Here is a 57,671-nt window from a genome sequence, read left to right as displayed (position 1 = left end):
AACAGCCCCAGAGGTCATCTTTTCCGGTAAGAATATCAATCCCAGAACACCACCAACCGCCTTCGTAGAGGTGTTGATAACGGTGGAGAATGCGATCGCTCACTCGGCCATCATTGCGTCGGGGTAAGGTGTCAGAATAGAGTAGATAATCTAGGGGACGATAGCCTTCTAAGGGAGTAACATTAAGTTGAGTCAGTTGTTCGTCAACGCAGCTTGCGTTCCACTCGATGAGATGATTCACGGACATGGTGCGGGTGAGAGATTTCGACGGGGATTCACAATCATAGTCTACATCTAGTGTTTTGGCTATCAAGTTTGATTGAGTCACGCTATAAATACTAAGGAGTGGGGAGTTGTAATTGTTCTGGAGTTCCCGACAAAATGCACTAAACCCCTAGAACTTGGTATAACAATTGAGTGACCCCTACAGGAAAAAGGAATGATCGCGAACACCACAAAAACAGACAAACCCTTATTACGAGGAAAAGGACTCCCTCCCTTTGAGATGATCAAGCCGGAGACAGTGGTTCCAGAGATGATGGAACTGATCGAGGGACTTGATGCCGAACTCACGACCCTCGAAGCCAATGTACAACCGACTTGGGAAGATTTAGTTGAACCGTTGCAACGGTTGGAGGAACGGTTGACCTGGAGTTGGGGTGTGGTTAACCATTTAATGGGTGTGAAAAATAGTTCTGAACTCCGAAAAGCCCATGAAACAGTTCAGCCAAAAGTTGTAGAGTTTATTAATAAACTGAATCAAAGTCAAGCCCTTTACAAAGCGTTTAAAGCACTGCATGAGTCTTCACAATGGGAGAATTTAGATTCAGCCCAAAAGCGAATTGTTGAGGCAGCAATTCGGGATGCTGAACTGTCTGGTGTGGGTTTAGAAGGAGAAAAACGAGATCGTTATAATGCGATAGAACTAGAGCTAGCGGAACTTTCGACTAAGTTTTCTAATCATGTTTTGGATGCCACAAAAGCGTTTAGTTTGACTTTAACTGAACCGGAAGAAATTGAAGGTTTACCGCCGAGTTTATTGAGTTTAGCCGCTCAAGCCGCCCGTGCAGAAGGGATCGAAGCCGCGACTGCCGAAAAAGGCCCCTGGCGAATTACGTTAGATTTTCCTAGTTTCGGCCCTTTCCTAAAGTTTAGTAAACGCCGAGCGTTACGAGAACAGGTTTTTAAGGCTTATGTTAGTCGGGCTTCAAACGGCGAGTTGAATAATTTTCCGTTAATTGATCGGATTTTAGAATTGCGTCAAGAAAAGTCTAAGTTACTGGGTTTTAGTAGTTATGCTGAGTTGAGTTTAGCGACTAAAATGGCGCCGAGTGTGGAAGCAGTCGAGGCATTATCGGAAGAATTACGTGTTGTGAGTTATGAAGCAGCACTCAAAGATTTTGAAGAACTGAAAGCCTTTGCTGCGTCTACAAATGCCCCAGAAGCAAAAGACTTGAAACAGTGGGATATGAGTTTTTGGGCAGAACGTCAACGGGAAGAAAAATTTGCGTTTACCGATGAAGAACTACGCCCTTATTTTCCCTTACCTCAAGTGTTAGAAGGGTTATTTGGTTTGGTCAAACGAATTTTTGGAGTGACGATTATTTCGGCTGATGGTCATGCCCCCGTTTGGCATGAAGATGTGCGTTATTTTGAAGTCATTGATGAAACTGAAAATTCCATCGCTTACTTTTATTTAGACCCCTATAGTCGTCCCTCAGAAAAACGGGGTGGGGCTTGGATGGATGAGTGTATTACTCGGTCAAAAATCACAGAAAATGGTAAATCTACAGTTTGTTTACCTGTGGCTTATTTGCAATGTAATCAAACGCCACCTGTTGACGGAAAACCAAGTTTAATGACCTTTAGTGAGGTGGAAACGTTATTCCATGAATTTGGTCACGGTTTACAACATATGTTGACAACGGTTGATTATCCGGGTGCGGCAGGTATTAATAATGTTGAATGGGATGCGGTGGAGTTGCCTAGCCAATTTATGGAAAATTGGTGTTATGATCGGGTGACTTTGTTTGGCATGGCTAAACATTATCAGACGGGAGAATCTTTACCTGAACATTATTATCAAAAGTTGCTGGCTGCACGTACCTATATGAGTGGTACGGTGATGTTACGACAGCTTCATTTTGGTTTAGTTGATTTGGAATTGCACCACCGTTATCAACCGGGGGGAAATGAAACGGTTATTGATGTCAGAAACCGGATTTCTCAAAATACAACAGTGTTAAAACCATTACCGGAAGATGCGTTTTTATGTGCATTTGGGCATATTTTCTCGGGAGGTTATGCAGCAGGTTATTACAGCTATAAATGGGCTGAAGTTCTCAGTGCGGATGCTTTTTCTGCCTTTGAAGAAGCGGGATTAGAAGATGAAAAAGCAATGGCTGAAACGGGTAAACGTTTCCGAGAAACGGTTTTGGCTTTGGGTGGAAGTTTACATCCAATGGAAGTCTTTAAGTCTTTCCGAGGACGTGAACCGATGACTCAACCTTTGTTGGTTCATAGTGGTTTAGTTCCCGCAGCATAATTACCTGAAAATTTTCTAGAGGCGTTCTTTTAGAGCGTCTCTAAGGTGTTAAGATATCCATCGAAAGTGGAGGATTAAATAGATGAGTTTAAATTATTTAAAAATATTATGCTATCCTATAATCTAAGTGTAAAGGCAGACTGAGTGAGAGGCTTTGTAGTATGTACAAATGTGCATAGTATAATTTAGATGGCTTACCAATGGAACAGGGATAAAGCAATAGCCAATCTTCGCAAACATGGTATCGACTTCGCTGACGCAGTATCTATTTTTTCAGATGATCTGGCAATTACGATTACAGACGAGCGATTTGAAGAAGAACGGTTCATCACAGTCGGTATGGATGCTTTTGGTAGAATTCTGGTTGTTGTTTACACGGTGCGAGAGGATGAGATTCGATTGATTTCTGCTCGCAAAGCAACCCGAAAAGAACGACAACAGTATGAGGAGGAATAATCATGGAAGCAGAATATGATTTTAATCAAGGTAAACGAGGGGCAATCGAACCAATTTTACCCGGAAAAACGCGCATCACAATCTGCTTAGATGATGAGGTGTTAGCATGGTGTCGTGAACAAGTTCACTTAGTAAGTGGGGGGAACTACCAAACATTAATTAACGAAGTATTACGTCAACATATTCAGCAAAGCCGCGAACCTTTGGAAGAAATCCTACGCCGAGTGGTACGTGAAGAACTTGAGCGCATTGAGCATAATTTATGATTGTTATTCTTTCCGCAATCTTGCCTGTAGCTTGTATTGTTTTGATTGGCTTTATTGTCGGAAAAAAGCTAAACTTCGATCAATCTACCCTTTCTCGTCTCAGTTTGTATGTATTATTTCCAGCTTTAATTATTGATAATCTCTACAAAACAACGCTGAGTGGTGAAAATGCAATTTCGATTACGGTTGGGTTTTTAATTACATTTATTATTTTATGTGTTTTAGCATGGCAATTAAGCCATTATTTACAGTTTACAACGGATTTAAAAAAGAGTTTAGTGACAACAACGGCTTTACCTAATGTTGGTAATTTAGGGCTTCCGGTGACTTTATTTGCTTTGGGAGAGGCAGGATTAGAACGGGCGATTGTTTATTTAATTGCTTGGAATATTGTTGTTTTAATGACGGTTCCGGCTTTTTTACAAAGTGGGGGATTTCGTTCTTCAATACAGTTTATGCTGAAACTTCCTCTCACTTGGGCGGTAACTTTTGGCATCTGTTTACGAGTGTTTAATGTTCCGCTTCCCTTGAACTTAGATGAAGGCTTGAACTTATTAGCTAATGCTGCCATTCCGATAGCGTTATTAATGTTAGGAATCCAAATTGCGAGTCATCGGTTAGTCTTCAATTTATATGAAGTAGGAGCGAGTTTTTTACGTCTTTTCGGGGGTGCTGTGATTGCATTTTCAGTGGGTAAATTGTTGGGATTAGAAGATTTAGATTTAAAGGTTTTAGTTTTGCAGAGTTCAATGCCAACTGCAATTACTGCTTTTTTAATGGTGCATGAATTTGGGGGAGATGCCAGTCAAACTGCACGAGTTGTGGTGGTTTCAACGTTACTTGCTTTTATCACTTTACCGGGGGTTTTATTGGCTTTACAAACTTTTATTTGAAAATGAGCTAAAAAGAGTTAAAACTCACCAGATAGGTTAAATCCGCCCAAAATTATTAGTAATAATCCAGCAATTAATCCTAATTCAATTCCCAGAGGTTTTTGATTGAACTGTTTCCCTAGCCAGTAACCTCCGCCAATAGTGAGTAAACTCGAACAAAAGCTGAAAAAACTGGTTAAAATGGCATTGAACTCAGCAATACCCGCTCCGACACCTGTTCCTAAATTGGTAATTGTTAAACCCAATCCTAATAAAATAGCGGTTCTTAAACTCAGTCTGTTGATTGAATTTTGAGAGTTTAATTCTGCGGTTTCACTTGAGTCTGAGATGAGCGTTTGCCAAATGCTGAGAATACCAATGATAATTAGAATTAAGCTTCCTAAATAACCCGCTAAACTATTCGGTAAATAGTGACGAATTTTATCCCCAAGGTGAATCGAAATCCAGGTGCTTAACCCTGAAAGAATCGCAATCGCAAAGTTAGCAGAAGTCGGAACAATCCAGTTTCGCAATCCGTAACTCATCCCGACTGTTAAATTATCAAGATTGGTAGAAAGTGACAAAACAATTGAACTCAAAACAGACTCAAGCAAATTCATGTTTTAAAGGGTTAATTCAACTTAGAAAGGAGAACCAGGAATCGAAGGTCTAGGAATCGATGGTACTGGAGGAGTTGGAATACTAGGAGTCGGAACTCCATTCCTTGCACAACTAAAACCAGACGGAACAATTCGCTGACAGATTGATTGTAATGCACCTTCTGGTGTAATGGGAATATTAAAGCCAGAAAAGAGTTCTCCAGTTAAAATCAAAGCCAATTCTTCAGGAGTAATATCTTGGATTTCTCCGAGTACACCGGGTAAAACTCCTATTTTTTGACCTTCCCTGAGAATAATCGGAACGGCGCCTGTTTCTTGAGAAGTGACTTCAACTTCTCCCTCTAATACTTTAATATTTCCGATGCCATTTTCATCAGTTTCCATAATATAAAGTGTACCTTTTACTCCAACAGAAAATCCTCCAATACAACCATTTGCAGGCCCACTAACGACCACTTGACCTTGTTGAATATCGACACATTGACCGACAGTAACGCGAGAATTTGTTCCAATCCGTCCAGCAGCACCGTTACTAAATTCTAGACTGGCGCGAGATTCTTGAGTCCGAATAAGCTGTCCTAAATTGGCTTGATCTTGCAGTTGGGCTTGCTGTTCTTCGATGAAGACTTCTTCTCCATCCAAAATCTCTTGAACGATAGCCAAATCAATTTGAGCTAAAGCGGGAACATTTAGCAGTCCAAACCCGACAGCAAAAAATAAACCCGATAGCAGACTCAAGATGGTTTTTTGGTAAGGATAGTGAGGGAAAGTTAAGTTTAATGGCATCATCTGATTTAGCGGTTAAAATTGAAAAAGAGAACTATAAAATGTACATCAAAGATTGAGGCGAACATCCTCAATATTATTACAAAAGCTATTTTAAGTTAACTAATGACCTGTGAACACAAACGGAACAAGATTTTCTTGAACAGGCGATTTTTCCGAACGCTTCAAGTTACTTTTCTATTGGGCGTTCTGCTATCAGGAAAAACTGCGCCCGTCGCCTCAAGTGAGTCAGTAAACCCCTCTAACGTCTTGGATAGGGAGTTGAGGGAAGAAATGATACTTGCAGTCAATTCTAATAATCCGGCACAACAAGCCCTGAAAGCTGGCTTAAATCACTATCGTCAGGGAACAAGTACCGCTTTACATCAAGCGATTGAACAGTTAGAAATTGCGTTGAAACTTTGGCAAGAACAGGGAGATTTTACTCAAGAAGCAACAACGTTACAATTTTTAGGGTTAATTCATTCTGATTTAGGAGAATATCAAGCAGCTTTAAATTATTATCGTCAAGTTTTACAGTTAGTTCCTCAACTTTCTCAACCCGAATATTGGGAGGCTCCTATTTTAGAGCTTTCTGCTGAGGTTTATCTCAAGTGGGGTGAATATCAAAAGGCGTTAGAAGCCTATGAAAAAGCTCACATTCTTCGTAAACAAATTGGCTTAGAATCAGCAGAAGCATCAACGTTAAATAGTATGGGTTTATTATATTATAATTTAGGAGAACTCAATCGGGCGTTAGACTATTATCAACAAGCTCAGTCACTCTTACAGCGTTCAGAAAGTTCTGCTGACTTGAAAATGACTGCGTTAATTTTAAATAATATTGGTCAAGTTTATTCTGAACAAGGAGAATTAGAACAAGCGAAAGAAACCTACGAGCAAGCTTTGAATTATTGGAGAGCGTTACCGAGCCAATCTGATATCAGAAATATTCGTGGACAAGCCGCAACTTTGAACAATCAGGGTTATATTTATGCTCAATCTAATCAATTTAAACTCGCTCAAAATACTTACAATGAAGCCTTACCCCTCTGGCAAAAAATTGGAGATCGTACCCGAGAAGCGAGTACCTTAAATAATTTGTGTTATGTAGATTTTAAACAAGAAAATTTAGCGCAAGCTTTAGAAAAATGTACCCTATCTTTAGAAATTAGACAAGCAGTTGGAGACAGAACCAAAGAACCCCTTAGTCTTTATTATATTGCTCAAATTCAACGAGAACAAGGTCAGTTAGAAGCCGCAGTTCAGACGATAGAAGCAGCGTTAGAAATTATTGAAGACTTACGCACAAAAGTTGATCGCCAAGACTTAAGAACCTCCTTTTTTGCCTCTAAACAAGAATATTATGAATTTTATATTGACTTGTTGATGCAACTGCATAAACAGAATCCTGAACAGGGTTATGATGGGTTAGCCTTACAAGCCAGTGAACGAGCCAGGGCGAGAAGTTTATTAGAAATATTAGCTGAGTCTGGGGGAGAAATTACCTCAGGAATTGACCCAAAATTATTACAAGAAAAAAAAGAAATACAACAACAACTCAGTGCGTTAGAACAGTTGCGAGTTCGCTTACTCAGTAGTGAACATACAGAAGAACAAAGAAAAACAATCAATATAGAAATTGATGATTTACTACAAAAATATCGCAGTTTATTAACTGAAATTCGGGCTACCAGTTCCAATTACGCCGCATTAACTCAACCCCAACCGTTAACATTGAGCGAAATTCAACAACAAATTCTCGACTCTGAAACAGTTTTATTAGAATATTCTCTAGGAGAAAATCGCAGTTATTTATGGGTAGTGACACCCGCTTCAATTGAAAGTTATGAACTCCCTGGACGAGAAGAAATTGAAAGTCAAGTCACTGCATTTCGAGATTCTTTTTTACTTCCAACTCAACGAATTCGCCGAACACTTGCAGAAGATACTGGACAAAAATTAGCGAGTACAATTTTACCAAAATTAGAAAAACTCAATCAAAAACGGTTATTAATTGTCGCAGATGGAGTCTTACAATATGTACCGTTTAACGCCTTACCAACCCCCGGAACATTAATCTTAGAACAGGAGTGGACACCATTAATTGTGAACCATGAAATTGTCACCCTTCCTTCTGCTTCTACTTTAGCAGTTTTACGTGAAGAATTCAAGGATAGAAGTCCTGCGCCTAAAGCCTTAGCTATACTCGCTGATCCAGTTTTTAGCTATCAAGATGATCGGGTAAAAAATGTAGTTCCAGAAAATATTAAACCGTTATCCCCCGAGTTGGAACGTTCGGCGCGAGAATCAGGAGTTTTGTTTGATCGTTTACCCTTTACTGAAAAAGAAGCAGAACGAATTTTAGACTTGATTTCAACCGATAATACAATCAAACAATTTGGCTTTTCAGCCCGCCGAGAATTTGTCACCAGTCCACAAATTAATCAATATCGTATTGTTCATTTTGCAACTCATGGTTTACTCAATAGCGAAACGCCTGAACTTTCAGGGTTAGTGTTATCTTTAGTCAATGAAGCGGGTGAACCATTAAATGGTTTTTTACGTTTATATGATATTTTTAACCTGAATTTATCGGCAGAATTAGCTGTTTTAAGTGCCTGTGAAACGGGATTAGGTGAAAATATTAGAGGCGAAGGATTAGTCGGTTTAACGAGGGGATTTATGTATGCAGGTGCACCCCGAGTGGTGGTCAGTTTGTGGAAAGTGGATGACCAAGCAACATCAGAGTTAATGGTGAAATTTTATCAACGAATGCTGCAACAAAATCTCTCCCCCGTTGCGGCTTTACGAGTTGCTCAAATTGATATGTGGCAACAAAATAAATGGTCATCTCCCTATTTTTGGGCGGCGTTTACCTTACAAGGAGAATGGCAAGCCCCCAAAATCAACCCCAATTAAACTTTTAATTTTAAGATTGCGATCGCCAACTTATCCGTAAATTTACTGAGTGGTTAGCCGATAGAGATAGAATCTCAATTCTGTAATTATACTGTTGACGTGGCTTGATCGGTAGGGATAGAATTGAGACAGGTGAAAACACCTATTGAATGGGGGATGAAAAGCCCTTCTAAACTCATGGCTGCATGGAGATCTGAAAATTTAAGTCGGGCTAAATCCGAAAAACTCCTCCAATTGATCATTCTTGGAAACTGGAGTATTATCCATGTCCAAAGCCACTATTTCTAACTCCGCTCAAACGAGCGGCTCTCCGCCAACCCATCAAATTTTATCGCGGATTCTCAACGCCTCGAACACCCTTGTTTTCATCGATGGGAATGTAGAAGATTACCAATTTCTCAGCCAAGGGGTTAAACCTGAAATAGAAGTTCATATCTTAGATATTGATCGAGACGGTATCGAACAAATAACCGCCCATTTATTCACCCGTCCCCACGTTGAAAGCGTCCATATTATTTCTCACGGTTCACCGGGATGTTTGTACTTGGGGAATAGTCAACTCAGCCTCGATACCCTCAAACGCTACGCCAATTTACTCCAAACTTGGTCGGCTTCAGAAATCTTAGTTTATGGTTGTAACGTAGCCGCAGGAGATGCAGGCGTTGAATTTATTGAAAAATTACACCAATTGACGAAAGCCAATATTACCGCCTCCCGTACCCGCACGGGGAACGCCGCCTTGGGAGGAAACTGGGTGCTTGATTTTGTTATCGGTCAAACCCAACCCCAACTGGCTTTCAATACTGAAACCCAACTCACCTACCCGGGAGTGTTAGAACCCGAGTTCGTCGAGGTGATCGGCTTCGGCTCTGAAGGTCCCCCTCTTTATCGTTTAGCGGTTAATCGTCTAACGGATGTCGGAGATTGGGTGATTCCCGAAGATAATCTAATGGTTGTCGGGGATCAGTTATTTTTCCGAACCCACAATAGCAACTACTATGGCAGTAGAATGTGGGTGAGCGATGGTACCGAAGAAGGTACCCAGTTAGTCGAAGATATCTACTCGGGTTTAGGGTGGAATCCTTATCCTCTGGCAGCGATCGGAGATCAGTTATTTTTCCAAACCTACGACGGCAACCATAGCGGACTATGGGTGAGCGATGGTACTCCAGAAGGCACCCAGCCAATCGGAAATTTTTACTCCCCAGATGCTAACTATTTAGATCCCGATAATCTAAGGGTTGTCGAAGATAAATTGTTTTTCACAGCCAACTCTGATGGGATCGATGGTTTAGAATTATGGGTGAGCGATGGTACTTTTGAAGCCGCTAGGGAGATCCGTGAGTTAAACGGTTCGTCTCCTGATAATCTAACGGTTGTCGGGGATAGGTTGTTTTTCACAGCCAACTCTGATGGCATCGATAGCCCAAAACTGTGGGTGAGCGATGGTACTTTTGAAGGCACTGGTAGCTTCTACGGCATTAACAATTTGTCTCCTGATAGTCTAACGGTTGTCGGGGATAAGTTATTTTTCACAACCGACGACTATCACACAGCACTGTGGATGATTGATGATACCCGAGAAGGCCCTAAAGCGATCAATTACTCTTACGGTTCGCCTCTTGATAATCTGACCCAGACTTGGGATAAGTTGTTTTTTACAACCAACGATGACTATGGCACAGAACTGTGGGTGAGCGATGGTACTGATGAAGGGACTAACGAGCTTTTAGAGCTTTCAAGCTTATACGGTTCTGTTGAGAATCTGACCGCTGTGGGGAATAAGTTGTTTTTCACGACCAACGAGGCTTGGAGCGATGATACCGATTACACAGAACTGTGGGTGAGCGATGGCACCGCAGAAGGCACTCGATCAATCCCAGATCCTGACAACCCTTACAACGCATTATATTTTGATAGTCTAAATAGTCTAACGGCTGTCGGGAATAAGTTGTTTTTCATAGCGGAAGACAGCCATGGCAGAGAACTGTGGGTAAGCGATGGCACCGCAGAAGGCACTCAGTTACTCATCGATATCAACTTTGATGATTATAGCGATTTCAGTCCTGATAATCTAACAGTTGTTGAAGATAAGTTGTTTTTTACAGCCGACTTTGCCAGGAGCGGCAAAGAAGTGTGGGTGAGCGATGGCACCCCAGAAGGCACTCAGTTAGTCCGGGATATCTACCCTAATAATCATAATATTCACCCTGATGATATCAACTTTGGTCCTATCAGTTCATATCCTGATAATCTAACGGCTGTCGGGGATAAGTTGTTTTTCCAAGCTTGGGATGGACTGTGGGTGTATCAACTAAACAAGGTGGGTGAGGTCAGCATCACGGGAGACATTCAAGAAGACAGCACCCTAACTGCAACCGTAACCGATCCAGACGGCATTTTAGGAACGATTGACTATCAATGGCAATCCTCAGAGGAAGGTACAACCTGGACCGATATCGCCGGAGCAACGAACAGCACATTTACCCCCAGTGAAAACGAAGTCGGTAAATACCTGCAAGTCACAGCCTCCTACACCGACGGTAGCGGTGCATCTGAGTCTATTACTGCCGTTGCTGGCAGCCCGGCGGCTCCCACCCTCGCAGGCTATTACGATGCACTCGGTTGGCCCGTCCGTGGCGTATCGGTGGTGGGGGACTATGCTTATGTTGCCGCTGGTGATAGCGGTCTGCAAGTGATTGATATAAGCAACCCACAAGTTGTTGTTCCCTACTACCCGGACTCTGACTCAGGTTCTTACGATACACCCGGTTATGCCTATGACGTATCGGTGGTGGGAAACTATGCTTATGTTGCCGATGGTTATAGCGGTCTGCAAGTGATTGATATAAGCAACCCACAAGATCCCACCCTCGCAGGTTCTTACGATACACCCGGTGATGCCTATGGCGTATCGGTGGTGGGGAACTATGCTTATGTTGCCGATGGTGATAGCGGTCTGCAAGTGATTGATATTCGCAACCCACAGCCTCCCTACTACCCCGAAGGCCCTTACTATACACCCGGTGATGCCTATGACGTATCGGTGGTGGGGGACTATGCTTATGTTGCCGCCGGCGATAATTATGGTCAGAATGGCAGTTTGCAAATCATCGATATTAGCAACCCTCTCATTCCCACCTTTGTCGGCAGTTATAATATACCTGATGGGGATACACCTATACCTAATGCTGCCTATGGCGTATCGGTAGTGGGGAACTATGCTTATGTTGCCGCCGGCGATGATTATGGTCAGAATGGCAGTTTGCAAATCATCGATATTAGCAACCCACAAGCCCCCTCCCTCGCAGGCAGTTATGATATACCTGATGCCGCCTATGGCGTATCGGTAGTGGGGAACTATGCTTATGTTGCCGGTGGGGATAGCGGTCTACAAGTAATTGATATTAGCAACCCACAGGCTCCCACCCTCACAGGCAGTTATGATACACCCGGTATTGCCGGGGAAGTATCGGTGGTGGGGGACTATGCTTATGTTGCCGATGGTGGTGGTCTGCAAGTGATTGATATTAACAACCCCGAGACTGTTGCCAATATTAACAATACTCCGGGCGATATTACCCTCGATAACAACAGTGTTGAGGAAAACCAAGCTATCGGAACCGTTGTCGGAACATTCACCAGCGTTGACCCCGATGCAGCAGACAGCCACACTTACAGTTTAGTTGCCGGAGATGGGGATACCGACAACAATCAATTTGAAATTGTTAACGACGAACTCAAAACCAAAGTTTCCTTCGACTTTGAAACCCAAACTTCCTACAGCATCCGGGTTCAAACTGATGATGGAAATGGGGAAACCTACGAGAAACAGTTGACCATCAATGTTGAAAATGTTAACGAAGCACCAACGGCGATCGCTCTGGATCATAGCAACATTGACGAAAACGAAGCCGTTGGAACCGTTGTCGGAACATTCACCAGCGTTGACCCTGATGCAGCAGACAGCCACACTTACAGTTTAGTTGCCGGAGATGGGGATACCGACAACAATCAATTTGAAATTGTTAACGACGAACTCAAAACCAAAGTTTCCTTCGACTTTGAAACCCAAACTTCCTACAGCATCCGGGTTCAAACTGATGATGGAAATGGGGAAACCTACGAAAAACAGTTCACTATTAATGTTGATGATTTGAATGAGGCTGAACCCGAATCCGAACCTGAACCCGAACCAGAAACTCAACTAGAACCGGAACCCGAATCTGAATCCGAAACTCAACCTGAATCTGAACCTGAACCTGAGTCTGAATCCGAACCTGAGTCTGAGTCTGAGTCTGAGTCTGAATCTGAATCCGAACCCGAATCTGAACCCGAATCCCAATCCGAACCCGAATCTGAACCTGAACCCGAATCCCAATCCGAACCCGAATCCCAATCCGAACCTCAACCGGAACCCGAACCCGAATCTGAGTCTGAGTCCGAATCCGAATCTGAGTCCGAATCTGAACCCGAATCCCAATCCGAACCCGAAACTCAACTAGAACCGGAACCCGAATCCGAATCCGAATCCGAATCTGAATCCGAACCCGAACCTCAACCGGAACCGGAAACTATTGCGGAACCGGAACCCGTTGTAGAACCGACTCCCGAACCGGAAACTATTGCGGAACCGGAACCCGTTGTAGAACCGACTCCCGAACCGGAAACTATTGCGGAACCGGAACCCGTTGTAGAACCGACTCCCGAACCGGAAACTATTGCGGAACCGGAACCCGTTGTAGAACCGACTCCCGAACCGGAAACTATTGCGGAACCGGAACCCGTTGTAGAACCGACTCCCGAACCGGAAACTATTGCGGAACCGGAACCCGTTGAAACAAGCACATCTCCCGTAACCGAAGCGGTTTTCTATGACCCAACAAGCTCCATTTCTGGGGTTACTCAACCAGTAACACCATCAAACACTGCGGCTAACATAAGTTCTGAAGATTCTAGCAGTCAACCCACTCCCAATGCTGATATCTTAGTGGGGGATGCTACAGATAACATCATTAGCGCTTTGGCAGGTGATGATATTGTTAATAGCGGTGATGGTAATGACTCGATCAACGGAAATCAAGATAATGATACTGTTGATGGCGGTAATGGTAATGATGTCATTCTTGGCGGAAAAAATAACGACGTTATTTTTGGTTCGGCTGGTAATGATGAGTTAAACGGGAACTTAGGCGATGATGTTGTTGATGGCGGCGAAGGTGCTGATACCGTCTTTGGCGGTCAAAATAACGATACTCTCACAGGCGGAGATGGGGATGACTGGTTAAATGGAAACTTGGGGACTGACTTCGTTGACGGTGGCGAAGGCGAAGATTTGGTCTACGGGGGTCAAGATGGCGATACTCTCATGGGTGGAAGCGGAAATGATACCCTCTTTGGTAACATTGGCAGTGATTTTATCGCAGGAAACGACGGTAATGACCTGATTTACGGCGGTAAAGACAATGATACCCTTTCCGGCAATCAAGGCAATGATACCCTTTACGGCGACTTGGGTAATGATGTCGTTGTCGGTGGCGAAGGTACGGACTTCGTTTTCGGTGGCGAAGGTAATGATACTCTCGACGGTGGAGAAGGTAACGACGAACTCACCGGCGGAAATGGCAATGACCTGTTACTCGGCGCTGAAGGTAATGATACCTTAACTGGGGAAGCAGGAAGCGATCGCTTTGTTCTGGTGTCCGGTATGGGTGAGGATCTGATTACTGACTTTACCGATGGCGAAGATATCGTTGTTCTTGATGGCGGTTTAACCTTCGACCAACTCACCTTAACTGAAGATAACGGTTCAACTCTGATTCAAGTTAATTCCGAACTATTAGCAACTCTTGATGGTGTGAATCTTGGTTTGATCTCTGCCGACGATTTCACAATATTTGCAGCTTAATCTTTCTCTCAATTTGATTTTTTGATTTGAATAACGGTGGAAGTTCTGATCACCAGCATTTCTACCCTTGTTTTCTGTTCCCTGTTCTCGATTCAAGTAGCACTATATATGATAAAATTCAATCAAAGATTAACATGGGTAAGTTGTGAAAAAAATCGCCTTAGATGTGTCAAGTGTCTTATCAAAAGAGGATATTCTTACAAAAATACTGAGCTATTTATCTCAGTTTGACCTGAATCAAAAGCGTGTTTTGTTGATTTGTGAAGATGTTACCCGTGCTACACCTCTTTCTCAATTTTTTCCTGATTTTTTACAAGTCATTCAAACAGAAGCGAGTCAAATTAGTGTGATTTTTGCTTTGGGAACCCATCGCCCCATGACAACCGCAGAAATGCAACAAAAGTTAGGACTAACTCCGGAAGCTGCGAGTAATATTCAACTGATTAACCATAATGCTTTTGATGATTCGCTGTTAATTGAAGTTGGAAAAATTGATAATGTTCCTGTTAAAATTCATCGTTCAGTCAGCGAACATGATATTATTATCGCTTTAGGAAGTGTGCTTCCTCATCGGGTGGTTGGCTTTTCGGGAGGGGCAAAATATCTTTGTCCGGGAATTGCTAATAAAGCCGCGATTGATTATACCCACTGGAAAATAACTCGTTACTCAGAATCAGAAATTATCGGCAAAATTGAAAATCCAATTCGTCAAATTATTCATCAAATTGCTGACTTGGTGATGACAAAATTTCCTAAAATATACGTTTCTGTTAACTTTATTACGCTCCCCACCGGGATTACTCATGTATTCATTGGGGATTTTTACTCCTCTTATCAAGAAGCCGCCGAAGTGTGTGCAGAATATTTTGTCAAACCTGTTGAATCTTGTGCAAGTATATTAACGTATATCGATCATAAATGTGTCGATTTTTGGCAAGGAGCTAAAGCGATTTATAACTGTGGTTCTCGTATTCAAGAAGGTGGAAAATTGGTGATTCGAGGTCAACTTTCTGAGAAAATATCAGGAACTCACGGCGAAATAATCACTAAATTTGGCTATTCTAACCCCGAAATGATTCAAAACTTAGTGGATGCGGGGGAATTAACCAGTCCAGTTGTCGCTAGTCATATGATGCGCGTGAGTCAGGCTTTACAAAAATATCAGGTGATTTTGTCTTCTGAAAATATGAGCAAAGCAGAATGTGAAGCCTTAAATTTAGGATATTTAGACCCCAATAATATTGATGAATCACAGTTTGATTATGTGGTTTATCATGCCACTGATTTAATTTTAACCTCTCTCTAGTCTTTGTTGAGCTAGCTTGGCTCTGGCTTGAACCGCTAATGTTTCGTCTGTATTGATAATTTCTTCGAGACGATGTATAATTTTTTCAAGCCATTGAGATTGTCGATTCTTGATCTTGTTTGCCAACTCTTCTAAGCCGACAATCGCCGCATATCGTACAATCCATTCTGGATCTTGACTGGCTTGAAATAAGGTATTCAGGGCTTTAATTTGAGCTTCCAGAATATCTTCTTCGACGCTCATTTGTTCCCAATGAATTGTTCCCAAACCTCTTGCGGCTGCCCGACGCACACTGAGCGCAAAATCGGTTCCTGCTGCTTCTAATAATACATTTAAACCCCGAGGATCACCAATCGAAGATAATGCCCGAATTGCCCAAGCTCTCGCCCCATAATTATAACCATCTAACTGCTCAAGTAGGGGTAAAACTGCGGGTTCACCCAGTTTAATTAAACCCTCTACTGCTGCCACTGCCGCACCAGGATTATTATAACCCAGAACAGTAATTAAAGTCGGAATACCTTCGGGAGAGTGAGCTTCTGCTAACATTCTGACAGCTTCTAATAAGCTTTGAGCAGAATCGGCTTGTTCAACTGCACGAATCAGTTCTGAAGTGGTCATTTTCGCTTATTTGCGCCCAAAAATTACTAAATATTTTGATCTATAATAATGAATCCATTAAATTCATCACTTCTATCGCTTCTTCTGAGAGAGACATCGCATCACTTTGTTTGAGATGATGTTCTAAAATTCCTTGTAAAGCAATTAATTTCAAACTATTTTCGGCTAACGTTTCAGAAATAGCTTGGGCTGACTTGAGATAACCAATTGCTCCGAGATCCATTAAGACCGTTCGTCGCAGTTGTAACTCATTACTTTGGAGGACTTGGATTAAAGCCTCTGCGTAAATGCTGTCTCCAGTTAATTGATAAAGCGATCGCATTGCCGCACATCGAACTCGCCCAACTGGATGTTCTGTAAAAGGCTGAATTTTAGACGTCGCTTCTGTTGCGCCAATAGCCCCCAATGCCTCGATCACGGCATCATAAGGTTGGACTAAATGAGGTTTTCCCGGCACTGGTTTTGCTGCTTCGACACCCCCATCGAGCAATGTTATCAAAGCCGAAATGCTACTGGCATCCCCCAACATCTCTAAGGCTTGGGCAGCGGCTTCCCGTACATAATAATCCGAACAGTTCAAACATTCAATTAATGCCGGAACCGCCCGTTTATCGTCCAATTTTCCTAAAGCTCTGGCGGCATTGCGACGCAGGGGATAACCGCCATCTTCGGTGCGATCAGACTTATCTTCTAAAGCCACTAATAGAGCATCTACCGCTCCGGGTGAGGAAACCCGAAATCGTCCCAACCACCAAGCCGCATAGTAACGGCGACCCAATTCTTCGTGTTGAAGATTTGCGATCGCCTGTTCGACAGTCAGAGCCTCGGTCGGTTGACTAAAATTGTTAAGCTGTTCTGAAGCCGTCATGAAATTTTAATTTTACTCTTGCGTATCAGAATCATCAGCGCCGACTGACTTGGGCTGACCTTCCCCATCCAGGGTTTGATTAACAGCAGTCGCCTGCATTTTGGCTTCGCTGCTCCCATCCATCGTTAGAGGTTCAATACTTAAAATTTTACCTCCCATGCGATTAATACGCTTGAGTTGTTCGCTCATCCGGCTGTAGGGAACCGTGATATAGGTTTTGCTACTTTTGCGGATAGGATAGCTGATCGTATCAGGGTCTACATTTTGACGCATCGCTTCGACTTCAATACGATACATCCGACTACCGTTATCGCTGAGAGTGGTTCTACCTGTTAATGTGCTTTGACCAAACATAGCTGCTCAATTGCTCCCTTCTGTCTGTAGATACTGATTGACAAATATTCACAAAAGTAGTGGCAAGCTTGATTTCTCAATTGCTTACCACCTGATTTGCGTCTGAATCGTTTAGGTTTCACGAACGCTGATAATCTTGGCTCCACTGCGAAGAATTTGCTGTATCCGAGAAGATAATTCTTCGTAGGGAACTAAGTAAGCTTTGTTCGAGCGACGAACGTTAGTATCTTTGAGAGAAGAACCAATTCGATTGGTGACTTCTACACGATAAACCCGTTGTTGACGATTCCCCAGTCCACCAAAAGACTTTTGTGGGGTATCCATTTTTGTGGATTGCGATGAGATTCCGGCAGTTTGAGGAATGGTGCTAGCTTGGTTGCGAGCAACTTCTTTAAACACGTGGCCGTTCTTGCTTCCCACTTGACCGCGATCATTATTTGCATAACCGCGATACAGTTGGAACATCCGGCTAAAGCCAACTGTTCTTGATCCGGTTAAAACTTGGAAGCCAACATAGTAAGGAACGATATTGTCGCCGAATTTGTTTTCGTACTCTTCGCTCTCGAAGTAATAGTTGATTTCAGCATCGTAGCCTTTATCTTCCACCAAGCGAGTATGGAACGCGAGTTCTTGCTCATCATGGGGAGGACGACCCAACAAATGCTTGAAGTTCAGTTCAACGAAGCGTTGGTTGTTGTTGGGAAAGAAAAATTTCTTCTTGTATAACTCAGAAAGGGCAACGGCACGTACAAAATCACGAACCGTTAAATTTCCTTGTCTGAGTAAAGATTCTGCTGACGTCAAACGTTCAGATTTCATCACATACTCGTTACCGAGTACCTGTCTGTAGGTGGCACGAAAAATAGCTTGTAGATCGCTTTCTGTCCAATCTGGACGCAACTCTACTTTGGTGCCATCAAACGCATCTAAGCCTAACCGTCCCGCAGCTTGTAAATTAGCGGGTACTAATAATGTTGTCATCGCTACCTCATCGACACATAATAAACCAAATCCTGTATTCTTCAATTAATCTTTATTAAAGAAAAATACGAGGAAAAACTCATAACTGTTTGCGTTCCGTTAGATAACACTACCGAGAATCACAAAAAGGTTTTAAAAGTTGCTTGTTTTTATTCAGCTCTCTAATAAGATGCCTGGAGCGTTAAATAACTGCTAACTCAACAAACTTCTGCGGTTAGCTAACAGCTATCTATCGTTCCAGGCAACAAACCGCTGACTAGCTCAGAGCGTTGATGGCGTAGTCGAGGTAAGAATTAGCTTCAACAGCAGGATCGCCGCTTAAGCCATGATTTGCTTTGATGTGCTTGAGGGCTTCGATGTACCAGCTCGGAGACAATTCAAAAGTCCGGTTGATTTCATCGATACCTGCAATCAGGTACTCATCCATGGGGCCAGTACCACCTGCGATTAAGCAGTAGGTAACCATCCGCAGGTAGTAGCCGATGTCACGAGCGCATTTATCTTTACCGCGTTGGTCTGCGGCATAGTTCGGCCCTTGCATTTGAGTCGTGTAGGGGAACTTGGAATAAACGGCTTGAGCTGCACCGTTGATCAAACCATCAGCTTTGGAAGTTAAAGCTTTAGCGGCTTCTAAACCAGCTTGGGCTTGGCGGAAACGTCCGAAAGCAACTTGAATTTCAGTGCTGCTCAGGAAACGACCTTGAGAATCTGCGGTGGTGACAGCTTCGGTTAAAGGAGTCTTCATGCTTCTAATTTTTTCTGGTTAGGTGTACAGAGTTTTTTGAATGAGTTGAGTGCGAGCCATACAAATGCGACTTAAGCGCAGTTGGTCAGAATCAGTTCAGTCGGCAGAAATTTAGCCTACTGCTGCTGCTGCACGATCAAAGTAGCTAGCGATTTCAGATTGCAGAGCGTTGCAATCGCCTTGAGTAATACCACTGGGGTCCATAACGATTGCTAAAGCAGCTTCTTTCATTTTTTGAACGCCTGCTGCAACAGAAGAACCAGGAGTACCCAGAGCTTGGTAAGTTTCACGCAGACCATTCAAGCAACGATCATCGAGAACGCTAGGATCACCTGCGAAGATTGCATAAGTGACGTAGCGCAGGATGATTTCCATATCGCGCAAGCAAGCAGCCATCCGACGGCTAGTGTAAGCGTTTCCACCGGGTTGGATCAGTTGGGGCTGTTCAGCGAACAAAGAACGAGCGGCGTTAGCAACAATGCTGGAACCGTTGCTTGTGATCCGGTTAACAGAATCAAGACGCTTGTTGCCGTTAGCAACCATTTGGCTGAGAGCGTCGATTTGAGAAGTGCTCAACATTTCGCCGCGTGCGTCTGCTTGAGAAACTACCTTAGTGAAGGCGTCAAACATGGATTAAATCTCCTACTCGATTGGTTTGAGTGTACTTTTGGTTCTCAATGCTTGAGAGTTCCAATTCTTTGCCAACTTTATAGTTGTTGGATTAAAGATTGGAGACAACAACCCGTTATTAACTGGATTGTCATTATCCTCTGGGGTGGTTTGTGAATTTCCAGTTTCCCGGATCACAAAATCTTCACCTTAAGGAATCTTAGAAAATTTTACACGATTTATGAGAGAAATTTAAACTTTCTTAATGAACAGACCTTTTGATTAATCTTTGTCTGTTATCGTTCTCCCTCAGGTATCAGTTATACAATGGAGTCGGCTTTTGTTGCGTTAAAAATTATTAACGACATTAGCTTAAAATATTACAAAACATTAAGATATTTCTCCATTGTTGATTAATCCTGTTAAGACTTCCGTATTTTTGCTTTTAGTAATAAATACTTAGTAGCGAATACGCGGATCAACGTAAGCATTCAAAATATCTATCCCAATACTGGCGATCGCAACGATTGCCGCAAAAAACACCACAATTCCCTGTACCGTCGGATAATCCCGCACCGTAATGGCTTCGTAGAGTCGGTTGGCAAGTCCCGGCCAGGAAAATGTAACTTCTGTTAAAATCGCCCCCCCCAACAGTGCCGCCAACGTTAACCCCAACACAGTAATCACCGGAATCAGAGCATTTTTCAAGGCATGAGCGATCAAAATCCGTTTCTCTGAAATCCCTCGCGCCCTCGCTGCTTCGACATAATCGGCTTGTAAGGTTTGGCGCAAATTCACCCGCACAATCCGCTCAAAAATACCACTCAGCAGCAAACCTAACGTCAAACAAGGCAGACACAGATAGTAAACCGCCGTTAAAAATTGCTCCCCATTCCCACTCAACAAACTATCGAGGGTGTATAGTCCCGTAAACTGTGTGGGCGGAGTCATACTCACCGGGAAACGAGTTCCAAGGGGAAACCAGCCCAACTGCACCGCAAAGATGAGCTGAAAAACCATCCCTGCCCAAAATGCCGGGACTGAATAAGTAATTATACCGAATAAGCGTCCGATAGTATCCCAAATTGTATTCGGGTGAGATGCTGCTATTGCTCCGACACTCACCCCAACGCTCAAAGCGACCAACAGACTGAATATCGCCAGTTCCACCGTTGCCGGAAAATAATCTAAGATAATTTCCCAAACCGACTGTCCTCGACTGGTGAGCGATGTCCCCAAGTCAAATTGGAGTAAATTCCCCATATAGTCGAGATATTGCTGGAGGAGAGAACCATCTAACCCCAATTGCGATCGCATTGCCTCTTTTGCACTGGCTGGGGCGCGAGGGCCGAGAATTGCATCGACGGGATCGCCTGGTGTTGCTCTGAGTAACAAAAACACAACTGTTGTAATCGTCCAAAGCATCAGTGGCGCTAAAAGCAGACGAATCAGGATGTAATATTGTAGGGCTTTAGAACGAGACATGACACCTCATACAGTTAACAGTTTTTACAGTTATTAGTTAACAGTAATCAGTGATCCCTTTTTACAGTTTCTTGCATTCAGCACAAAAATTATTTTTTGTCAAGAGGCGGGTTTTGGTCTTTTGCTTTGGCCTTGAAAATTCGTGCGTCGGGGTTATAGATTTTTGGTCAGAAAATCCTGATATTTAACGAGAGAATCAGGGGTTTAGACTCGATTTTGACGACTAGACACCAGAAGCCCTTGTGAGGTGTTTTTATTAGCATACCAGAACCCCTATATTTTCGTCAACTTTTTAAGAACTTTTCTCAATAAAAAATCTAATTTTTGACCTAAAGTTTTGATTTTTCAAAGGGTTCGCGGTTTTGAATTAGATAAACTTATTATTTTCGGGGGAAAGTGTCCCGGTTGAGGGCTGTGGGTGGAAGTCTATTTTGATCGTCTAATTTAATAGTGGAGGAAAATTAGCTTGATATCGGTTGTTTGTACTATAAACCTTTAAAAGCAATTTGATTTTTTTGACTTCCTTTTGCTAGGAAATCGGGAGAATTGGGCTTTTTAAAATCTTGTCACCCTGTCAGCAGATCGGGTCTACATCAAGAAAGAGGAAATTATCTGAATTGTTCTCAAATGCCAATCAATTACCCGAATGGCAATTCTACCCAATTAAGGGTTTGAGATGCTTTGAATGACTGGTGTTTCGAGTTTAATCTCAATCATAATTTCCCCTCCAACAATCAATCTAAAATCAATCTAATTTAAGCATATCTTGCGTCCACACGTAACTGATTGAGTTCTTCTACTAACGCGGGGAATGTAGCTTTCACATCCTTATTGAGTTTATGTCTGCAATATACCCAGTCCATAAGTAACTGCTGTTCTTGAGATTCGTCCCCTAGATCCATTGCCATAAACCGATAAAAGTAGGGAATATCAAACTCAAGAAAGTGACTAAAAATGTCGTAGGGGGCAACCGTCCAATCAATCTGCTAAACCTGCTTGGTTAGAGAGATAATAACTCGGTTAACAGGGTGATCTGAGTATTTGGCGATCGCAGCGTCGAGGGATGCGATTAATTTGTCCTTATCCATGGAAATCTCCACAGGGATTACTCTTTTTATTTATAACCGATTGAGTTTCCCTTTCCGATATCAAAATGTTACAAACTTTATCATTCTCGTCAACAATCTCCAAAAATCTAAATAAGTAGGTAAGCATAATAAATTACCCATCGTAGAGGGCTGAAAGTATTGACTAGCAAGGATAGCAAAGATAGCAATGTGTAAATAATTTTGCACAGGTACTTAACTAACCGGATAGTAAATTTGGGGATGATTTCTTCAAGCCTATGTTTTAGGGGAAATAAAAAATTGAACTGACTACTATTGGCTACAATTTTTCTGAATTTGTTAAGCCAATCTGAACGGGGAATCTCTTATATAGCGCTACTTGAATCGGGAATAGGGAACAGGGAACACCGGATCAGGGAACAGCAGACTATGAAAGCGGTGTGACCCTGCGGCTTTGTAAGCCGCCAAGGAATGCACACGCCTGAGAGGGTTTCAGAATTTAGAAATGTCCTAACCAATTTGCGTAGTGCTATATATATGTCGGCACAGATTCCCATTGTTTAATAGTAAGTCAAATTGGGTTATTTGTCAATGGGAAAGAGTGAAAATTTCGCCCTAATTTTTTCACGAAGAACAAGAATTTAGGGGAGGGGGAATGCGATCACTGTTTTTGGGAAAAAAGGCGATCGCAGGGAAAAAGATGAAACGTCTAACTGTTGCGATGTTCCGCTTTTTTGCAGTTAAGATTCATGCAGCAGTGATTCAAATGTTGTTCGTAGAGATTTGATATCAGCAACACGAGCAACTAAGAGATTATCTTTTCCAGCGTCTTCTAGACGAGATTGCCAATAGCGAATACTATCGGAATTATTAATCCAAAAGCCAATCACACTATCAACCACCTCATCAAGTTTCCAGTTTTTTTGTTTAGAAACCGTTTCAACGGAGGACAGAAAAGTATCAAGCTTACATTGATGATGTCCTAAGTATTCTACATCATTCAAAGATTTTTCGAGAAGTTCTTGTTGTTGGTAAAAAAAGGATAGCGCGGTCGAAATTCCAACGAGGTTGAATGCGTATTTCATCCGGGTACTCCAATTTACTTTTTAAATTCTTAATCTGAATTATATCCAGTTTCACCCGTTTCAATTTGTCAAATGATTAACAATCTCAACTTATTTTAATAAAATTTCAACCCGAAGACAGATTAGGGACTGATTATAAATCATTATAAAAACAAAGAAAAAATTAAAAGCTTTCCAAAGATACACTTTATTTTGTATTTTAAGCTTATATTTATCACCGCTGTAAATCAGCCGGAGTATTACAATTAAAAAGCATTGCTGCGGTTGTGGCATCGAGACTCAGAGGATGAACAGGAACTTGAGATAACCAAGCTTGAAAGGAACGTCCTCCCTGGGTAATAAAGCCTTGTAAAGCTGTTAAAGCCGTTCGGCGATAAAATCCACACAACGGTTCCCAACCCGAATCCTGATGGGGAACAACCGCCAATATTGACTCCGAAACTTCCGTCAATTGACTCATCCAACGTTGCAAAATTTCCGGTTGAAGCTGAGGTAAATCGCAAGCCAAAAGCAACACCCACTCTGCATCAATTTGAGTCAATCCATCTGTTAAAGCCACCATTGGGCCTTGACCAATTGGAGAAGACTCCCGTAAAAATTGCACCTGTTTTGAGACAATTTCCTGATACCGTTTAGGCCTTGACGTTAACACATAAACCGATGAACAACAGCAAGCCGCAACCTCACAAACACGGGTTAATAAAGGTTTTCCTTCCCAGTTAATTTGGGCTTTATCTTGACCCATCCGAGAACTTTTTCCCCCGGCTAAAATTAAAGCAGCGATCGCGGTATTAGACATCGTTTAACGTGCAACAATCTGATTCAATCACGCTCAAAACCCATCAAACGGTTTTCGTGTGAGCAGCCCAAGAGGTAAACAGTCCGCCACCAACACCCAATAACGTTAACCCCCAGATATAAGCAGACCAACGATAGTCTTCATCAATCTCCAGAACCATATTTTCCGGATGATCAACAAAGTTGTTAATTTCCGCAACCATATCTTGAGCGTAATGGTGATCGAGGCGATAAAACGGTAAGAAAACTCGACCATTTTCAGTCAACAGTGCCACATAAAAAGCACTATAATCGGAATCTGCTAAGTCCTCAATATTCTTCTTGATGATTTGAGCGCCTTGCAAACTCTGAATCGGAATTTCTCTAGACGTTGAACCCAGTAAACCGGATTCTTCTAAGTCACATTTTCCGAGAGCTTGTTCAGTCCGTTCACAGGTTAAATTAACGGTATTGACAAAGCCAATCATCATCAATCCCGGCACAATCGAAAGGCTTAATAAACCTAACGAAAGAATCGGAATTTGCTTTAACTTTTTGAGGAACTTTTTCGCAAGCATGATTTTCATTGAGTTATCCCTGAACAGCTAGTTGAAGGGTTTCCAGTTTTTCAGTGACTTTGCCCTCAATTAGTAATTGTTGGGCGGTCAATAAACCGGATTCCAAATCAGAAGACACTCCACACTGCCACAGGTAAAATCCCCCATTCCAAACTGCCGCTTGCATCAATTCACAGGTTTTTCCCTCCAAAACTGCTTGTATATCAGTGAGTAGCTGAGTTAAGCTTTCCAGCTTGACTTCCTTTCCGGCAAACCCATATTCATCTGGATGTAAGAGCAACCGTTCAATATCAGAATCCTCCTCAGATTGATTAGAAGGTGAAGGTGAAGATACACCAATAATACAAGTGCGATCGCGTGGTAAATCACAACTTCCTTCTAAACCTTTAACAGTGATAAACTGAGTCGTTCCTCGCCATTTGAATGTCTCCCGAAATAAGAGTTCAGTGGGAGGATGAACATATCCACAAGCCAGAGTCGCTACTCCTGAATAGGGACACCACATCAATTCCATCGTTGCCAGAGGAGGACGCTTGCCAATTTCCCGACGATAGGGAACCAAAGCGGCTGCCTCCGGAAAATGAGCGGGAAGATAGACAAACCCTAAATGAGTCGTCTCTAGAACCTGTTGAACCTCTTGGAGGGTTAGCGTTGTCCAATCCACTCCCAAACGTTGCCAAATTTCAGTTAGGGTAATCCCTTCTTTGGTTGGCATTGTATCCCCCCCGTGTAAAATCACCGGAACGCCTGCTGTTGCCACAATTAACGCGGTTAAAGGAGTAACAGGAGCGGTACGGGAGCGCCCATCGTAGGGACAATTCAAGAGTAAGGGAGGAGTCGAGAGTGGTTGGAGTTTAGAAGCAAATTGATCGCAGCCATCTAACATTCCGGCTAATTCTTCGCCTGTTGGTCGTTTGATGCGGTGGGCTATTAAAAATGCGCCAATTTGGGCAGGAGTTGCTTCCTGTAATAGCATCATTTTCATTGCATCTTCAGCCTCGGTGCGATTGAGATTTTCGCCGGTATGAGGGCCACTGCCAATTTTACGAAGTAAGTCTCGAAAGCGATCACTCATTACATCTGCTGAGAGGTGAAAAAAACAAGGAAGTCTCTAGCATATCTGTTTTAAGAGGGACTTTCGGCTGTTAAGCCAACTTTTTCGAGAACTGGATCACAAGTCGGCGGAATAAACTCTTGGACTAATTTCCAGAAATATTCAATCGGGGGAATTTGCATTCGATCCGAAGTGGCGACCATAACGACTTCCCGACTCCAAGCCCGATCACAGGCAGATGGGGATAAATCGTTGGGTTTTTTGGTGTTTGTGAGGTTGACCTCTGCGACACCAATCTGACGAATGGCTAAAGTCGAGTCAGTTCGAGATTCAATTAAGGCTGAACGGGGGAGTAAAGCCACTAATTCTCCCTGACGGACGACTCCTCGAAACCCATCTAAGGTGTTGAGTTCGAGAACTGCTTTGAGTTGGGCTTGGGTTTGATTAAATTTTTCTAAGACCCAACGCTGCATTCCATAACCGTCTTTGAACACCACTTGCGGATAAAGAACCAGTTCTGACCAAGGAACTTGGGTGTAACTGGCGAGGGGATGGGTAGAGGCCATCAACACTTCTATCGGTTCCCAATAGAGGCTTTCGACAATCAATTCTCCGGTTGCGGTAAATGAGCGGTTATTCATCACAATGGCGACGTCAACTAACCCATCTCGCAATACCTTGAGCGCCCGATCACTTCCGAGGGAGGTGACTCGCAGTTGAACTTCTGGGTAAGCGTAGCAAAATTTCTGCAACACAGGGGGTAGGTAAGAGGCACAAATGGAATGAATGGCAGCAACACAGAGTTCGGGTTGTTTTCCCGCCAGTAAGGAGGCCAATTCTTCTTTTCCACTGTCCCAGGTTTGACAAATTTTGCGAGCATAGGGCCAAAAGCGTTCTCCCCCAACGGTCAGCTTTGCTTGGGCGGTACGATGGAATAGGGATAAACCGAGTTCGGCTTCTAATCCTTGCACCTGTCGGCTGATCGTTGACTGAGTAACACCACATTTGTGTGCAGCTTGTTGAAAGCTTCCGGTTTCAGCCACACACAGAAAAGATTGCAACTGCTCTAAGCGCATGAAAATTTGATTAAGATGGCTTTACTCTATCCAAATTTATGGTACTTGATCTACATTCTGAGTTTAGTAGAGGTTGATACAGCGTTTTCTCGAAGAATTCTTGACGTTCTTCCCGCCGCTCCATTGAGTAGAACTCAGAAGGCAAAAGGCAGAAGTTAGAAGTGATAACTGTTCCCTCTCTGTCTATGAATTAATCTCTTTTTTCGGAATCTTCCGTCGGAGTCGGGCCGTCGTTGGTATAATCTGAAGATATTTTTGATGAGTAGTGTCAGCGCACCCCGTGCCAAGCGATCGCCCAAGTCCGGATAGCGCAATTTGTGAGGAGATCTAAATTTATGCACATACTGGGAATTTCAGCCTATTATCACGATAGTGCAGCCGCTCTAGTCCGAGATGGAGAGATTATCGCCGCCGCCCAAGAAGAACGATTTTCCCGAAAAAAGCACGATTCCCGCTTTCCTGAACACGCGATCCGCTACTGTTTACAACAAGCCAATATTACCCTTTTTGATATTGATCATATTGTTTTCTACGATAAGCCTTTAGTCAAGTTTGAACGACTCCTCGAAACTTACCTCAGCTATGCCCCGAATGGGTTTCGTTCGTTTATAATGGCGATGCCTGTTTGGTTGAAAGAAAAACTTTACCTCAAAACTGTATTAAAAAAAGAATTTTCCAATTTACTCGGTGTTAAACGGGCCAAACTGCCGAAATTGATGTTTTCTGAACATCATCAGTCTCACGCGGCTTCTGCCTATTTTCCCAGTCCTTTTGAAAAGGCGGCGGTTTTGTGTCTCGATGGTGTGGGGGAATGGGCGACAACAACTGTCTGGTTAGGTGAAGGTAATACTCTGACTCCGCAGTGGGAAATTGACTTTCCTCATTCGTTGGGTTTGTTGTATTCTGCCTTTACTTACTATACGGGATTTAAAGTCAATTCGGGCGAGTACAAACTCATGGGGTTGGCGCCTTATGGTCAGCCCAAATATGTTGATACAATTCTCACCCATTTAATTGATTTAAAAGACGATGGCACGTTTCGGTTGAATATGGATTATTTCAACTACACCGTCGGCTTAACGATGACGAATAAAAAGTTTGATCAACTGTTTGCAGGGCCGCCTCGTAAGCCGGAAACAAAACTCACTCAACGAGAAATGGATATCGCCGCTTCGATACAAGTTGTCACCGAAGAAGTGGTTTTACGGTTATCAAGAACGGTTCAAAAAGAACTGAATGTTGATTATCTTTGTATGGCGGGAGGGGTAGCGTTAAATTGTGTCGCTAACGGTCGTATTTTGCGCGAAGGGCCGTTTAAAGACATTTGGATTCAACCCGCAGCCGGAGACGCAGGAGGGGCGTTAGGGGCGGCTTTGGCGGTGTGGTATCAATATCACAATCAACCTCGAACGGTGGAAGCGGAGAAAGTGTTCGCGGAAGTTGCTGCAACTGTAGAAACTCCCCCAGTTCAAAACTCTAAAATTGCCACTTTAGAACCCAAATCAAAAGCTATTCCCGCTCCCAAAGATCGGATGAAAGGGGCTTATTTAGGGCCAAGATTTAGTGATGAGGAAATTCAACTTTATCTTGATTCGATTAACGCGGCTTATGTGCGATTAGAAGATGCTCAATTAATGCCCCGTTTGGCGGAAATTTTAGACGAAGGAAACGTTGTTGGGTGGTTTCAAGGTCGGATGGAATTTGGGCCGCGATCGTTGGGTGGACGTTCAATTATTGGCGATTCCCGCAACTCTAAAATGCAGTCGGTGATGAACTTAAAGATTAAATATCGGGAATCTTTTCGACCCTTTGCACCGTCAGTTTTAGCCGAACGAGTGTCTGATTATTTTGAGATGAATTCCCCGAGTCCTTATATGTTGTTAGTGGCGCCAATTCAAGAAAATCTTCGCATTTCTATGACGACTGAACAACAACAATTATTTGGAATTGATCAACTCAAAGTTCCGCGTTCAGAAATTCCAGCTATTACTCATGTCGATTATTCTGCACGGGTACAAACGGTTCATAAAGACACAAATCCTCGCTATCATAATCTCATTTCCCACTTTGAAAAACGAACCGGATGTGGTGTGATTGTCAATACTTCGTTTAACGTGCGAGGTGAACCCATTGTTTGTACACCAGAAGATGCTTATCGCTGTTTTATGCGAACCGAGATGGATTATTTAGTATTAGAAAACTATCTTCTCGCTAAATCTGACCAAACGCCCTGGGAAAAAGATGAGTCTTGGAAACAGGAATTTGAGTTAGATTAATTTGAATCCCCCGATCATTCCGCGCCCCCGTGACCCCGCCCCCGTGACCCCCAACATTGGGGGTAAATGGGGAAAAAGAGGAACTTTGAACTCTAATTCCCCCCAGAATTGGGGGGCTAGGGGGGCGCATAATTGGGGGGCTAGGGGGGATAAAATGGAGCTTAATGAGACAATTTCAGCTTAGTTTTGTACACTCAATCAACAAAAAATGGATCACGATATTCCCAAGCTTGACAAAAAAGGTTTACGAGAGTTCGGACTAACAACAGGTGCAATTTTTGCGGGGTTGTTTGGGTTTCTACTTCCTCTCGTTTTTCGACACTGGCCTCCTCCGCTATGGCCCTGGATATTGGGGTCAATTTTGGCGGTGTGGGCGTTGATTATACCCGGTACCCTTGATCCGATTTATCACGGTTGGATGCGGGTTGGTTTGGTTTTAAGCTGGATTAATACGCGGATTATCCTGGGGATGGTGTTTTACGTTATGATGACACCGATGGCATTGATGAAACGAATTTTCGGTAGTGATGCCATGCAACGGGGATTGAACCCAAATATCTCAACCTATCGGGTTGGAAGTCAAGTTAGAAATCGTGAAAGTATGGAGCGTCCTTTCTAGTGTTTGAAGCAACATTAGACTTTTTAAAAGATTTGTGGGCGTTTATGAAAGAACGCAAAAAGTATTGGTTATTGCCTCTGATTATTACTTTGGTTTTGTTGGGGGCGTTGATTGTTCTCTCTCAAGGTTCTGCGATCGCTCCGTTTATTTATACGTTGTTCTAAATTTAAACAAATTGAAGACGGAAGCGATAAAAAACTAAGAAGTATTCTTGTAGAGATGTGCCAAAGTACGTCTCTACAGAGCTTTATTTTTGTGAATATAAACAGAGGAGAATGGGTAAACGCAAGGCTTGGATATTAAATCTAGGTTTAACACTGGGAAGTGTTTTTTTTGGCGTATTCATTGGAGAAATTGGTTTGCGTTTAGCGGGAATTGAAGGGTTAAAAAAGTTACCTCAACCGGGTCATGGTAATTTTTCGCCTTCTTTTTATACGATGTCTCATCCTGATTTGGGCTGGACAAATCGACCGGGGGCTTCGGGTTGGTGGCGGCAGGAAGGAGAAGCTTATATTAAGATTAATATTGAGGGGTTACGAGATGAGATTTACCCAAAAACAAAGGGAAAAGATACCGTTAGAATTGCTGTTTTAGGGGATTCTTTTACGTTGGCGGTGCAGGTTGACGTTGAACAAACGTACTGGTCTACCATCGAAAAAGAATTACAAAATTGTGCCGAGTTGCAAGGAAAAAAAGTAGAAGTGATGAATTTTGGGGTGGATGGTTATGGTACCGCCCAAGAATTATTAATGTTACGTGAAAAGGTGTGGGATTATAACCCAGATATTGTGATTCTTTCCTTTTTTATTGGCAATGATATAATTGATAATTCAGCACAACTTGAAAGTAATCATTATCGACCGTTTTTTGTATATAAAGATGGGGAATTAGTGCCGGATTATTCCTTTAGAAACTTATCGCTTGAACATAGCGATCGCTATTGGATTACGGCTGTTGATCGACTACCAAGCGGGTTGGTTAATCATTCGAGAATTTTACAAGTTGCTAAAAAAGCCGAACGAGATTTAAAGCAAAAAAATTTACTTCAACATTTAAACAAACTTAATGCTAAAAACTTTCGAGAACCCACCGATCCAGTTTGGCAAGAAGCTTGGAATATTACTGAAGATTTAATCACTCTAATGAATCAGGAAGTTCAACAAAAAAATGCCGAATTTTTATTAGTAACTATTGCTGATCCGATGCAAGTTCATCCGAATCCAGCTTTTCGTCAATCGTTTATGGATACTTATCAAATTGAAGATCTATTTTACCCTGATAAACGACTCCAAAAATTGAGCGATCGCGAAGGTTTTCCCGTCTTAAACTTAGCTGAACCGTTTCAAACCTATTCAGAAGAAAATCAAGTCTGTTTACATGGATTTGAAAAAGCAGTTCCTTGTGCGGGACATTGGAACCCAGACGGACATCAATTTGCCGGAAAATTAATTGCAAATCAGTTATGTCAACAGGTGAAAAAATGACCAAGAACCTTAAACCTTTAATCATTAATTTAGGCTTAGTTTGTGGAAGTTTTATCTTGGCAATTTTTATCGGTGAAATCGGTTTACGGGTAGCGGGAATTGAGGCACCATTACCGCCCGATCCTGAGTCAGAAACCCTCGCTTATCGAGTTGATGATCCCGATCGCGGTTGGGCGCCTCGGGCGAATGCGGTGACGGTTTGGGCGGGGGAAGGGGAAAGAACCGGAGTTCAGATGAATAGTAGCGGAATGCGTGATCAAGAACGAACTGTGAATAAGCCTGAAAATACCTATCGAATTGCGTTTTTAGGAGACTCATTTGTTGAAGCAATTCATGTTCCGTTAGAATATACCGCAGCAGCAATTATGGAAGACAAATTAGCTGAATGTTCGGTGTTAAATGGGAAGAATGTTGAGGTTTTAAATTTTGGAGTTCAGGGTTATGGTACCGCCCAAGAATTGATGACATTACGCCATCATGTTTGGCAATTTTCGCCGGATTTAGTCTTGTTAGGTTTTTATCCAGGCAATGATATCCGTAATAATTATAAACCTTTAGAACATGATCATTTTCGTCCTTACTTTACCTTAGAAAATGGCGAATGGGTGATTGATAATTCTTTTCAAGATTTAACCCAATTAGAACGGGATTACTATTCAACTTCTAGACTCGATTATTTACCCCGTTGGTTGTTAGAAAATTCTCGGATTTTACAACTGATTCGACAAGCGGAAGCGACAGCAAAACAGCGTCAATTTGAACAAGATTACGAACAAACGAATATCAATTTCTACAAAGAACCCCCCGATGAAAATTGGGAAGAAGCTTGGAAAATTACAGAAGGATTAATTACGTTAATTCAGGATGAAGTTAAACAGCAAGGTGTTGATTTTATGGTGTTTACGATTAGTGATTCTTATCAAGTTCATCCCCAACCGGATAAACGCCAAGAGTTCATGGAAAAATACGATATTCAAGATTTATTTTACCCCGACAAGCGTATTCAAGCGTTAGGTGAACGAGAAGATTTTACTGTGTTTAGATTAGCTGAACCTCTACAAAAAGTAGCAGAAGAAAAAGGCGAGTGTTTGCATGGTTTTGAGAATGCGTTTCCCTGTGAAGGTCATTGGAATCGAGACGGAAATCGAGTTGCTGCTGAGTTAATGTCGAATCAAATTTGTCAGCAAATTACATCTCAGCAACAGGTAAAAAAGCAAAATAAAACACCCTGATTTTTGATTAATTTTTATCATATCAAAGCATGAAAAAATTACCCGTTATCAAACAAATAAAACCTTGGCTAACTGTGGGGTTTGTTAACTTAGTTATGTTGTTTTTTTTAACAGAAGCCGTATTATTTGTATTTCTTTGGATTACTGAAAAACGCATTATTTATTTACCCCAAAAATTAGTTAAACCCAATCAAGAATCTTTGATTTTTACAAAATTATCTCAAAAAACATTAAACAATGAATCTATTCTTGTTCGCTTTCATCCCTTTTTTGGTTATGTTCTGAAACCGGGAGTCTATAACCATGAACTTTCCGGCTTAAAAGTGAATAATTACGGATTTTTCTCGCCTTATGATTATCCTTATACAAAGACTCATTCTAATCAAGTTATTATTGGTATTTTTGGAGGGTCAGTTGCGAGTGATTTTAGTGTCAATGAAATTATTGATCCTTCTCATCCTCGAACTTTGATTCAGAAACTCCAATCTTTACCGCAGTTTGAGGACAAAGAAATTATTGTTTTGAACTTTGCGAATGGTGGATACAAACAACCCCAACAACTGTTGATTTTAAGTTATTTTTTGTCTCTGGGTCAAGAGTTTGATTTAGTGATTAATATTGATGGTTTTAATGAACTGGCGTTATCTCCTTTAAATAACCAGGCTAAACTAGATTTGACAATGCCAAGTTTTCAACATTTTCAACCGTTAATGAGTTTAGTAAATGCGGATTTATCGGCGATTATTTCAATGGGAGAAATGATCAAAACCAAACAAAAACTAACACAGGTAAACAAACAATTAAATCAATGTCAACTTGCTTGGTGTTATGCAATAAATCAGCTAAAAATAAAATATTTATCTAAAACTTATCAGCAGCAAGTCAGCGATTTTGATCGCCATCAAATCCAGAAGCAATCCACAGCAATTCATTCTGAAAAAAGTCTAATTGCGTTATCTAAAAAATCAGAAGCTTTAGAAGATGAAGTTGCGGTTAATCAAGCCGTCAATAACTGGTTTGAATCTTCTCTGATGATGTCTCATTTACTTTCAATGCGTCAGATTCCCTATTTTCATGTGATTCAACCTAATCAACATTACCCAACTGAACGGACTTTTTCATCAGCAGAAAAGCAAATGATTTGGGAGAGTCCCTATCATCAAGCTGCTCGAAAGAGCTATCCAGTTTTGATTTCAAAAGCTGAACAAATGCAAAAATATGGTATAAACCTATTCAATGCTGTTAAAATTTTAGATGAGACTTCCGAAACGGTTTATCGAGATAGTTGTTGTCATTACAATCAACTTGGACAGGATATCCTAACTGATTATGTCGCTCAGTCAATTATAAGAACTTTTCATCCCTAAAAAATCTCGGCTCAGTTTTGATGATCTCTAAATATTACCCAAAAAAAGATAAACAATGAAAAAATTTAACGTTAAATTTATTCAAGAAGGATTCAAGCTAACAGTTATTAACCTAGTGCTTTTATTTGTATTTCTCGAACTGGGTTCTTTAGCGTTCTACTTGATTAGAAATAAACAGTTTTTTTATACCCGTGAAAAGTCAGAAAATTATCAAGATTTGGGGATTAATTTAGAAGGAGTTCGAGTCGGAGGAGAATCGATTGTTGAACGTTTACATCCTTTTTTTGGGTTCGTTCAAAAACCTGGCCCCGATTTTCGACCGGGTTTTAAGTATAATAATTATGGGTTTATTACTCCCTATGATTATCCCTTCCAAAAAACAAATGACAATCAAGTTATTGTTGGAGTTTTTGGAGGTTCTGTTGCTTCTAACTACTCAATTTATGAGGTCAAAAGTAAGCTTTTAGAAAGAATACTTCAGCAAGTCCCCGAATACAAAGACAAAGAAATTATTATTTTATCTTTTGCAATTGGTGGATATAAACAACCCCAACAATTATTAATTTTAAACTATATGTTGGCTCGGGGTCAAAAGTTTGATTTGATTATTAATATTGATGGTTTTAATGAAGTAGCTTTGTCGAATCTTAACAATCAACGCCAACTCGATTTAGCCATGCCGAGTCCCGCTCATATCGAACCTTTAACCGGACTTGCAAATAATAGTTTATCTGATAAAGCCCTAAGAACGCTGCTAGAAATCAAAGAAAATAAAGAACAGTTAAGTGATAACCTTGAAACATTACAAGACTGTAAACTTGCATCCTGTAATGCCATCATGTCAGTTTATGTTCAAACATTAGTTAAAAACTATCGAGAAAATCTCCAAAGATTTGAGAGATATAGAAATAAACCCCTAGATGAAGATCAAGAAAGTGTGATTTTCTTTTATAATCAAGATTCTGTTTTACCGGATGCTGTATTTTTTGAACAGGTGGCTGATTATTGGGCGAAAACCTCTATATTAATGCACCAAGTTGCAGCCGCTAACAATATTCCCTATTTTCACTTTTTTCAACCTAATCAGTATTGGAAAACGAATCGAAAATTTAGTGAAGCTGAAAAGAAAATTGCTTTCAGTGAGGCGAGTCCCTACGATAAAGGAGTAAAAATTGGCTATCCTTTGTTAATTGAACAAATTGATGAGTTGAAAGCAAATAATGTTAATATTTTTAATGCTCTAAATATTTTTGATCAGGTCGATGAACCTGTTTATGGAGATAACTGCTGTCACTATAATGCCAGGGGCGAGGAGATTTTTTCAACTTATATTGGACGTTCAATTGTGGAGACGTTAACGGATAAATCTTTTGAGAATAAAACCCAAAATTAATAAGATAAACAAATTCAAAAATATATTCCACTTATCTTTGTGTTAACATTTGATATATACTGAATATATTATTATTTGAGATGAAAGATCTGGGGCAAAGTTTATCAAACCAGTTAGAACTGATTGTTGAGCGATGGGTAAAAGCTGTTCATCACGATGGAGAAATAGATAGTGCTAAACAGCTTGCATATCAAGCGGTCAAGAATAGTCTACCCGAGGTTCTTGCTGAAGTTGCAAAGCTACTTTCACGACAACAATGTGGTGATTATGAGCAACTAGAAGAAAAGAGTTTACATCATGGATTTGTACGAGCTGAACAGGGATATGATACAGCAGAAATCATGCGAGAATATCGCCTCCTAAGAATGATTATTTTAGATGTTTTACATCCAGATTTCCGCACAGGTTCAGTTGATGAGGTACTACAAGCTATTAAAATTCTAGATGGTGTTTTAGATACAATAATTGTCAATAGCATAGAAAGTTATATTGATGCCAGGCTCAATGAACTCAAACAAATGCAAGGTCAATTAACATTAACAAATCAAGAGCTAACTCGCCTTCTTCAAGTACAAAAAGATAACCTTGCTTACCTGGCTCACGAACTTAAAACACCTCTGAATTCAATTATTGGTTATTCTGATTTATTAATTCGAGAACAACAAAAACGCTTAAAGTCTCAAGATAAAGTTACAGCCACTAACCTAGATTCAATTGAACGGGTACTTCGGAATGGACGACTGCTTTTAAAGATTATTAATGATGCGTTAGAAATCTCTCGTTATGATCAGGGTGGTATGCAACTTAACTTAGAAAGAACTAATGTGGGTTCTTTGATTCAAGAAATCGTAGAAGAAGGATTACAACCCCAAGCTCAAGCTAAAAAACTTGAAATTTTTATAGATATTAAACTTGCTCCCTTACAAGTTCTTACTGATCCACTTCGTATCCAACAACTGGTTAGTAATTTAGTTAGTAATGCTATTAAGTATACAAAAAAAGGAAATATTAAAGTAATTTGTCAGCAACTTAATCAGCAAGAATGGTCTATCATAGTTTCCGATACAGGAATTGGGATTTCTGAAGAAAATAAAGTTAATATTTTTGCATCCTATTTTCAAGTTGATCCTATTAAAAATCCTCTAGAAAGTGTAGGCTTAGGACTGGCAATTGTGAGTAGAATTGTGAGATTATTTCAAGGAGAAGTTCAGGTAAAATCAACAGTAGGAGAAGGATCTATTTTTACAGTTACATTACCTTTTATTCCAGAAAATAACTAATTTTGTCTTCAAGGTTTGAGGAACAACAATTGACACATCAAACCGTCTATTTTAGTGAAATGATACCAAATTATTTTAATTGATTGGGGTATTTTTCTAATATATTTTGAAATAAAACTTCTGCGGCGAGTTGATTTCCCGCAATATTCCAGTGAGTATCGTTGGGTTTGTAGAGTTGGGTTTGAGAAGATGCCGCAACAAACTCATCCATCAAATCAATGTATTCAATATTGTTTTCTTGAAACGTTTCCTGTAACATTCGGTTAGGAAGTCGAAAATCTAACTTATCAGGATCATCTGAATCAAACATTTTGACTATTTTTGATTGCAATTCTTGATTAACTTGAACTTCATCAGGAATAATCACAACCACTAACTTAATATTGCGATAGTCGCAGATTTCCTGGATTTTGAGAATATCACTCACCGCATCTTTTACATATCCCTCAAAGATGTCATCTGCTGGATTTTTAACGAACATATTACTTTTATTTTTGGTATCATTGAGGTAAAACTCATCATTGTGGGTTGGTGCATCGTCAACGTATGTTAAACTATTACTGGGATTAAAAACTAAGCCTTCGTATTGGGTTTGAAGTTTAATCAGCGATCGCACAAAAGAAATCACATAAAATTTATCCCCTTGTCGTTCTTTTGCTTTGAATTGATTATCCATAAAATCATTGCCAATATAAAAGGAAAGTAACACCATATCCGGTTGAACTTCTAACCCTTCATTGACTAACAACGATAAATAATCTTTTGGCCCCATTCCGGGAATTCCCATATTAATCAATTCAATTTTTTGATTATTTTGATTAAGTTTTTCTTCTAATACTGTGAGATAATTGTATTGATAGGGAACAATTCCAAAGCTGAAAGAATCCCCAATTCCAATAATTCGATAAACTCCGTCGGGTTTTTCGGTTGTAAATTCGACATCTTTAAATCCTTTGGAATTTAAGGTAAAGTCAAAATCCTGAGAATTAGGTTTTCCTCGCCAACGGTTGTAGGAACGATCTGTAAAGAGGAAGGTTGGGTTAATTTTGTGGTAAATTCTAAAGGTAATTTCTGATAAAATTAACGTGATTGTGGTGATAATTAAGGTTTGGAGAAAGAAGGATTTAACTTGTTTGAGTTTAAGCATTTTGATGTAAATTATTTTAAATAAAGTTATTTGGAAGCGGAAGGTTTCACTAAAGACTGAAAATAATTATCCGTCTTTTTCCGCAAATTTTCAAACAAAATCTCAGCCGCGAGTTGATTTCCCGCAGAATTCCAATGGGGTTCTTGAAGGAGATAGAGATGTTGTTTTTGTTGTTCGGTTTTAAATGGTTCTAAAAAGTCAATATAAGGAATATTTTTGGCTTCTAGATGTTGTTTGAGGATATTTTGCATACAGTTAATTTGATAATCTTGGGGATCAAGTTCAAACTGATTAACAACTTGATTAAATAACTTTGGGTTCACCTGAAACTCATCGGGATAAATAGCGACAATAAACTGAATATTCTTCTCTTTTAGAATTCGATTCATTTCAGAAATACTCTGGAGAATATAGTTAATATTTGTATCTCTTTTTCCTTCTGCTAAGTCCTGTTTTCGGCAAAAACTCAAGCGACTTTTCTCAACTTCTAAAAACGTTTCTAAGGAAAGAATACCCGGAGACTGTTCAACCGGAGGGCGAGAATTTTGACCCAACAGTTGAGGACTGGAAGAAGCAATTAACGTTTCCCCAGACTCTAACGCTTGTTGAGATTTTGCGGCTTCTTGAAAGATTTTATACTTTTGTTGGATAAATAGCCATAATCTCGACTGTCCGATAATGGGATAACCAAAGATAACCAATTCTTCCCGTTTATCAATATCAATATAAATATCATTGACAATAATTCGCTTACGGTTAGGGTCAGCATCAATAAAATCATTTCCCACAAAAAACCCCAAAACCACTAAATCTGGATGATATTGCAAACCAAACTTTTTCAACATCTCCAACTGTTCTCCCGTGTGGGTTCCCGGATAACCTGTGTTAATCACTTCAACTTGATTAATACCATAATATTCGGTAAATTCATTCTCTAATAAAGCCGTGTAATTTCCCTCTTTTCCCCCCGCCCAATTAAAAGAATCACTAACCACTAACATCCGAAATTTTCCCGCTTCCCTGTCTAACGAATAATCTTGATCATTAAAACCAAATTGATTATTTCCATTGGCATAGGGACGGATTTTAAAGCCCAAATCTTGATCATATTGATACAACCCTTTAAACAAATAAGGTTCTAAGACAATCATCAAGACTTCTACTAAAAACAAAGGAACAACCGTCCAACAAAACAGTAAAATTAAAGCTTGACGAATCTGTTTAAATGAAACTGAATTGAGGGATTTTAACATAAACTTCAAGATATCAAAGACTGTAGATTTTCTACGATAGCAATCTTAAATCAGACTATCTACGGCTGTAAATTAGTGGGCATTCGGTCTACAATAATCGGCATCACCAACACTTTATCCACCCGATTTCCATCCATATCAACCACCTCAATTCTTAACCCATTCCATTCAAAATGATCGGCAACTGAAGGAATTCGACTCAAATGAGTAATCACAAAACCCCCGACTGTATGATAACTACCCCGTGACGGTTGGGCAAACCTTTCTAATTTAAACAATTTAAAAAAGTCCTCAACCGCCAACATTCCATCCAATAACCAAGACCCATCTTCGCGCTGAATCACTTGCGGTTCATCCAAATGATCAACAGCGGGAATATCACCAACCAATTCTAACAAAATATCATTCAATGTTACTAACCCTTGAATCACTCCATATTCATCCACAATTATTCCAAGATGGGTTCCGGTTTGTTTGAACATTTCCAAAATTTTTAACACCGAAGTGCTTTCGGGAACAAACAAAGGACGTCGCAACGGACGAGTTAAATCTAGGGGATGATTTAATAAGGTTTGAGATAATAAATCCGTCACCCGGACAAACCCCAATACATTATCTAAACCCCCCTGACAAACTAACACTCTAGTATAAGAACTATTATTCAGTTTGTGGCGATTTTGTTCGGGAGTTTCTTCTAAATCCAACCAAACCACTTCTGGGCGAGGCGTCATCAAATCATGCACCGGACGATCCCCCAATTGAAACACCCGATCTACAATATTTTGTTCTGCTTCTTCGACAATACCCGATTGTGTACCTTGTTCGATTAATACCTTAATTTCTTCTTCGGTAACTTGGGGTTCATTGGGAACTTCACTGCCCAATAAATGTAAAATAAACTCAGTCGAACTACTCAGCAAATACACCACCGGAGAGGCGACCGTAGATAAACATTTCATCGGTTTAGCAACCATTGTAGCAATCCGTTCAGGGTGATTTAAGGCTAACCGTTTCGGGACTAATTCCCCTAAAATCAAAGACAAATAAGCAATAAAACAAACCACAATTCCCAAACTAATTGCCTCACTATACGGTGCCAAAACAGAAATTTTATCCAGTTTTCCAGCGAGTTTCTCCGCTAACGTTGTCCCCCCAAACGCCCCGGCTAAAATCCCAATTAACGTAATCCCCACTTGAACCGTCGATAAAAAGCGATTCGGTGTATTCGCCAATTCTAGGGCGGTGTGGGCTTTTTGGTTTCCCGCATTCGCTAACTGTTGCAAACGCACCCGACGAGATGAGACAATAGCAATCTCAGACATGGCAAATACACCATTCGCCAAAACCAACAACAGTAAAATTAAAATTTCATTAAAGACCGCAAGCATTTGATAATTCCCCAATAACAAATCGCTAAATTCTCTAAAATGGTAAGAACGACAACACCATTCCTGAAGCATCTATGACATTTTCTGCGATTGTTCGGGCGACTGCGCGATCGCCGTTGACCCGCGAACTCCTGACCAAACTCAATCAACATCAATCACTTTACCTTAACGGGGTTTCCCGCTTACCGAAAGGATTGGTCGCCTCCGCCCTGGCCCAAGAAGCCGGACTGAATTTATTTGTGGTGACGGCGACTCTCGAAGAAGCCGGGCGCTGGTCAGCCCAACTCGAAGCAATGGGTTGGTCGTTGGTTCATTTTTATCCGACGTCGGAAGGTTCGCCCTATGACCCGTCTAACTCGGAGGAAATGATTTGGGGACAAATGCAGGTACTCGCAGATTTAGTCAACCCCGACGCCCGTGAAAAAAGTGCAGAAAATGGGAAAATTGCGATAGTCGCCACGGAACGATCGCTACAACCCCATCTTCCCCCTGTCGAAGCCTTTAAACCCTATTGTCTGACTCTCAAACAAGGAACAACTCAAGACTCCAAACAACTCGACGAACAACTGGCGACTCTCGGTTATGAACGAGTTTCATTAGTGGAAACTGAAGGTCAATGGAGTCGTCGCGGTGATATTGTTGATATTTTTCCCGTTGCCGCAGAACTCCCCGTGCGGTTAGAATGGTTTGGGGATGAACTCGAACGGATTCGCGAATTTGACCCGACAACGCAGCGATCGCTAGATAAAATCCCTCAATTAGTTCTCACCCCCACCGATTTTACCCCTTGGGGAATAGGTACAGAAAACTGGAAAATTGACCAACCCGCCTCATTACTCGACTATTTATCCGAACTGACTTTAGTTGCTGTTGATGAACCCGATCAATGTGCAGCCCATGGCGATCGCTGGTATGATCACATCGAACAGAGTTTATCGGAAGAAAGCACTTCAAACCCATATCCCAAACTCCATCGTCCGTTTAGCGACTCTTTAGCTGATATTTCCGCCCACTTTGATCGCCTCTATCTGTCTGAACTCACCGAAGTTAACCCCTCTCCCCTGGTTGCAGGTTCGCCCAGTCTCAACCTGTCGAGTCGCCCCGTCCCCATTACACCTCATCAATTTGCCAAACTCGCCGATCTGATCCGCCAAGAACGAAATCGTCATTTTTCGATCTTTCTGGTTTCAGCCCAACCTAGTCGATCTGTGGCTCTCCTCTCTGAACACGACTGTCCATCCAAATTTGTTCCCAACCCCCGCGACTATCCCGCCATTGATGGGTTAATCAAAGATACCCCTGTCGCCCTCAAATATACCGGACTGGCTGAACTCGAAGGCTTTATTTTACCGACTTTGCGGGTCGTTGTCATTACTGATCGAGAGTTTTATGGTCAACATTCCCTGGCGACTCCTAGCTACATCCGCAAACGGCGTCGGGCGGCGTCTAAACAAGTTGACCCCAATAAACTCCGTCCAGGAGATTATGTGGTTCATCGTCAGCATGGAATTGGCAAGTTTTTAAAGTTAGAAAGTCTCACCATTAATAACGAAACACGAGATTATTTAGTCGTTCAATATGGCGATGGGTTGTTGCGAGTTGCAGCCGATCAAGTGGGAACATTATCAAGGTTTAGAAGTACAGGCGCGAAAGTTCCTCAACTGAATAAACTCTCCGGGAAATCTTGGGAGAAAACCAAAAATAAAGTTCAAAAAGCGATTAAAAAGTTGGCGGTTGATTTGCTGAAACTTTACGCCCAACGCGCCCAACAAACGGGTTATAACTATCCCATCGATACACCTTGGCAACAGGAACTCGAAGATTCTTTCCCCTATCAACCGACTCCCGATCAACTCAAGTCAACCCAAGACGTTAAACGGGATATGGAAGCCGAACGTCCGATGGATCGTTTAGTTTGTGGAGATGTCGGGTTTGGGAAAACAGAAGTCGGAATTCGGGCAATATTTAAAGCTGTTACAGCCGGAAAACAGGTAGCATTTCTCGCCCCAACTACCATTTTAACTCAACAACATTATCACACTCTCAAAGAACGATTTGCCCCCTATCCGATAGAAATTGCATTATTAAACCGTTTCCGAACTACTAGCGAAAAAAGAGAGATTCAACAACGCTTAACAACAGGCGAAATTGATATTATTGTCGGTACCCATTCCATTCTCAGCAAAACCATTCAATTCAAAGATTTAGGATTATTAGTAGTAGACGAAGAACAACGATTTGGAGTTAATCAAAAGGAAAAAATTAAAACCCTCAAAACTCATGTAGACGTTCTCACCCTAACCGCTACGCCTATTCCCCGAACTTTATATATGGCGCTGTCAGGTATCCGAGAAATGAGTTTGATTACCACACCCCCGCCCTCTCGTCGCCCGATTAAAACCCATTTATCTCCCTACAATGACGAAACCATTCGCACCGCTATTCGTCAAGAATTAGATCGCGGCGGACAGGTTTTTTATGTCGTTCCTCGAATCGAAGGAATTGAGGAAAAATCGTCTAAAATTCGCGAAATGGTGCCGAGTGCGAGGATAGCAGTCGCTCATGGACAAATGAATGCGGCCGAATTAGAATCAATTATGCTTACTTTTAATGCTGGAGAAGCGGAAATATTAGTCTGTACAACGATTATTGAATCGGGGTTAGATATTCCTCGGGTGAATACTATTTTAATCGAAGATGCTCATCGGTTTGGTTTAGCGCAATTGTATCAGTTAAGAGGTCGAGTTGGGCGATCGGGAGTACAAGCCCATGCGTGGTTATTTTACCCGGTAAATGCAGATGGAAGGGCGGCTTTATCTGACGACGCCCGCAAACGGTTAAGGGCAATTCAAGAGTTTACCCAGTTAGGTTCCGGTTATCAACTGGCGATGAGAGACTTAGAAATTCGCGGCGCGGGTGATATACTCGGGGCAGAACAATCGGGTCAAATGGATGTGATCGGATTTGATTTGTATACGGAGATGTTGGAAGAATCCATTCGAGAAATTAAAGGTCAAGAAATCCCGCAAGTTGATGATACTCAAATTGATCTGAATCTGACTGCTTTTATTCCTTCTGATTATATTCCTGATATTGATCAAAAGATGAGTGCTTATCGAGAAGTTGCTTCTTGTAGTAGTCGAGATGAATTAGCAAGATTAGAAGAAGATTGGTGCGATCGCTATGGCCCAATACCCACACCCGCCCAACAGTTAATTCGGGTGATGGAACTCAAGCAAATTGCTAAGAAACTGGGCTTTTCTCGGATCAAACCTGATACCGAAAGCAAACAACATATTCTCCTCGAAACCCCGATGGAGGAACCCGCTTGGAATTTACTCAAGGAAAAGCTACCCTCTCATCTTCATTCTCGGTTTGTCTACAGCAAAGGAAAAGTCACCGTCAGGGGTTTGGGGGTGATGAATGCGACGAAGCAATTGGAATCTTTAATTGAATGGTTCGATAAAATGCAGGATGTTCTCAGTGAGAAGCAAGAGGAAGTGTTGACCGTCGGTTGATTTTCTGGTTTTTGGGAGTTGGGGGTAGACAAAATGCGATCGCTGTTTTATGATGTCTGTAGTTAGATTTTTCGTGAACCGAAGCGGAGGCAAAAACCCCAGGGGGTTGACGAAAAACGCCAGAACCTAGACAAATAAATAGTTTCACAGTTTCAATCTTTGGGAAACAAGCCGGAGTCAGGAAATTTTGAAGCCTGAAATGAACCTAATTTTTGGGTTCACGAAAACTGCTTCTAGAATTCCCTCCCAGACTCAGTTTCAATCGGCGGACTTTCCAAAGCAAAATTCCCCGCAAGGGGATTGAAACGTACATAGAATAAAATAACAATGATTAGGAGGATTTTCTTTCCAAAGCAAAATTCCCCGCAAGGGGATTGAAACGTGATGATTTATTCGAGTTTAATTATTCTGAAGCTAACTTTCCAAAGCAAAATTCCCCGCAAGGGGATTGAAACCCTGATAGCTAGCTGTTTAGTGTAGCACTTTTGACTTTCCAAAGCAAAATTCCCCGCAAGGGGATTGAAACTTTGGTTGTTCTTTAAGCTGAAAAAATTTATTGTTCCATGCTTTCCAAAGCAAAATTCCCCGCAAGGGGATTGAAACATAGACTTTAAAAATCTCCTCCCTTATATATGGGATGTCGAATCTTTCCAAAGCAAAATTCCCCGCAAGGGGATTGAAACTCTTCTGTCAGGCATTAGATACCGATCAGGGTGAACTTTCCAAAGCTAAATTCCCCGCAAGGGGATTGAAACTACTTCAATTCTATAAGAGTCTCTTTTTTGAAACCCCTTTCCAAAGCTAAATTCCCCGCAAGGGGATTGAAACTACTATCTTTCTCAGGATAAAATTTAACTGTAACTAATCCTTCTTTCCAAAGCAAAATTCCCCGCAAGGGGATTGAAACCAATTTGTACCCATCTATTCCTTTAAAGAAGTAATCGACTTTCCAAAGCAAAATTCCCCGCAAGGGGATTGAAACCAGCCACCACAGTTTTCAGAACCTTTTTTCAGGGTGCAAGCCTTGCACCCCTACAGATATTTATTTTAAACTTGTGGGTAACGCATTCCAAAACGGTTGTTGTGAACCCTCACGAGTTGTATTAGTTCCAGTATACAAATCCCCCTTTAGTTCCTGATAATAACTATCATCAAGGAAATTCACATTTAACCCCGCTACAACCAACCGTCTTTTAAAATCTTCCTGAGCATAATCTCGCCCATCAATTAACGCTCCCCGAGGATTGGGTGCCAACAATTCCCCATTCACAGAAACGACATTAATTAAGTTCGGCCACCAAGCATATCCACTATACCCAAATAATACCGGAACTTCCACTATTTGATCCTCATCGAGATTCAATTCTCGCTTCAGTTTCTTTAACAACGGATCAATTTTTTCTCGCTGTAACTGTAAATTATGCTGAACCAATAACCGATTATTCAAAGCCGCCCTGACGGTTGTTTGGGTACTCAAACCCCGATTAATCGCCGCCCCTTCATAGCCCTTTTCACCCAGTTCTTCGATTAGTTCAACCCCCGCTTTTGGGCTAACAATTAACAACAACGGTTCACCCGTTTGACTGGGAATAAAATTAATAATTTCACTCACATGACGAACCATTAACCAAGACGTATCAATCTCAATCGGTGGCCCTTGAACCTGCTGCGCTTTCAGAAATTCTACCACATTGGGATGTAACGTTTCTTCTTCGGCTTTCCCATAATAAATCCGCCCCATCGGATAATTTGAAAGGGGAGGAGTCACTTCTAAATTACTATACCAATCTAACCCTTGATTTAAGACATCAAGCGAACGAGGTTCACCCACTTCAAATGAGCCAAAATTACGATTCATTAACGATTGAGCATAATCATCACTTTCCCCGGAACGATTGCCTTGTAACGCCACTGGATAGCTTTTTAACGTATTTTCACCGGGGAATTGTACATAACCAATTTCGGTTGTATCTTGCATCCAGGCTGTCTCACCTTGAGTCACTTTTGTCGTCGCGCCACTGGGTTCAACCACTTGTTTCACCTGTGTGATAAACTCTCGATTAGCACCGCGATCGCTAACATGAACTTCAGACACCGCAGCAGTATTAGGCGACATCATCCAAGGTGCAACCCCAATTTGAATACTATCAGAAGCAATCTCTTGATTCTCTCGACGAGCAACTGCTGTTAACCGAACTAAACCCGTCCAATTTTGATCGGCAAATTGTTTGGCTTCTACCCCTAAAATAATATCTTGATTAAAGATTAAAGCCTTTTCGCCCGTTAAATCTACCGGAACCCAACCCCCGGCTGTTTTTTGAAAGATATTGACAAACGGTTCAGCTTGAGTATCAGTTTGAATAAAAATCTCTGATCCTTGGTATTCTGGGGAAACTTTAAAATGAACTTCAGCTAAATCTTCACTGTCGTATTTCCCATTCACAATCTGATCTTTCCAATCTGGAAAACCATCGCGATCGTCATCATCATTATTAAACAACATTAGCGGCCCGCTTGACAATGACCACTGAGTAGGGCGCACTTCATCTGCTTCTGAAATCACCCCATCTCGGTTGGTGTCGGCGTACATTTCAAACCCCGGAAATTGAGGAACATCCACCGAATATTGAGAGTCTTTTTGAGGGGTGGGTTGATCTTTAGTTTCTGACTGAACAATTGCCCGTTCATAGGTGGCGATCGCTAAATAGCCTTGATATTCTACAATCTTTTCAATGGCTTGTTGAGTCAGAAAAGTCTCAGAGGGAATTTGTCGCAGCGTATCAATTGCTTGTACCCAAAGATTTTGGGCAGTTTCCCAGTCGGGTGGAGTTTCTTTTCCGGTAGCTACCGCAAGTGAAGCCAGTTGAGTCACTTGTTCCCAAAGTTTGGCGGCTTCTTCTTCGCGTTGAATACGGATTTCTGTTTGACGCAATGCCCGCAGTCGAGTTTGATATTGTTGGAGTTGAAGTTCATACTCCCAAGCTTCCAAACTTGAGACATCGGGAGAACCTGAAACTTTTTCTAAGTCGGCTTTGAGTTGATCACGCAGTCGATATAAATCCTCTAAAGATTGGGGAGTTGGGAGTTGGGAGGGGGTAATATTAAACTCTGGAGAGACAACTTCTGAGGGTTCGTCGTAGAGGCTAGACTCATCAATTCTGTATTCAATCTCAGGAGTATTAGGAGACGATTGAGCCAATACCAATTGAGGCATCGGAACCAAGATAATTCCGACTACAACTCCAACTGTATTGATCAATGCTACAGCAACGTATCGCATCCAACTCATATCGTATCCTCAAACGTTGAGATTTTGATTGTACTAAAAGATAATACCGCGATTGAGCAAGATTGAATAGAGGAGGCGGAGAATTAACTTATTTGCTGCAACCGCCAAATTTTAATCGTATTATCACTTCCCCCACTGACTAACAGTTTACCGTTATTGGCGATCGCAATCGTGTTAAAATCTTGATTGTGAGCCATCAAAGTTTCTAAAATCCGACCTGTTTTTACCTCCCATAATTTTAGGGTACTATCATAGCTGCTACTGATCAAAGTCTTACCGTCGAATGCGATCGCCAGTTCAGAAATTGACCCCAAATTTCCAGTGAGAGTTTGAGGACGTTTGTACTGATCAGGTGTCAGAATAAAATTGTTTGATTGCACAGAGAGATTGTTTGCCTTAGTGTTCGTCAACCGCCAAGTCGGTTTTACCAAAACTTCCTTGATCGAGTAATTTTAGAAGACGATATTTTTCAAAAAAAAAGCAGAAAAACATTGAATTATTCTTGTTCATTCTGCTTTTCCCTACCGATAAAATTACAGATGAACAAATCCATATTCAGTAAAATCGATGTTAAAAATCCGAGAACAACTAACAAAAACTTTAGTTAGCGATCGCTCGCAGTAAAACATCAGTTAAACTCATTTCTTCCATATCTTCAAACGTCACGGTATTACAAATATCATATTTCGCTCCTGCCATTTGCAATTCTCGATCTAAAACCTTAAAAAACTGAGTCACTCCAGCATCATCTCCAACTTGAATTAATTCTATCCCCAATTCCTCATCTCGATTGAGTTGATTAGCCGCATTAATTGCAATTTGTTTGACAGCTTCCGCCCCTTCGATTTCGCCTCCAGTGATAATCAGAATCATTTCGCCATTGGGTTTAGAAATCTCCATCGCCCGTCGTTCAAAATAATCATCAGTCGCATCTTTCAAAACGGCTGCTAAATTCGCACGTCCAATCGGTTCATGATGTTTAAAAATCTGAGTGACTCGCTCAGAAGTAACCTTATCGTACCGTTTAAATTGGTCAGAAAACAAATAAACAGTAATTCCATCTGGGTCAAAATGTTCACAGAGAGTTGCTAACGCCAGAGTAGACTCTTGGATCATTTCCCAACGACGTTTTTGTTCAAAACGATCAAAAATCGACATACTCTGACTCTGATCAATGATCAAAGTATAGTCACGCTGCTGTAAAACCGATCCCCCTTCCAACAAAACATCCATGAGTTTAACCTCTAAATAAAGAATAGAATTTTACCCTTAACGCGATTAGGAATCGAGACTAAAACCTAAATAATTAGGCAATCGTGAGATATATCAGTTATAATGAAATAGGCTTTGATACTCTGGAAAAGATAACCTCAGTCGGCTTACATAGGCTCTAAATTAGATGTATGGCTTTCCATACGAGAGTGTAAAGGTATACAAATTAACCTAGAAATATCCCTCGACTGTTTAACTTTTTGTTACGTTTATAGCATTCTCTGTAAAAACGAGAAATGCTAAAATTCAATTAACCGACTCAGTTGTAGTGCCAAGTTACGCTCAACTGAGGAAACAATTCACAGGGTATCCAAGTCTGTCGTTGGTATAACTGCGATAGCGGATGCTTCACATGAAAACTAGCCCTCCCAAACAACAAGGGACTCAAACTTTACAAAGCGAGAAGCGCCCCCGTCCATTGATTTTAGCATTGATGTTGACTGGGGTATTGGCAATGGAAGCCTACCCAGCTTTTCTCAAAACAGCAGTTGAGAGTGCTGGTGTACTCGTTTCTCCTTCCTCTGCATCAGTGGCTAGCACAAGTCACTTAGTTTCTTCTCAATCTGACTCATCTGTTCTTGAGCAACCGATCAATCAGATTGATCCCAAAGCTGATCTTAAAGCTGATCTGATCGATCAAAGCGAAAGTTCAGCTTGTCAATCCTCTCCAACTTGTAGTTCTCCCCAAAAACCTTCAATATATAAAGTCTTACCGAGTGCTTTATTCGGGAGTCACGTCCACAAACCGACAACCAAAACTCCCGTTGAACTTCAGGTCAAGCTGGTCAACTATGATCTTCATAGCCAAGCTCAACCACCTGATCAAATTAACTCATTACCTCAAGCGGTTGCAGAAGCCGTGCGCCAAAATGTATCGAAACAGACGGGAATTTCTCCAGAAAAATTAACAATTACCGATGTTGAGCGTCAAACCTGGCCAAACTCTTGTTTAGGACTAGCTGAATCGGAGGAATTTTGTGGTCAAATGTTAGTGGAAGGATGGCGAGTTGTTCTTTCCAATGGTCGTCAAACTTGGGTTTATCGAACCGACTTCAAAGGACAAGTCCTGCGTCTAGAAGGAAATCAAACGATTTCCAACTTACCCCTTTCAGTCGCCAATACTCTGTTTCAAGATGCAGCAAACCGCTCCGGTTTACCTCATTCTGCCTTACGAATCGTCGAAGCCCAATCTCAAATGTGGCCGGATGGGTGTTTAGGACTGGGTGAACCCGGAAATTTGTGTACACTGGCGTTAGTACCCGGATGGCAAGTTAAAATCGCTAGTGGACGAGAACGTTGGGTCTATCGTACAAATGAATCGGGTTCCTTGATTCGATTCGATCAAAAAGCGAGTCAATTTAAAAATTCAGCGAGTTTGAGACTCCTGAATATTACCGATAGTCAGCTTCTTTCTCCACGAACCCAAAATTGGGTTTGGCAAGCGATTGCTTTTTGTGGGATTACAGATACAACCTATGAAACTTTATTTGGTAAAACCTGTAATGATCAACTCCCCCACAACTCGAAATTATTTTAAATGATCTTGAGTCTGGGTACTCTCAAACGAATAAGATTGAAAATAATTTTATGGCAGATTTAAGTGGAACTTGGCTCGGAACCTATTGGCAACAAGGAGTACCAACTCGCTTTGAAGCCACATTTGTTCAAAGTGGAAATACCCTCAGTGGTAGTATTTTAGATGACAGTGATTTAGGAGAAGCACGTTTGAGCGGTACGGTAACCGGACGAAATGTGAGTTTTACCAAACGCTACTTAATGACATCTTCTAAATCAATCAGCTATGTTGGCACCATCTCAGAGGAAGAAAACTATATCCAAGGACAGTGGGATATTGATACCCGTTTCTCGGGTCCTTGGGAAGCCCATCGTAGTGGAGACAACCTGGTTGCTGAACTCAAAACTCTCAAAAGCGAACCCGTTCCAGAGGCAGTAAGTTGAGGATAATTATTAATCTTGACTCGGATTCAACTCTAATTATTAGTCCTGAACACTCTATTTTCAACAACGATTTCCAAAAAAAATAGTTTCACTCTTTGACATCAACCTCTCTGTCACACTATTCTCGGAGTGGGAATCTGATTAGCTGAGTCGAATTATGGGAATTGAGTTGCTTGAAAATGGGTTATCTGTTCTGGTTTCCCTGACCAAACTGATACTAGAAGCCATTTCAGTTTTTTGTATTATTATTGGTTTGGGATCAACGGTCAAGTTAGTGATTCGTCAGCCTTCGGTATTGCGAGATTTACCTTTTTTTCAATTGCGATTGTGTTTAGGTTCTTGGCTAGCACTCGCCTTAGAATTTCAGTTAGGAGCCGATATTTTAGCCACAACAATTACCCCAAGCCTTCAATCCTTAGCTCGGTTAGGCGCTATCGCCCTGATTCGTACCTTTTTGAACTACTTTCTAAATAAAGAACTCGAAACTGAGCGAGAACTGCAAGAGAAAAGAATTACGAGATAACTCCATTTTATCACTTCAAATTAGAGTATTTAACCCTTAATAACCCCCTGCCTTTAAATATTGTAAAATTCCTTGGGCGATCGCTGAAGCCATACGACTCCGTTGAGCCGGATCAGCCAAAATACTCGCATCATAACTATTGGTCAAAAAACCCACTTCTACCAACGCCGAAGGCATAGAGGTATTTCGCAACACATAAAACCGTGCCTGTTTCACCCCCCGGTTGGTCATGTTGAAATTCGCCAACATACTATTTTGAATGTATCCTGCTAAAGAATAACCCGATTGATAATAAAACGTTTCTAAACCCGTTGCACCCGCCCGATACGCCGCATTTGCGTGAATACTCACAAACAAAGTCGCCCCCAAACGGTTTGCCATCTGCACACGAGGTTCAAGTTCAACTGTGCGATCATCAACACGAGTCATCACCGCACTCACCCCATTTTGCTCTAGAATTTGCGCCACTTGCTGGGAAATCGGCATGACAATATCTTTCTCTCGTAACCCACCAACCCCAACAGCACCCACATCACTCCCGCCATGTCCGGGGTCAATCATCACCACAACCCGTCCTTGAGGAGTTCGAGGGAGAGTGGGCTGACCTGAACCAATGGGTCGAGGCGGAAACGGTAGGGGACGACGAGAAGGGGGAGATTGACGGGGTGGTAAAAGCGGTCTAGGACTTCTTGAAGGTGTTCTAGTGTTCGTAGGCGGTTGAGGCGAGGGTTGAGAAGGCGGAGGAACAGGCGGAACAGAAGCCAAATTCATCCCCATCGGAAAGATCAGCTGTTCGGCGCCATTTTGGCTTGGTTGTCCAATTTTCACCCGAGTTGCGGGTTCCACCAAAAGGGTAAAAGTTTCGGGGTCTTCTTGACGAATTCGGGTAGACAGAATCGGGCCACCGATTTCTCGTTGAGGGAGTTGAATATTTTCCGGGAGTTTAGCCGCGAAAAAAGTAATCCCATAGGCGCCGGTTTCTCGATCCCAACCGTGAGTGTAGTTTAGGGGTTGATCCGCTTTAATGACAAAATAAGTCTGATTTTGTAGCTCAACTGATTCAATCGTCGCCAAACCTGTAGAAACTTGAATGGCGGGAGGTGTACTGCCTTGGGGCCAAATCGCTACCCCTCCAGCAGAAGGTCGAGCTTCCCAATTTTGACGAGTGTTTGGGGTACTCATTGTCACCCGCACCACTGGCGGCGAGTTTGATAATTGCGTGACTTGGGTAACACTCACCCCATCTTTGCTCACCCGTTGACGAAAGGCGCTTGACTGCGAAGTTAAAGTCGCTCCCAACACATCAACCGTCATCCATGAGCCATCTTGACTGCGCTTAAATTCGATCTGGGGCATTTGCCCCCCAGTATGCAGCACAATTCCGTCATCGCGAACTTCCACATCATCAACCGAAGTTTGGCTAGTTGTCGGTCGAGGTTGAACAGCAGTCTGTGTCGAAGGAGAGGGAGTCGGATAATTTTGGCGGTTAACGTTGACTGAACGACTGGCTGTTGGGGCGCTTGTGGAGGTTGGGCCACCAATCGCTTGCGGAGAAGGAAGCTGTACTGTCCACTCTGTCGGAGAAATCCCCCGAAACTGAACCATTTGGGGATCAAGGGTGTATCCATCAGCGAGTTCAACGACTATACGAGCGGTTTGAGCATCGAACTGACCTAGCCGAATTTCTCGAATGGCTCCCCCAAATGACTGTTTGCGAGTGACGCTTCCCAGTGTTGTTCCAGGTAAATCAATCACTAAACGAGTTGGGTTGGAGAGTAGAGAAGCTGTGGGTTGTACTCCTCCTTGGGTTGTAAAGGAGAGTCGATTCTGCGAAGCTTCATATCGCCAGTATTGCAGTTGAGCGGCTTCTGCCGGAGAGACGAATAAAAATAGACTGACTAAACTGGGGAATATCCAGCGCAGCAATAGTGTTTTTCCCATGCCTAACACAGTGAGGAGGTCGAACGAATCTTAAGAAGTCTATACTTAGCCATAAGCTAAAGAATCATATCACAGATTATGTCTTCTGACAGAGGGGATCTATAACGGATCACCTGAGTCGAAAATAAATCTGTATCAATTGAATCTCCACAATGATCTACTGAAATTGTATGCTGGAGAGTGAACTTGCTAGAATAACACAAGTTCCTAGAGAGAGATATCTTGGACATTATGGATATCTGTATCGAGTAGTCATTACTTCACTGTTCAATCAATGATTTGTTATTCCCATACGGCTTGTTATCGGTCAAATCAGCAAAATTGAACCAGTTTTTTTATTTTCTAGAGATCGTCAGGTTGATTGCAGAAGGAGGTCACGTTGAGTCTCAATTCTAAGCTGAGATTAACAAATCGATTGGAGTTTTGTGGTCAGGCAAAACCCCCATTCCCTCAAACAGAGGAGATGTTTTATTATTTTGCCTATGGTTCTTGTATGTGTCCGGTAGACTTACAGCGAACCATGGGAGAATCAACCTATCAATATGTGATGGGGCCTGCTATTCTAGAAGGGTATCGACTTGGTTTTTATCGGCGATCGCAACGTCGAAATTGTGGGGCGCTGGATGTCGTAAAAGACCCTAATTCTTCGGTGGAAGGGGTTCTTTATCAGCTTCCTCAACGGATGATTCATTTACTCGATGAACGCGAAGAAGTTCGTTTTGATACTCATCAAGGAATTCACATCGGTGGCTATCAACCTGAACGGATTGAAGTTTATTATTTGAATGAATTATACACGAATGTTCGCACCTATACTGTCATCAATAAGTTGCCGGAAGAACTCGCTCCCAATGATTGGTATTTTAACGTGGTTTTACGGGGTGCGGTGACTTGTGGACTCACTCAAGAATACTGCTGGAAATTGTTTGAACATATGCACAAACTTCAACAGCAGGAACTTCAATCCCCTTGGTTACGTTCAGCATAAATTGTTCAGTGAAGTAATGAGTCAGCACCCCGCTCTAAAGAGCAGGGGCCGAAGCGCCTCTCTCTTAGATAGCTGACCAGCCTAAGTCTTTGGACTACGTTTTTAGAGTTATGACACCTACAAATGCTTGACCGTTTGTAGCCCTGTCGTTAGTTTTTAAACATTCCTACGAGGGGTAAGAAAGTGCAGCTAGCCGAACAAGCTTTAAAAACATTGGCGAGGAAAAAATTACCTACTCTGTAGAGTTTGGACACAACAATGTCTAATTACGTTCTGGTACTTGATACCAACAAAAATCCATTAACACCATGCAAGCCTTCTATGGCTCGAAGCTTGTTAAAAGCAGGTAAAGCAGCCGTTTTTCGTCAGTATCCTTTCACCATTATTTTAAAGAAAAAGGTTGCAGATACGCCGGAAAACTGCAAATTAAAAATAGATCCAGGTAGCAAAGTAACGGGTTTAGCTTTACTGCTTAATGATTCTGTTATTTGGGCAGCAGAGTTAACTCATCGAGGTCAACAAATCAAAGACGCTAACTGGCGTCGCCGCCAACTTCGACGAGGAAGGCGAAATCGCAAAACTCGTTATCGGCAAGCTAGGTTTTTCAATCGTAAACGTAGGGATAGTTGGTTAGCTCCAAGTTTAAATCATCGGGTGCAAACTACAATGACCTGGGTTAATCGTCTGACAAGATTTTGTCCGATTAACTCTATCTATCAAGAATTAATTCGCTTTGATACTCAGAAAGTTCAAAACCCAGAAGTGTCAAGTATAGAGTATCAACAGGGTGAGTTACATGGCTATGAGATTCGAGAATATCTCTTAGAGAAATGGGGTAGAAAATGTGCTTATTGTGGAGCCGAAAATACACCTTTAGAGGTTGAACATATTCAAGCAAAATCTAAGGGAGGCTCTAACAGAATTAGCAACCTAACTCTAAGTTGTCATTCATGCAATCAAGCCAAATCTAACCTAGATATCAAAGACTTTCTCTCTGGAAAACCTGACCTGATTAAGAGAATTATAAGTCAAGCAAAGGCTCCTTTAAAAGATGCTGCGGCGGTTAACTCTACTCGCTGGAAGTTGTACAATGACTTAAAGACAACTGGACTCGAAGTTTGCACAAGCTCAGGAGGAATGACTAAATATAATCGCTGTCGTCTAGGTCTTCCCAAGGCTCATTGGATTGATGCGGCTTGCGTCGGAAAAACCGAATCTTTAAAGCTAGAAACGAATCAACCTTTGCTGATTAAATCAACCGGACATGGCAACCGTCAAATGTGCGGCACTAATAAATATGGTTTTCCAACTCGTCACCGTTCTAGACAACAGGTTCATCAAGGTTTCAAGACCGGAGATATTGTTAAAGCTGTTGTTACTAAAGGAAAGAAAATTGGAACTTATAAAGGTCGTGTTCTAGTCCGTGCTTCTGGCAGTTTTGATATCTCTACGGCTAAGGTACGAGTCTCTGGAATTAGCCATAAATATTGCGTACCAATCTATAAAAAGGACGGCTATCAATATGAATTTAATTCTCAGTTCAACGGCAACTAAAGTTGCCCGTGTCGAGCTTCCTCCCCGCTCTAAAGAACGGGGCTTCCACTCTACCGGACTATTTCCCGTGAGCAAAAAGTGAACAATTCCCAACAATTAATGATCAATATTGTAGAGATGTTGTGTGCAATGTCTCTACTTCTGATTATAGATAGAAAGATAAAGTCAACTTTCTAAGAATAGAATCAGAGTTAGAGTTTCAAAATACCCTTCCAACCAACCTTTTAATTGTTTATCTCTATTAAATGATTCGTGTGAGAAGTATAATGTATCTTGCAACAATAACTCTTTAAAAGTATAATTATAGAGTTGAGGATTTATTCAATCAAAAGTTAAGATTAAGTTTACAGACGGATTAAGACGCTTCTTTTTGTTCTTTGTACAAAGACTTAAATTGTTGTTGTTGTTGTTTGTGATCAACAATGGGTTCGGGATAGTCGCAAGCTTCCCGATCTTTTGATGATATTTTTCCGGTGACTAAATATTCTGTATCTAAACTGCTTAATTCCGGCAACCATTGACGAATATATTCACCTTCTGGATCATATTTTTGGGCTTGAGTCGTGGGGTTAAAAATTCTCAACGGTTTGGGGTCCATCCCACTCGACGCACTCCATTGCCATCCCCCATTATTGGCCGATAAATCCCCATCCATCAATTTTTGCATAAAATATTTCTCGCCCCATTGCCAATTAATCATTAAATCTTTAGTGAGGAAATTAGCAACAATCATCCGACAACGGTTGTGCATCCATCCAATTTCATTGAGTTGTCGCATCGCCGCATCAACAATCGGATATCCGGTTTTTCCTTCACACCAAGCTTGGAAATGTTCTTGATTTTCACTCCAAGGAAAGTCTTTAAAATGATCTCGATAGGGGCCATTTGCGAGTTCTGGAAAGTGATACATTGCCTGTTGATAAAATTCCCGCCATGCGAGTTCCTGTTGCCATGCTTTAATATTATTTCTAGCCTCATCGCTGCGAGTATTTTCCATCGCTTCAACGGTTTTTGCCCAAACCGTACGAATACTAATCACGCCAAATTTTAACGCTGCACTCAGTTGAGATGTACCATCATTGGCGGGAAAATTTCGTTGTTCATCATATTCAAATAAAGCGCGATCGCAAAACTCCTCTAAGCGATTTTGAGCCGCTTCTTCTCCGGGTTCTAAAATTAATTCGTTCTCCCAAACAAAACCCAAATCCTCAGCCAAGGGTAAATCAATTATACCATTTTCTTTGGCAATTTTCAACTGTTTTTCGGTCAGTCCGGTTGGATTTTCAGAAAAAGTATGAATTGGTTTTTGCTTCTTTCTTTTGCTCCAATTATTCCAATAGGGCGTGTAAACTTTATAAGGTTCATTTGCAGATTTTGTCCGAATTTCATCCGGTGTATGAAGTAACTGATCCCAAACCGTCTCAACTCCAATATTGACTTCTTTTAACGCTTCAGAAACCTGTTGATCGCGATCTTTTGCATAGGGTTCGACATCCAAATTCCAGTATACCGCTTTTGCCTCTAATGCTTTGGCAAGTTTGGGTATTGCTGAACTGGGCTGACCTTGTAAAATCAACAATTGACTGCCGACTTTTTCATACTGTTTTTGCAGTTCTTGTAAACAGCCTATCATATAAGTTACCCTCGCCGGAGCAACATCATCTTGATCTAAAATATTCGGATCAAGACAAAAAACACCCACCACTTGAGAACTCTTTTCTCGGGCTGCGGCTAACCCTTTGTGATCAGAAATTCGCAAGTCACGACGATGCCAAAATAAAATTAAATCGGACATAAAAAATAAAACAGGAGACAGTTAACAAGTTTAGCTGAATTTAAACAATTAGTTTTTGAGAAAGGGTTTAGCCAGTAATAAACTAGAAATCGATTTCGAGTCTACAGGTTCACCGTCTAGGATAGCTTGTTCCAACTCTTGCGGAGTCATCAATACAACCTCAATATCTTCATCCTCATCCTGTGCGGGTGGTTTTTCAAGTTTTTCTAAATCTTCGGCGAGAAATGAATAGATAATTTCATCAGAATAACCGGGTGCGAGAATAAATTGTCCAAGTTTACGCCATTTGTGGGCGCGATAACCTGTTTCTTCTTCTATTTCGCGCTTAACGGTGTCTGCGGGATTTTCATTATTATCAATCGTTCCTGCTGGAAATTCTAGAGTGCGTCCCTGTATTGCAAAGCGATATTGTCTGACTAGCACTAATTTTCCG

The 57,671-nt window shown here is 41.5% G+C and carries 45 protein-coding genes and 1 CRISPR repeat array (2 of these 46 running past the window's edge); of the genes, 21 read left to right on the top strand and 24 right to left on the bottom strand.

Annotated features, from left to right (window positions below):
- Window positions 1-328 carry the 5' end (the start) of a plasmid replication protein, CyRepA1 family gene (locus L8106_RS02350; RefSeq protein WP_369747729.1) on the bottom strand. The gene continues 2,798 nt to the left of window position 1, outside the view, so only the first 328 of its 3,126 coding nucleotides appear in the window; it begins with the start codon at window positions 326-328; its stop codon lies off the left edge, out of view.
- A gap of 111 nt (window positions 329-439) precedes the next feature.
- On the opposite strand from L8106_RS02350, the gene L8106_RS02345 reads away from it, so the two are divergent.
- From L8106_RS02345 to L8106_RS02330, 4 genes are all read left to right on the top strand, one after another.
- Window positions 440-2,545, top strand: a complete 2,106-nt coding sequence (locus tag L8106_RS02345; RefSeq protein WP_009782567.1) for a M3 family metallopeptidase — start codon at window positions 440-442, stop codon at window positions 2,543-2,545.
- A 189-nt stretch (window positions 2,546-2,734) separates the two neighbouring features.
- Window positions 2,735-3,001 carry a BrnT family toxin gene (locus L8106_RS02340; RefSeq protein WP_009782566.1) on the top strand — a complete coding sequence of 89 codons (267 nt, stop codon included), beginning with the start codon at window positions 2,735-2,737 and terminating at the stop codon, window positions 2,999-3,001.
- Window positions 3,002-3,003: 2 nt separating this feature from the next.
- The gene (locus tag L8106_RS02335; RefSeq protein ID WP_009782565.1) at window positions 3,004-3,267 is read left to right on the top strand and encodes a BrnA antitoxin family protein; all 264 of its coding nucleotides are present in this window, start codon (window positions 3,004-3,006) and stop codon (window positions 3,265-3,267) included.
- Window positions 3,264-4,160 carry an AEC family transporter gene (locus tag L8106_RS02330; protein ID WP_009782564.1) on the top strand — a complete coding sequence of 299 codons (897 nt, stop codon included), beginning with the start codon at window positions 3,264-3,266 and terminating at the stop codon, window positions 4,158-4,160. The genes L8106_RS02335 and L8106_RS02330 overlap by 4 nt, the downstream gene beginning before the upstream one ends.
- A 17-nt stretch (window positions 4,161-4,177) precedes the next feature.
- Here the strand turns inward: L8106_RS02330 and L8106_RS02325 are convergent, their stop codons facing one another.
- Both L8106_RS02325 and L8106_RS02320 read right to left on the bottom strand, forming a co-directional pair.
- Window positions 4,178-4,759, bottom strand: a complete 582-nt coding sequence (locus tag L8106_RS02325; RefSeq protein ID WP_009782563.1) for a manganese efflux pump — start codon at window positions 4,757-4,759, stop codon at window positions 4,178-4,180.
- Between the two features lie 21 nt (window positions 4,760-4,780).
- A complete protein-coding gene (locus tag L8106_RS02320) occupies window positions 4,781-5,548 on the bottom strand; it encodes a hypothetical protein (protein ID WP_156803557.1) in 768 nt (255 codons plus the stop codon).
- 270 nt (window positions 5,549-5,818) lie between these two features.
- On the opposite strand from L8106_RS02320, the gene L8106_RS02315 reads away from it, so the two are divergent.
- The 3 genes from L8106_RS02315 to L8106_RS02300 all read left to right on the top strand — a co-directional run bounded on the left by L8106_RS02315 (window position 5,819) and on the right by L8106_RS02300 (window position 15,660).
- Window positions 5,819-8,446, top strand: coding sequence for a CHAT domain-containing protein (locus L8106_RS02315; RefSeq protein ID WP_009782561.1), 2,628 nt, complete (start codon window positions 5,819-5,821; stop codon window positions 8,444-8,446).
- A 265-nt stretch (window positions 8,447-8,711) separates the two neighbouring features.
- Window positions 8,712-14,354 (top strand): DUF4347 domain-containing protein, encoded by a 5,643-nt coding sequence (locus L8106_RS33390; RefSeq protein ID WP_009782560.1) that lies wholly within the window; start codon window positions 8,712-8,714, stop codon window positions 14,352-14,354.
- A 145-nt stretch (window positions 14,355-14,499) separates the two neighbouring features.
- Window positions 14,500-15,660 (top strand): lactate racemase domain-containing protein, encoded by a 1,161-nt coding sequence (locus L8106_RS02300; RefSeq protein WP_009782559.1) that lies wholly within the window; start codon window positions 14,500-14,502, stop codon window positions 15,658-15,660.
- Here L8106_RS02300 and L8106_RS02295 read toward each other — a convergent pair.
- The 12 genes from L8106_RS02295 to L8106_RS02235 all read right to left on the bottom strand — a co-directional run bounded on the left by L8106_RS02295 (window position 15,646) and on the right by L8106_RS02235 (window position 26,960).
- Window positions 15,646-16,281, bottom strand: a complete 636-nt coding sequence (locus L8106_RS02295) for a HEAT repeat domain-containing protein (RefSeq protein ID WP_009782558.1) — start codon at window positions 16,279-16,281, stop codon at window positions 15,646-15,648. The two genes, L8106_RS02300 and L8106_RS02295, sit on opposite strands and share 15 nt — an antisense overlap.
- Window positions 16,282-16,321: 40 nt before the next feature.
- Window positions 16,322-17,149, bottom strand: a complete 828-nt coding sequence (locus tag L8106_RS02290) for a HEAT repeat domain-containing protein (RefSeq protein ID WP_009782557.1) — start codon at window positions 17,147-17,149, stop codon at window positions 16,322-16,324.
- A 12-nt stretch (window positions 17,150-17,161) separates the two neighbouring features.
- Window positions 17,162-17,503 (bottom strand): phycobilisome linker polypeptide, encoded by a 342-nt coding sequence (locus L8106_RS02285; protein WP_009782556.1) that lies wholly within the window; start codon window positions 17,501-17,503, stop codon window positions 17,162-17,164.
- 111 nt (window positions 17,504-17,614) lie between these two features.
- Complete coding sequence (locus L8106_RS02280) at window positions 17,615-18,484, bottom strand: phycobilisome linker polypeptide (RefSeq protein ID WP_009782555.1); 870 nt, start codon at window positions 18,482-18,484, stop codon at window positions 17,615-17,617.
- A 256-nt stretch (window positions 18,485-18,740) separates the two neighbouring features.
- Window positions 18,741-19,229, bottom strand: coding sequence for a phycocyanin subunit alpha (gene cpcA / locus L8106_RS02275; RefSeq protein WP_009782554.1), 489 nt, complete (start codon window positions 19,227-19,229; stop codon window positions 18,741-18,743).
- A 111-nt stretch (window positions 19,230-19,340) separates the two neighbouring features.
- Window positions 19,341-19,859 (bottom strand): phycocyanin subunit beta, encoded by a 519-nt coding sequence (locus L8106_RS02270; protein ID WP_009782553.1) that lies wholly within the window; start codon window positions 19,857-19,859, stop codon window positions 19,341-19,343.
- Between the two features lie 438 nt (window positions 19,860-20,297).
- Complete coding sequence (locus L8106_RS02265; RefSeq protein WP_009782552.1) at window positions 20,298-21,323, bottom strand: ABC transporter permease; 1,026 nt, start codon at window positions 21,321-21,323, stop codon at window positions 20,298-20,300.
- 1,807 nt (window positions 21,324-23,130) lie between these two features.
- Complete coding sequence (locus tag L8106_RS02255; protein WP_009782549.1) at window positions 23,131-23,475, bottom strand: hypothetical protein; 345 nt, start codon at window positions 23,473-23,475, stop codon at window positions 23,131-23,133.
- Window positions 23,476-23,689: 214 nt separating this feature from the next.
- Entirely contained in the window at window positions 23,690-24,274 is a 585-nt protein-coding gene (locus L8106_RS02250) for a molybdenum cofactor guanylyltransferase (RefSeq protein ID WP_009782548.1), read from the bottom strand.
- A 43-nt stretch (window positions 24,275-24,317) separates the two neighbouring features.
- On the bottom strand, window positions 24,318-24,839 hold the full coding sequence (locus L8106_RS02245) for a hypothetical protein (protein WP_009782547.1): 522 nt from the start codon (window positions 24,837-24,839) through the stop codon (window positions 24,318-24,320).
- Between the two features lie 4 nt (window positions 24,840-24,843).
- Window positions 24,844-25,905 (bottom strand): anthranilate phosphoribosyltransferase family protein, encoded by a 1,062-nt coding sequence (locus L8106_RS02240; RefSeq protein WP_009782546.1) that lies wholly within the window; start codon window positions 25,903-25,905, stop codon window positions 24,844-24,846.
- A gap of 50 nt (window positions 25,906-25,955) precedes the next feature.
- Window positions 25,956-26,960: a LysR family transcriptional regulator gene (locus L8106_RS02235; protein WP_009782545.1), complete on the bottom strand. Its 1,005-nt coding sequence runs from the start codon at window positions 26,958-26,960 to the stop codon at window positions 25,956-25,958.
- 335 nt (window positions 26,961-27,295) lie between these two features.
- Between L8106_RS02235 and L8106_RS02230 the strand changes: the two genes are divergently transcribed.
- The 8 genes from L8106_RS02230 (at window position 27,296) to L8106_RS02195 (ending at window position 36,611) form a co-directional block, all read left to right on the top strand.
- Window positions 27,296-29,236 carry a carbamoyltransferase gene (locus tag L8106_RS02230; protein WP_009782544.1) on the top strand — a complete coding sequence of 647 codons (1,941 nt, stop codon included), beginning with the start codon at window positions 27,296-27,298 and terminating at the stop codon, window positions 29,234-29,236.
- Between the two features lie 208 nt (window positions 29,237-29,444).
- Window positions 29,445-29,855: an SxtJ family membrane protein gene (locus L8106_RS02220; protein ID WP_009782542.1), complete on the top strand. Its 411-nt coding sequence runs from the start codon at window positions 29,445-29,447 to the stop codon at window positions 29,853-29,855.
- Window positions 29,855-30,019 carry a DUF5989 family protein gene (locus tag L8106_RS32730; RefSeq protein ID WP_009782541.1) on the top strand — a complete coding sequence of 55 codons (165 nt, stop codon included), beginning with the start codon at window positions 29,855-29,857 and terminating at the stop codon, window positions 30,017-30,019. Before L8106_RS02220 ends, L8106_RS32730 begins: the two co-directional genes overlap by 1 nt.
- A gap of 111 nt (window positions 30,020-30,130) precedes the next feature.
- Complete coding sequence (locus L8106_RS02215; RefSeq protein ID WP_009782540.1) at window positions 30,131-31,339, top strand: SGNH/GDSL hydrolase family protein; 1,209 nt, start codon at window positions 30,131-30,133, stop codon at window positions 31,337-31,339.
- Entirely contained in the window at window positions 31,336-32,571 is a 1,236-nt protein-coding gene (locus L8106_RS02210; RefSeq protein ID WP_071941362.1) for an SGNH/GDSL hydrolase family protein, read from the top strand. Before L8106_RS02215 ends, L8106_RS02210 begins: the two co-directional genes overlap by 4 nt.
- A 29-nt stretch (window positions 32,572-32,600) precedes the next feature.
- Window positions 32,601-33,938 carry a hypothetical protein gene (locus L8106_RS02205; protein ID WP_009782538.1) on the top strand — a complete coding sequence of 446 codons (1,338 nt, stop codon included), beginning with the start codon at window positions 32,601-32,603 and terminating at the stop codon, window positions 33,936-33,938.
- A 55-nt stretch (window positions 33,939-33,993) separates the two neighbouring features.
- Entirely contained in the window at window positions 33,994-35,331 is a 1,338-nt protein-coding gene (locus L8106_RS02200) for a hypothetical protein (RefSeq protein WP_009782537.1), read from the top strand.
- An 80-nt stretch (window positions 35,332-35,411) separates the two neighbouring features.
- Entirely contained in the window at window positions 35,412-36,611 is a 1,200-nt protein-coding gene (locus L8106_RS02195) for a sensor histidine kinase (RefSeq protein ID WP_009782536.1), read from the top strand.
- 70 nt (window positions 36,612-36,681) lie between these two features.
- On the opposite strand, the gene L8106_RS02190 is transcribed toward L8106_RS02195, so the two are convergent.
- From L8106_RS02190 to L8106_RS02180, 3 genes are read right to left on the bottom strand one after another with little or no spacing between them, the layout of a single operon-like run.
- Entirely contained in the window at window positions 36,682-37,758 is a 1,077-nt protein-coding gene (locus L8106_RS02190) for an SGNH/GDSL hydrolase family protein (protein WP_009782535.1), read from the bottom strand.
- 26 nt (window positions 37,759-37,784) lie between these two features.
- Entirely contained in the window at window positions 37,785-39,011 is a 1,227-nt protein-coding gene (locus tag L8106_RS02185) for a GDSL-type esterase/lipase family protein (RefSeq protein WP_009782534.1), read from the bottom strand.
- A gap of 59 nt (window positions 39,012-39,070) precedes the next feature.
- Window positions 39,071-40,399 (bottom strand): hemolysin family protein, encoded by a 1,329-nt coding sequence (locus L8106_RS02180; RefSeq protein ID WP_039895342.1) that lies wholly within the window; start codon window positions 40,397-40,399, stop codon window positions 39,071-39,073.
- Between the two features lie 74 nt (window positions 40,400-40,473).
- Here L8106_RS02180 and mfd point away from each other — a divergent pair, with 74 nt between their 5' ends.
- Complete coding sequence (mfd, locus tag L8106_RS02175; protein ID WP_009782532.1) at window positions 40,474-43,917, top strand: transcription-repair coupling factor; 3,444 nt, start codon at window positions 40,474-40,476, stop codon at window positions 43,915-43,917.
- A gap of 270 nt (window positions 43,918-44,187) precedes the next feature.
- Window positions 44,188-44,899: direct repeats of the CRISPR family, unit length 37 nt; unit sequence CTTTCCAAAGCAAAATTCCCCGCAAGGGGATTGAAAC.
- Between the two features lie 60 nt (window positions 44,900-44,959).
- On the opposite strand, the gene L8106_RS02170 is transcribed toward mfd, so the two are convergent.
- The 3 genes from L8106_RS02170 to L8106_RS02160 form a co-directional block, all read right to left on the bottom strand.
- Entirely contained in the window at window positions 44,960-47,206 is a 2,247-nt protein-coding gene (locus tag L8106_RS02170; protein ID WP_009782530.1) for a protein-arginine deiminase family protein, read from the bottom strand.
- 83 nt (window positions 47,207-47,289) lie between these two features.
- Window positions 47,290-47,586 (bottom strand): WD40 repeat domain-containing protein, encoded by a 297-nt coding sequence (locus tag L8106_RS02165; protein ID WP_009782529.1) that lies wholly within the window; start codon window positions 47,584-47,586, stop codon window positions 47,290-47,292.
- A 220-nt stretch (window positions 47,587-47,806) separates the two neighbouring features.
- The gene (locus tag L8106_RS02160; protein WP_009782527.1) at window positions 47,807-48,439 is read right to left on the bottom strand and encodes a VWA domain-containing protein; all 633 of its coding nucleotides are present in this window, start codon (window positions 48,437-48,439) and stop codon (window positions 47,807-47,809) included.
- 391 nt (window positions 48,440-48,830) lie between these two features.
- Between L8106_RS02160 and L8106_RS29275 the strand changes: the two genes are divergently transcribed.
- The 3 genes from L8106_RS29275 to L8106_RS02145 all read left to right on the top strand — a co-directional run bounded on the left by L8106_RS29275 (window position 48,831) and on the right by L8106_RS02145 (window position 50,960).
- Complete coding sequence (locus tag L8106_RS29275; RefSeq protein ID WP_009782526.1) at window positions 48,831-50,015, top strand: hypothetical protein; 1,185 nt, start codon at window positions 48,831-48,833, stop codon at window positions 50,013-50,015.
- Between the two features lie 50 nt (window positions 50,016-50,065).
- The gene (locus L8106_RS02150) at window positions 50,066-50,437 is read left to right on the top strand and encodes a hypothetical protein (protein WP_009782525.1); all 372 of its coding nucleotides are present in this window, start codon (window positions 50,066-50,068) and stop codon (window positions 50,435-50,437) included.
- A gap of 157 nt (window positions 50,438-50,594) precedes the next feature.
- Complete coding sequence (locus tag L8106_RS02145) at window positions 50,595-50,960, top strand: DUF1622 domain-containing protein (RefSeq protein WP_009782524.1); 366 nt, start codon at window positions 50,595-50,597, stop codon at window positions 50,958-50,960.
- A gap of 36 nt (window positions 50,961-50,996) precedes the next feature.
- Here L8106_RS02145 and L8106_RS02140 read toward each other — a convergent pair whose 3' ends face one another.
- Window positions 50,997-52,901: an N-acetylmuramoyl-L-alanine amidase gene (locus L8106_RS02140; protein WP_009782523.1), complete on the bottom strand. Its 1,905-nt coding sequence runs from the start codon at window positions 52,899-52,901 to the stop codon at window positions 50,997-50,999.
- A 463-nt stretch (window positions 52,902-53,364) separates the two neighbouring features.
- On the opposite strand from L8106_RS02140, the gene L8106_RS02135 reads away from it, so the two are divergent.
- Both L8106_RS02135 and iscB read left to right on the top strand, forming a co-directional pair.
- Window positions 53,365-53,889 (top strand): gamma-glutamylcyclotransferase family protein, encoded by a 525-nt coding sequence (locus L8106_RS02135; RefSeq protein WP_009782522.1) that lies wholly within the window; start codon window positions 53,365-53,367, stop codon window positions 53,887-53,889.
- 258 nt (window positions 53,890-54,147) lie between these two features.
- Entirely contained in the window at window positions 54,148-55,443 is a 1,296-nt protein-coding gene (iscB, locus tag L8106_RS02130; protein ID WP_039895283.1) for an RNA-guided endonuclease IscB, read from the top strand.
- A 355-nt stretch (window positions 55,444-55,798) separates the two neighbouring features.
- On the opposite strand, the gene L8106_RS02125 is transcribed toward iscB, so the two are convergent.
- Window positions 55,799-57,238: an FAD-binding domain-containing protein gene (locus tag L8106_RS02125; protein WP_009782520.1), complete on the bottom strand. Its 1,440-nt coding sequence runs from the start codon at window positions 57,236-57,238 to the stop codon at window positions 55,799-55,801.
- Window positions 57,239-57,286: 48 nt separating this feature from the next.
- On the bottom strand, window positions 57,287-57,671 hold the 3' portion of the coding sequence (locus L8106_RS02120) for an NUDIX hydrolase (protein WP_009782519.1). It continues 167 nt past the right edge of the window; 385 of the gene's 552 nt are visible here — the last part of the coding sequence; its start codon lies off the right edge, out of view; it ends in the stop codon at window positions 57,287-57,289.

Origin of the sequence: Lyngbya sp. PCC 8106, assembly GCF_000169095.1 — a bacterium.
Classification (GTDB): Bacteria; Cyanobacteriota; Cyanobacteriia; order Cyanobacteriales; family Microcoleaceae; genus Capilliphycus.
Note: the sequence above shows the minus strand (reverse complement) of the source record. Positions and strands in the feature narration are given on the sequence as shown.

Excerpts from the sequence above, each read along its gene's own strand:
- L8106_RS02185 (WP_009782534.1), bottom strand. The coding sequence starts at position 39,011 with ATGTTAAAATCCCTCAATTCAGTTTCATTTAAACAGATTCGTCAAGCT.
- L8106_RS02200 (WP_009782537.1), top strand. The coding sequence starts at position 33,994 with ATGAAAAAATTTAACGTTAAATTTATTCAAGAAGGATTCAAGCTAACA.
- L8106_RS02255 (WP_009782549.1), bottom strand. The coding sequence starts at position 23,475 with ATGAAATACGCATTCAACCTCGTTGGAATTTCGACCGCGCTATCCTTT.
- L8106_RS02125 (WP_009782520.1), bottom strand. The coding sequence starts at position 57,238 with ATGTCCGATTTAATTTTATTTTGGCATCGTCGTGACTTGCGAATTTCT.
- L8106_RS02150 (WP_009782525.1), top strand. The coding sequence starts at position 50,066 with ATGGCAGATTTAAGTGGAACTTGGCTCGGAACCTATTGGCAACAAGGA.
- L8106_RS02180 (WP_039895342.1), bottom strand. The coding sequence starts at position 40,399 with ATGCTTGCGGTCTTTAATGAAATTTTAATTTTACTGTTGTTGGTTTTG.
- L8106_RS02230 (WP_009782544.1), top strand. The coding sequence starts at position 27,296 with ATGCACATACTGGGAATTTCAGCCTATTATCACGATAGTGCAGCCGCT.
- L8106_RS02270 (WP_009782553.1), bottom strand. The coding sequence starts at position 19,859 with ATGTTTGACGCCTTCACTAAGGTAGTTTCTCAAGCAGACGCACGCGGC.
- L8106_RS02265 (WP_009782552.1), bottom strand. The coding sequence starts at position 21,323 with ATGTCTCGTTCTAAAGCCCTACAATATTACATCCTGATTCGTCTGCTT.
- L8106_RS02290 (WP_009782557.1), bottom strand. The coding sequence starts at position 17,149 with ATGACGGCTTCAGAACAGCTTAACAATTTTAGTCAACCGACCGAGGCT.
- L8106_RS02160 (WP_009782527.1), bottom strand. The coding sequence starts at position 48,439 with ATGGATGTTTTGTTGGAAGGGGGATCGGTTTTACAGCAGCGTGACTAT.
- L8106_RS02145 (WP_009782524.1), top strand. The coding sequence starts at position 50,595 with ATGGGAATTGAGTTGCTTGAAAATGGGTTATCTGTTCTGGTTTCCCTG.
- L8106_RS02295 (WP_009782558.1), bottom strand. The coding sequence starts at position 16,281 with ATGACCACTTCAGAACTGATTCGTGCAGTTGAACAAGCCGATTCTGCT.
- L8106_RS02325 (WP_009782563.1), bottom strand. The coding sequence starts at position 4,759 with ATGAATTTGCTTGAGTCTGTTTTGAGTTCAATTGTTTTGTCACTTTCT.
- L8106_RS02210 (WP_071941362.1), top strand. The coding sequence starts at position 31,336 with ATGACCAAGAACCTTAAACCTTTAATCATTAATTTAGGCTTAGTTTGT.
- L8106_RS02250 (WP_009782548.1), bottom strand. The coding sequence starts at position 24,274 with ATGTCTAATACCGCGATCGCTGCTTTAATTTTAGCCGGGGGAAAAAGT.
- L8106_RS02140 (WP_009782523.1), bottom strand. The coding sequence starts at position 52,901 with ATGGGAAAAACACTATTGCTGCGCTGGATATTCCCCAGTTTAGTCAGT.
- L8106_RS02315 (WP_009782561.1), top strand. The coding sequence starts at position 5,819 with ATGATACTTGCAGTCAATTCTAATAATCCGGCACAACAAGCCCTGAAA.
- L8106_RS02340 (WP_009782566.1), top strand. The coding sequence starts at position 2,735 with ATGGCTTACCAATGGAACAGGGATAAAGCAATAGCCAATCTTCGCAAA.
- L8106_RS02190 (WP_009782535.1), bottom strand. The coding sequence starts at position 37,758 with ATGCTTAAACTCAAACAAGTTAAATCCTTCTTTCTCCAAACCTTAATT.
- L8106_RS02135 (WP_009782522.1), top strand. The coding sequence starts at position 53,365 with ATGTTTTATTATTTTGCCTATGGTTCTTGTATGTGTCCGGTAGACTTA.
- L8106_RS02280 (WP_009782555.1), bottom strand. The coding sequence starts at position 18,484 with ATGACAACATTATTAGTACCCGCTAATTTACAAGCTGCGGGACGGTTA.
- L8106_RS02335 (WP_009782565.1), top strand. The coding sequence starts at position 3,004 with ATGGAAGCAGAATATGATTTTAATCAAGGTAAACGAGGGGCAATCGAA.
- L8106_RS02345 (WP_009782567.1), top strand. The coding sequence starts at position 440 with ATGATCGCGAACACCACAAAAACAGACAAACCCTTATTACGAGGAAAA.
- L8106_RS02205 (WP_009782538.1), top strand. The coding sequence starts at position 32,601 with ATGAAAAAATTACCCGTTATCAAACAAATAAAACCTTGGCTAACTGTG.
- L8106_RS02220 (WP_009782542.1), top strand. The coding sequence starts at position 29,445 with ATGGATCACGATATTCCCAAGCTTGACAAAAAAGGTTTACGAGAGTTC.
- L8106_RS02330 (WP_009782564.1), top strand. The coding sequence starts at position 3,264 with ATGATTGTTATTCTTTCCGCAATCTTGCCTGTAGCTTGTATTGTTTTG.
- L8106_RS02320 (WP_156803557.1), bottom strand. The coding sequence starts at position 5,548 with ATGATGCCATTAAACTTAACTTTCCCTCACTATCCTTACCAAAAAACC.
- L8106_RS33390 (WP_009782560.1), top strand. The coding sequence starts at position 8,712 with ATGTCCAAAGCCACTATTTCTAACTCCGCTCAAACGAGCGGCTCTCCG.
- mfd (WP_009782532.1), top strand. The coding sequence starts at position 40,474 with ATGACATTTTCTGCGATTGTTCGGGCGACTGCGCGATCGCCGTTGACC.
- L8106_RS02215 (WP_009782540.1), top strand. The coding sequence starts at position 30,131 with ATGGGTAAACGCAAGGCTTGGATATTAAATCTAGGTTTAACACTGGGA.
- L8106_RS02235 (WP_009782545.1), bottom strand. The coding sequence starts at position 26,960 with ATGCGCTTAGAGCAGTTGCAATCTTTTCTGTGTGTGGCTGAAACCGGA.
- L8106_RS29275 (WP_009782526.1), top strand. The coding sequence starts at position 48,831 with ATGAAAACTAGCCCTCCCAAACAACAAGGGACTCAAACTTTACAAAGC.
- L8106_RS02285 (WP_009782556.1), bottom strand. The coding sequence starts at position 17,503 with ATGTTTGGTCAAAGCACATTAACAGGTAGAACCACTCTCAGCGATAAC.
- L8106_RS02240 (WP_009782546.1), bottom strand. The coding sequence starts at position 25,905 with ATGAGTGATCGCTTTCGAGACTTACTTCGTAAAATTGGCAGTGGCCCT.
- iscB (WP_039895283.1), top strand. The coding sequence starts at position 54,148 with ATGTCTAATTACGTTCTGGTACTTGATACCAACAAAAATCCATTAACA.
- L8106_RS02195 (WP_009782536.1), top strand. The coding sequence starts at position 35,412 with ATGAAAGATCTGGGGCAAAGTTTATCAAACCAGTTAGAACTGATTGTT.
- L8106_RS02245 (WP_009782547.1), bottom strand. The coding sequence starts at position 24,839 with ATGAAAATCATGCTTGCGAAAAAGTTCCTCAAAAAGTTAAAGCAAATT.
- cpcA (WP_009782554.1), bottom strand. The coding sequence starts at position 19,229 with ATGAAGACTCCTTTAACCGAAGCTGTCACCACCGCAGATTCTCAAGGT.
- L8106_RS02170 (WP_009782530.1), bottom strand. The coding sequence starts at position 47,206 with ATGAGTTGGATGCGATACGTTGCTGTAGCATTGATCAATACAGTTGGA.